This window comes from Bacteroides finegoldii DSM 17565 (assembly GCF_000156195.1).
GTDB classification, from domain to species: Bacteria; Bacteroidota; Bacteroidia; order Bacteroidales; family Bacteroidaceae; genus Bacteroides; species Bacteroides finegoldii.
The window spans coordinates 230,686-271,924 of record NZ_GG688320.1; the positions used below are offsets into that span (position 1 = coordinate 230,686).

24 protein-coding genes and 1 pseudogene (1 of these 25 cut by a window edge) are annotated in these 41,239 nt (G+C 43.6%); 16 read left to right on the forward strand and 9 right to left on the reverse strand.

Annotated elements, in window-relative coordinates; translation table 11 throughout:
- The 3 genes in view from BACFIN_RS13505 to BACFIN_RS13495 are tightly spaced (at most 24 nt apart) and all read left to right on the forward strand, a layout consistent with a single transcriptional unit that may run on beyond the window.
- On the forward strand, window positions 1–372 hold the end of the coding sequence (locus tag BACFIN_RS13505) for an exo-beta-1,4-galactosidase (protein WP_007751114.1). Its footprint begins 2,508 nt before the window's first position; 372 of the gene's 2,880 nt are visible here — the last part of the coding sequence; the start codon falls outside the window, past its left edge; it ends in the stop codon at window positions 370–372.
- A gap of 10 nt (window positions 373–382) precedes the next feature.
- A complete protein-coding gene (locus BACFIN_RS13500; RefSeq protein WP_007751119.1) occupies window positions 383–1,621 on the forward strand; it encodes a rhamnogalacturonan acetylesterase in 1,239 nt (412 codons plus the stop codon).
- A gap of 24 nt (window positions 1,622–1,645) precedes the next feature.
- A complete protein-coding gene (locus tag BACFIN_RS13495; RefSeq protein WP_007751120.1) occupies window positions 1,646–3,163 on the forward strand; it encodes a glycoside hydrolase family 28 protein in 1,518 nt (505 codons plus the stop codon).
- Window positions 3,164–3,196: 33 nt separating this feature from the next.
- Here BACFIN_RS13495 and BACFIN_RS13490 read toward each other — a convergent pair whose 3' ends face one another.
- Window positions 3,197–4,366 carry a MalY/PatB family protein gene (locus BACFIN_RS13490; RefSeq protein ID WP_007751121.1) on the reverse strand — a complete coding sequence of 390 codons (1,170 nt, stop codon included), beginning with the start codon at window positions 4,364–4,366 and terminating at the stop codon, window positions 3,197–3,199.
- A gap of 68 nt (window positions 4,367–4,434) precedes the next feature.
- On the opposite strand from BACFIN_RS13490, the gene BACFIN_RS13485 reads away from it, so the two are divergent.
- The 4 genes from BACFIN_RS13485 (at window position 4,435) to BACFIN_RS13470 (ending at window position 10,486) form a co-directional block, all read left to right on the forward strand.
- Window positions 4,435–5,220, forward strand: a complete 786-nt coding sequence (locus BACFIN_RS13485) for a Cof-type HAD-IIB family hydrolase (protein ID WP_007751122.1) — start codon at window positions 4,435–4,437, stop codon at window positions 5,218–5,220.
- Window positions 5,221–5,247: 27 nt separating this feature from the next.
- Window positions 5,248–7,245 carry a tetratricopeptide repeat protein gene (locus BACFIN_RS13480; protein ID WP_007751123.1) on the forward strand — a complete coding sequence of 666 codons (1,998 nt, stop codon included), beginning with the start codon at window positions 5,248–5,250 and terminating at the stop codon, window positions 7,243–7,245.
- 83 nt (window positions 7,246–7,328) lie between these two features.
- Window positions 7,329–9,854, forward strand: a complete 2,526-nt coding sequence (locus BACFIN_RS13475) for an AsmA family protein (RefSeq protein WP_007751126.1) — start codon at window positions 7,329–7,331, stop codon at window positions 9,852–9,854.
- Window positions 9,855–9,871: 17 nt separating this feature from the next.
- On the forward strand, window positions 9,872–10,486 hold the full coding sequence (locus tag BACFIN_RS13470) for an L-threonylcarbamoyladenylate synthase (protein ID WP_007751128.1): 615 nt from the start codon (window positions 9,872–9,874) through the stop codon (window positions 10,484–10,486).
- Between the two features lie 103 nt (window positions 10,487–10,589).
- Here the strand turns inward: BACFIN_RS13470 and nagB are convergent, their stop codons facing one another.
- The 4 genes from nagB to BACFIN_RS13450 all read right to left on the reverse strand — a co-directional run bounded on the left by nagB (window position 10,590) and on the right by BACFIN_RS13450 (window position 15,562).
- Window positions 10,590–11,399, reverse strand: coding sequence for a glucosamine-6-phosphate deaminase (nagB, locus tag BACFIN_RS13465; protein WP_007751131.1), 810 nt, complete (start codon window positions 11,397–11,399; stop codon window positions 10,590–10,592).
- A 50-nt stretch (window positions 11,400–11,449) separates the two neighbouring features.
- Window positions 11,450–12,646, reverse strand: a complete 1,197-nt coding sequence (locus BACFIN_RS13460) for an FprA family A-type flavoprotein (RefSeq protein ID WP_007751132.1) — start codon at window positions 12,644–12,646, stop codon at window positions 11,450–11,452.
- 10 nt (window positions 12,647–12,656) lie between these two features.
- The gene (locus BACFIN_RS13455) at window positions 12,657–13,628 is read right to left on the reverse strand and encodes a TIGR01212 family radical SAM protein (RefSeq protein WP_007751133.1); all 972 of its coding nucleotides are present in this window, start codon (window positions 13,626–13,628) and stop codon (window positions 12,657–12,659) included.
- 365 nt (window positions 13,629–13,993) lie between these two features.
- Window positions 13,994–15,562 (reverse strand): pectate lyase, encoded by a 1,569-nt coding sequence (locus BACFIN_RS13450; protein WP_373692031.1) that lies wholly within the window; start codon window positions 15,560–15,562, stop codon window positions 13,994–13,996.
- A 261-nt stretch (window positions 15,563–15,823) separates the two neighbouring features.
- On the opposite strand from BACFIN_RS13450, the gene BACFIN_RS13445 reads away from it, so the two are divergent.
- Genes BACFIN_RS13445 through BACFIN_RS13420 form a run of 6 tightly spaced genes read left to right on the forward strand, consistent with a single transcriptional unit; the run spans window position 15,824 to window position 27,734 of the window.
- Complete coding sequence (locus BACFIN_RS13445; RefSeq protein WP_032839399.1) at window positions 15,824–19,081, forward strand: SusC/RagA family TonB-linked outer membrane protein; 3,258 nt, start codon at window positions 15,824–15,826, stop codon at window positions 19,079–19,081.
- 24 nt (window positions 19,082–19,105) lie between these two features.
- On the forward strand, window positions 19,106–21,067 hold the full coding sequence (locus tag BACFIN_RS13440; protein ID WP_007751139.1) for a RagB/SusD family nutrient uptake outer membrane protein: 1,962 nt from the start codon (window positions 19,106–19,108) through the stop codon (window positions 21,065–21,067).
- Between the two features lie 20 nt (window positions 21,068–21,087).
- A complete protein-coding gene (locus tag BACFIN_RS13435) occupies window positions 21,088–22,923 on the forward strand; it encodes a DUF5123 domain-containing protein (protein ID WP_007751142.1) in 1,836 nt (611 codons plus the stop codon).
- Window positions 22,924–22,940: 17 nt separating this feature from the next.
- Window positions 22,941–24,614 (forward strand): pectinesterase family protein, encoded by a 1,674-nt coding sequence (locus tag BACFIN_RS13430; protein WP_032839400.1) that lies wholly within the window; start codon window positions 22,941–22,943, stop codon window positions 24,612–24,614.
- Between the two features lie 23 nt (window positions 24,615–24,637).
- Entirely contained in the window at window positions 24,638–26,245 is a 1,608-nt protein-coding gene (locus tag BACFIN_RS13425; protein WP_007751146.1) for a polysaccharide lyase domain-containing protein, read from the forward strand.
- 49 nt (window positions 26,246–26,294) lie between these two features.
- Complete coding sequence (locus BACFIN_RS13420) at window positions 26,295–27,734, forward strand: hypothetical protein (protein ID WP_007751147.1); 1,440 nt, start codon at window positions 26,295–26,297, stop codon at window positions 27,732–27,734.
- Window positions 27,735–27,861: 127 nt separating this feature from the next.
- Here the strand turns inward: BACFIN_RS13420 and BACFIN_RS13415 are convergent, their stop codons facing one another.
- The 4 genes and pseudogenes from BACFIN_RS13415 to BACFIN_RS23255 form a co-directional block, all read right to left on the reverse strand.
- Window positions 27,862–32,433 (reverse strand): hybrid sensor histidine kinase/response regulator transcription factor, encoded by a 4,572-nt coding sequence (locus BACFIN_RS13415; protein WP_007751148.1) that lies wholly within the window; start codon window positions 32,431–32,433, stop codon window positions 27,862–27,864.
- A 90-nt stretch (window positions 32,434–32,523) separates the two neighbouring features.
- Entirely contained in the window at window positions 32,524–34,266 is a 1,743-nt protein-coding gene (locus BACFIN_RS13410) for a pectinesterase family protein (protein WP_007751149.1), read from the reverse strand.
- Between the two features lie 315 nt (window positions 34,267–34,581).
- A complete protein-coding gene (locus BACFIN_RS23250; protein ID WP_032839437.1) occupies window positions 34,582–35,517 on the reverse strand; it encodes a pectinesterase family protein in 936 nt (311 codons plus the stop codon).
- A pseudogene (locus BACFIN_RS23255) lies at window positions 35,491–36,684 on the reverse strand (glycoside hydrolase family 88/105 protein); the annotation flags it as partial. The pseudogene BACFIN_RS23255 and the gene BACFIN_RS23250, both read right to left, overlap by 27 nt.
- A 299-nt stretch (window positions 36,685–36,983) precedes the next feature.
- Between BACFIN_RS23255 and BACFIN_RS13405 the strand changes: the two are divergent.
- The 3 genes from BACFIN_RS13405 (at window position 36,984) to BACFIN_RS13395 (ending at window position 41,080) form a co-directional block, all read left to right on the forward strand.
- Window positions 36,984–38,384 carry a PTS galactitol transporter subunit IIC gene (locus tag BACFIN_RS13405; protein ID WP_007751151.1) on the forward strand — a complete coding sequence of 467 codons (1,401 nt, stop codon included), beginning with the start codon at window positions 36,984–36,986 and terminating at the stop codon, window positions 38,382–38,384.
- A 34-nt stretch (window positions 38,385–38,418) separates the two neighbouring features.
- Window positions 38,419–39,339: a 5-dehydro-4-deoxy-D-glucuronate isomerase gene (gene kduI / locus BACFIN_RS13400; protein WP_007751152.1), complete on the forward strand. Its 921-nt coding sequence runs from the start codon at window positions 38,419–38,421 to the stop codon at window positions 39,337–39,339.
- 292 nt (window positions 39,340–39,631) lie between these two features.
- The gene (locus BACFIN_RS13395) at window positions 39,632–41,080 is read left to right on the forward strand and encodes an MFS transporter (protein ID WP_007751153.1); all 1,449 of its coding nucleotides are present in this window, start codon (window positions 39,632–39,634) and stop codon (window positions 41,078–41,080) included.
- Window positions 41,081–41,239 lie beyond the last annotated feature (159 nt).

A 41,239-nucleotide genomic window follows, 5' to 3' on the forward strand; every position in this document is an offset into this window, starting at 1 on the left:
AACCTGCAATGGTGGGAACTATTGAACAAAGCGCAAGTTATGCAGTTTACGCATTTCCCCGCTGAGTTCCAACCGACTATTCAAAGCATAGACACTTGGTTTATCAGCCGTAAAATAGGAATGCTGTTCGAGGCTAATGTATTGAACGGCAAACTGATAATGACCAGCATGGACATCACTTCCCAACCGGAGAAAAGGATTGTTGCCCGTCAGATGCATAAAGCGATTCTTGATTATATGAATTCGGATGCTTTCCACCCGAATACAATCATAAGTCCCGAACAGATTCAGACATTATTTACTAAAATAGCCGGAGATGTGAAATCTTATACGAAAGATTCACCGGACGAGCTAAAACCGAAAATTAATTAAGCAGACTGATATGAAAACTACCTTCATAGGGCTTCTGTTTCTGATAGCCCCTTATATAAACGCACAGGAGAAAATCCGAACTTTTCAACTGTCGGATGCACCGCGTTACAGCGAAGAAACTGGATACGGATATGATCTTACCGATACACCGGAAAAAGGCAGTAAGGCACCCTTCTTCTTTTCTGTCCGTGTACCGGACGGTAACTACCAAGTAACCGTTCGTCTGGGAAACAAGAAACAGGCAGGAGTGACAACAGTAAGAGGCGAGTCACGCCGACTGTTCATTGATAACCTTGCGACCCAAAAGGGACAATTCGTAGATGAAACATTTATCATCAACAAACGCAATCCCCGCATTTCCGAGAAAGAATCCGTACGAATCAAACCCCGCGAAAAGGCCAAACTGAACTGGGACGATAAACTGACGCTGGAATTTAACGGTGATGCACCCGTATGCCAGAGTATCAGTATCAAGCCTGCCGATCCGTCGGTGATTACCGTTTTTCTATGCGGTAACAGTACCGTAGTCGACCAGGACAACGAGCCATGGGCCAGCTGGGGACAAATGATACCTCATTTTTTCGGTACGGACGTTTGTATCGCCAATTATGCGGAATCGGGGGAATCAGCCAATACGTTTATTGCCGCAGGACGTTTGAAAAAAGCATTGAGCCAGATAAAGAAAGGAGATTATCTTTTCATGGAATTCGGGCATAACGACCAAAAGCAAAAAGGACCAGGCAAAGGAGCTTATTACTCTTTTATGACCAGCCTGAAAACATTTATTGATGAAGCCCGTGCGCGGGGAGCATATCCCGTACTGGTCACTCCCACCCAACGCCGGAGTTTTGACGCCACCGGACATATCCGTGACACACACGAAGATTATCCAGAAGCCATGCGCTGGCTGGCTGCTAAAGAAAATGTTCCGTTGATCGACCTCAACGAAATGACCCGTACGCTTTATGAAGCTTTGGGAACAGAAACGTCAAAGCGTGCTTTCGTACACTATCCGGCAGGGGCTTATCCGGGACAAAAACAAGATTTTGCCGATAATACCCATTTTAATCCTTACGGTGCCTATCAGATAGCCCAATGTGTGATTGAAGGAATGAAGAAAGCCGTACCTAACCTAGCGAAGCACCTAAAAATAGATCCGGCATACAATCCGGCATACCCGGACAATCCGGATACTTTCCACTGGAACAATTCACCTTTTACAGAGATAGAGAAGCCGGATGGTAACTGATATGTATATAAACTGATATAGTATATGAAAAATAAAAACATACTTGCCCTATGTGTAGCAGTACCTCTGTTTATCGCATGCACTCCTGCCAAACAAACCGGAAAAGACTTCCAATGGGGAGAACTTCCGCAACAGCCTGATTTATCATGGGCTGATAGTGTCGGTAGTCGGCAAGAGCCTATCAATCATATAGCCCTATCTGCCAATTCTTTAGGTGCGGTAGCAGACAGTACTGTACTCAGTACAACAGCTATACAAAAAGCAATCGACAGTTGTGCCGTCTCCGGCGGGGGAACCGTCACTCTCCAACCGGGATATTACCAGACAGGGGCACTCTTTATCAAAAGCGGAGTAAACCTCCATTTGGACAAGGGTGTGACTTTACTGGCCAGTCCTCAAATTCACCATTATCCGGAATTCCGTTCAAGAGTTGCAGGAATCGAAATGACATGGCCAGCGGCAGTTATCAATATCATAGATGAGAAAAACGCATCTATCAGCGGAGAAGGGACACTGGACTGTCGGGGAAAGGTATTTTGGGATAAATATTGGGAAATGAGGAAAGAATATGAGGCGAAAGGACTGCGTTGGATTGTCGACTATGACTGCAAACGTGTACGGGGAATCCTCGTTGAACGCAGCTCGGATATCACATTAAGCGGATTCACTTTAATGCGTACCGGTTTCTGGGGATGTCAGATTCTTTATTCCGACCATTGCACCATCAACGGATTAACAATCAATAATAATATCGGAGGACACGGTCCCAGTACGGATGGCATCGATATCGACTCATCCACCCATGTATTAGTTGAAAATTGCGACATAGATTGCAATGACGATAATATCTGCATCAAATCCGGACGAGACGCAGATGGCCTGCGGGTGAACCGTCCTACCGAAAAAATTGTGATACGTAACTGTATAGCCCGCAAAGGCGCCGGCCTCATCACTTGCGGAAGTGAGACTTCAGGAAGTATCCGTAATATATTAGGATACAATCTGGATGCAGAAGGAACTTCTACGGTACTGAGACTGAAAAGTGCCATGAATCGCGGAGGAACAGTCGAAAACATCTACATGACCCGAATCAATGCTAAGAATGTGCAACAGGTTCTGGCGGCGGATCTAAACTGGAATCCCAATTACAGCTACAGCATCCTGCCCAAAGAATATGAAGGCAAAGAAATTCCCGAGCATTGGAAAGTAATGCTGACTCCCGTTAATCCGCCGGAAAAAGGATATCCACATTTCCGGAACGTGTATCTGTCTGATGTAAAAGCAGAAAACGTAAATGAATTTATCTCTGCTTCCGGATGGAACGATTCCTTACGCCTGGAGAATTTCTATCTCCATGCCATCAAGGCAACGACAAACAGTCTCGGAAAAATATGTTATACGAGAAACTTTAATTTATCTGACATTACATTGTATGCCAAAAACAGAAACGATATGGAACTGAAAGAAAATGAACAAAGCAATATCCAGTTCAGTTACGCCAATCCGACAAATTCTGACGACAGAACCGCCGAACACCTGTAATGGACAAGGGCAGTCAGATATCCGATAAAGTTCTTATTCATTATTGACTGCTCGTTCCAATTGCTTTAATGCCTGTTCCAATGTAGCACGCGGGCAGGCAACATTTAACCGCATAAAGCCTTCGCCCTCCTTGCCGAATGTTGTTCCGTCATTCAGTGCCAGATGCGCTCTTTCTACAAACAGGCGATTCAAACTCTCTTGGTTCAATCCCAGTTCCCGGCAATCCAAAAAGATAAGATAGGAAGCCTGCGGACGAATCATCTTGACGGCAGGAATATGTTCCCGCAAATAGTTTTCGGTAAAGTCTACATTGCCTTTGATATATGCTATCACCTGATCCAGCCATTCCGTACCATGGCTATAAGCCGCCGCCACACTCAGATAGGCAAACAGATGGCCTTCACAAAACTCACTCGCTTCCATGTAGGTACGGAAACGTCGAAGAAGTTCCTCATTTTCGATGATTACATAAGAGCTTGCCAGTCCCGGCATATTGAAAGCCTTGCTCGGAGACATAAAGACAAGTGAGTTCATCCGTGCTTTTTCTGAAGTCAAAGCAAAAGTGGGATGTTTATAAGGTGGCAAAGTCAGGTCTGCATGAATCTCGTCGGAGATAACCAAAGTACCGGTTTCCTGACAAATATCAGCAATCTGCGAAAGCTCTTCTTTCGTCCATACTCGTCCGCCCGGATTATGAGGATTACTTAAAATCAGTATTTTACAACCTTGTACATCCCGGCGGAAACGGTCGAAATCAATGTAATACTGTCCGTTCCTCAACACTAACGGGCTGAATACAACTTCGCGTTCATTTTTCTGCGCCACAAGGAAAAAAGGATGATAGACAGGCGGCATTACCATCACTTTATCTCCTTTTTCCGTGAAACAGTGGATAGCAAAAGCCAACCCGCGAACAATGCCGGGAGTAAACGTCAGCATTTCTTCGGTGACCGACCATCCGTGACGTTCTTTCAACCAATGGATAATGGAAGCCGCCCATTCCTTACAGGCGAATGTATATCCCAGCACTTCATGCTCCAACCGCTTTTTCAAAGCCTCTATCACAAATGGAGCCGTACGGAAATCCATATCGGCTACCCACATAGGAATCAGGTCATTGCGTCCCCAACGGCCTTCCACTCCATCCCATTTTACGGAATCCGTACCGTTACGGTTTATTATTTCATCAAAATTATAGTTCATACTGCATGATGTTTTTATGTTATATGAGACAAAAGTAGTACTTTTGTCTTCAATTCAAAAAGGAATCTATGACGAAAGCTTTATTTTTTGATATAGACGGTACACTGGTCAGCTTCCATACTCACCGTATCCCGTCTTCCACTATCGAGGCTCTGGAAGCCGCCCATACGAAAGGACATAAAATATTTATCGCTACCGGACGTCCGAAAGCCATTATCAACAATCTCTCCGAGCTACAGAAGCGGAATCTCATTGATGGATACATCACGATGAACGGAGCCTATTGTTTTGTCGGAGAACAAGTTATTTATAAGAACGCCATCCCCCAGGAAGAGGTAAAAGCAATGGGAGATTTCTGCGAAAAGAAAGGAGTACCCTGCATTTTTGTAGAGGAACATCATATTTCCGTTTGCCAGCCCAACGAGATGGTAAAGAAGATTTTTTATGATTTCCTACACGTGGATGTTATCCCGACCGTCTCTTTTGCAGAAGCGACCGACAAGGAGATTATACAAATGACTCCTTTCATTACGGAGGAAGAAGAAAGAGAAATCCGCCCGTCAATCCCAACTTGCGAGATAGGCCGCTGGTATCCCGCCTTTGCCGATATAACCGCCAAAGGAGATACCAAACAAAAAGGCATAGACGAAATAATCCGTTATTTTGATATCAGACTGGAAGACACGATGGCATTCGGAGATGGGGGAAACGACATCAGCATGCTCCGTCATGCTGCTATCGGTGTGGCTATGGGGCAAGCTGAAAAGGACGTAAAAGCTGCCGCCGATTACGTAACAGCTCCGATCGACGAGGATGGTATCAGCAAAGCGATGAAACATTTCGGAATTATTTAACAAGGGGGATTTACTCTATTTATCAACATGAGCGTAGACACTAACAACGCAGAGTTTCAAGATGCCTTGAACCTGATTCAATATACACGCCAATCTGTTTTTCTAACCGGAAAGGCGGGTACAGGAAAATCTACATTCTTGCGTTACGTCTGCGAAAACACCAAGAAGAAATATGTTGTACTTGCTCCGACGGGTATTGCCGCCATCAATGCCGGAGGAAGTACGATGCATAGTTTCTTCAAACTGCCTTTTCATCCACTGCCACCGGACGACCCGAATCTCAGTCTCCAACGGGGACGCATCCACGAATTCTTTAAATATACAAAACCGCATCGAAAGTTACTGGAACAGATAGAACTGGTGATTATCGACGAAATTTCAATGGTACGGGCGGATATTATTGATGCTATCGACCGTATTCTGCGTGTATATTCCCATAACTTACGCGAACCTTTCGGTGGAAAGCAGCTGTTATTGGTGGGTGATGTTTTTCAATTAGAACCGGTTGTAAAGAACGATGAACGGGATATATTGAACCGCTTCTATCCTACTCCCTATTTCTTCTCCGCACGAGTATTCGGTCAGATAGACTTGGTATCCATCGAGCTTCAGAAAGTATACAGACAGACCGATCCTGTTTTTGTCAGCGTTCTCGACCATATCCGTACGAATACGGCCGGAGCAGCCGATCTGCAACTGCTGAATACCCGATACGGGAGCCAGATTGAGGAATCGGAAGCCGATATGTACATCACTCTTGCTACAAGACGGGATACAGTAGACTCTATCAATGAGAAAAAGTTGGCGGAACTGCCGGGAGATCCAATCACTTTCGAGGGAGTTATCGAAGGAGACTTTCCCGAAAGCAGCCTGCCTACCTCGCAAGAACTTGTACTCAAACCCGGTGCCCAGATTATCTTTATCAAAAACAATTTCGACCGCCGATGGGTGAATGGAACGATCGGTGTCATATCCGGAATTGATGAGGAAGAAGAAACGATATACGTTATCACCGATGACGGAAAAGAATGTGATGTAAAACGGGAATCATGGCGGAACATCCGCTACCGTTACAATGAAAAGACCAAAGAAATAGAAGAAGAGGTATTGGGCAGCTTTACTCAATATCCTATTCGGCTGGCTTGGGCGATAACTGTTCATAAGAGTCAGGGGCTCACTTTCAGCCGGGTAGTCATCGATTTCACAGGTGGTGTATTTGCCGGAGGGCAAGCATACGTGGCACTCAGCCGGTGCACTTCTCTGGAGGGGATTCAACTTAAAAAGCCCATCAGCCGGGCAGATGTTTTCGTCCGGCCCGAGATTGTGAACTTTGCCGGACGGTTTAATAATCGTCAGGCTATTGACAAGGCTTTGAAACAAGCACAGGCCGACGTACAATATGTTGCCGCCGCACGTGCTTTCGACAAAGGAGACATGGAGGAATGCCTGGAACAATTCTTCCGTGCTATTCATTCCCGTTATGATATAGAAAAACCTGCTCCCCGTCGGCTGATCCGTCGCAAACTGGGTATCATCAATACGCTGAAGGAACAGAATAGGAGACTCAAGGAACAATTACAGGAACAGCAGGAGCGTCTGCGGCAATATGCTCATGAATATTTATTGATGGGTAACGAATGTATTACCCAAGCCCACGATGCACGAGCCGCCATTGCCAATTATGACAAAGCGCTCAGCCTCGATCCCAATTATGTGGACGCCTGGATACGAAAAGGGATTACCCTCTTTAATAATAAAGAATATTTTGACGCGGAAAACTGCTTCAATACTGCCGTAAGCCTCCATCCCGCCAACTTCAAAGCTGTATATAACCGGGGAAAACTCCGTCTAAAACTTGAAAATATGGAAGGGGCTATTGCCGATTTGGATAAAGCCACCAGTCTGAAACCGGAACACGCCGGCGCACACGAACTTTTCGGAGATGCACTGATAAAAGCAGGAAAAGAAGGAGAAGCTGCACTGCAATGGAGAATTGCGGAAGAACTAAGGAAAAAGAAATCATAAAACTCCCCTTTTATCCTTTATTATCAAAAAGTTTTATTAGTTTTGTCTCTTGTATATTCGTCAAACTCTTAAAATAAAAGTAAATGAAAAAAGGTTTGAAAATCGCAGCTATCACTGTAGGAGTTATTATCATCCTCATGCTCCTTCTCCCTTTCGCCTTCAAAGGTAAGATAGCCGATATCGTAAAGACAGAAGGCAACAAAATGCTTAATGCACAATTTGATTTTGAGAGACTTAACATTAGCCTGTTCCGCAACTTTCCACAGGCTTCTGTCACACTCGAAGATTTCTGGCTGAAAGGTGCAGGAGAATTCGCTAACGATACTCTCGTACAAGCCGGAGAGGTTACCGCAGCTATCAATCTATTTTCACTTTTCGGAGATAGTGGCTATGATATTTCTAAAATCTTCATTGAAGATACCCGGCTGCACGCTATTGTATTGCCGGACGGGCAAGTGAACTGGGATATCATGAAGCCGGACACCACAGCAACAGAGGAAACACCTACGGCAGAAGAGGAATCTTCTCCTTTCAAGGTGAAGCTACAACAGTTTGTCATCAAAAACATGAACTTGGTTTATGACGATCAGCAAGGGAAAATGTATGCTGACATCCGTGACTTCAATGCCGTTTGTTCCGGCGATTTGGGAAGTGACCGTACCACATTGCAACTGGAAGCGGAAACCCAATCTTTGACTTACAAGATGAACGGCATTCCTTTCTTGGCAGATGCCAATATTTCCGCTAAAATGGATATAGACGCCGACTTAGCCAATAATAAATATACATTGAAGGATAATACTATCCGCCTTAATGCCATTCAGGCAGGTATTGACGGCTGGGTTGCCCTACAAGATCCCGCTATCGACATGGATTTGAAACTTAATACGAATGATATCGGATTTAAAGAAATTCTTTCGTTGATTCCGGCCATCTATGCTACTGAGTTCTCAAGTCTGAAAACTGACGGGACTGCTACTCTGACTGCTGCTGCCAAAGGCGTTCTGCAGGGAGATACCGTACCCGCATTCAATATCGATATGCAGATCAAGAATGCCATGTTCCGCTATCCGGCTCTACCGGCTGGTGTAGATCAAATCAACATCAGCGCCAATGTTCAGAATCCGGGAGGAAATATTGACTTGACTACCGTTACCATCAATCCGTTCAGCTTCCGTCTGGCAGGAAATCCGTTCAGTCTGACTGCCAACGTGAAAACTCCAATCAGCGACCCGGACTTTAAAGCGGAAGCAAAGGGCATCCTTAATTTAGGTATGATCAAACAAGTGTATCCACTCGGTGATATGGAGCTGAATGGAACGATCAATGCCGATATGCAGATGTCCGGCCGTCTTTCTTATATAGAAAAGGAACAATATGAACATATACAGGCTGCCGGTACGATCGGATTGACAGGCATGAAACTTCAGATGAAGGATATGCCGGATGTAGAAATCCAGAAATCCCTTTTCACTTTTACTCCGAAGTATCTTCAGTTGAGCGAAACGACCGTCAATATCGGAAAGAATGATATCACAGCCGATAGCCGCTTCGAGAACTATATCGGATATGTACTGAAAGGAACTACCTTGAAAGGAAATCTGAACATTCGCTCCAATCATTTTAATTTGAATGATTTCATGGGTGATTCCGCCGAAGGAACAGACGCAACACCGAATACCGCCACTACAGACTCGGTTGCTACTTCAACCGGAATCTTTGAAGTCCCCCGTAACATTGACTTCCAAATGGACGCTAATCTGAAAGAAGTATTGTTCGATAAGATGGTCTTCAACAACATGAATGGCAAACTCATTGTGAAAGACGGTAAGGTAGACATGAAAAACCTTTCCATGAATACAATGGGAGGAAATGTAGTAATGAATGGATATTATTCTACCGCCAACGTGAAGAAACCGGAGATGAAAGCCGGATTCAAACTGTCGAATATCGTTTTCGCACAGGCTTACAAAGAACTGGATATGATACAGAAGATGGCTCCTATCTTTGAAAACCTGAAAGGTAATTTCTCCGGCAGTATCAATGTATTGACTGATCTGGACGCAACTATGAGCCCTGTATTGGACACAATGCAAGGAGACGGCAGCCTCTCCACCCGCGATCTCAGTCTGAGTGGAGTAAAAGCGATTGACCAGATTGCCGACGCTGTGAAACAGCCGAGTCTGAAGGAAATGAAAGTGAAAGATATGACACTGGAGTTCACTATCAAAGACGGACGTGTGGAAACAAAACCGTTTGATATCAAGATGGGTGACTACAACTTGAATCTTTCAGGTAGTACGGGACTCGACCAAACCATCGATTATACAGGAAAGATCAAGCTGCCCGCTTCTGCCGGTAACATTTCCAAGCTGATGACTCTTGACTTGAAGATCGGAGGCTCGTTTACCTCTCCTAAAGTCAGTGTTGATACAAAGAGCATGGCAAGTCAGGCTGTTGAGGCCGTAGCCGACGAGGCTATCAGCAAACTGGGACAAAAACTAGGTCTGGATTCAGCCGCTACCGCCAATAAAGATTCTGTCAAGCAGAAAGTGACGGAAAAGGCGGCAGAGAAAGCACTGGATTTCTTAAAGAAGAAACTCAAATAAAAAAGGAGAAAAAGGTTATGCTTCTGAAGCTATATGATAAAAATAATAACCCGCAGGATTTACAACGAATCATTGATATCCTGAATGATGGCGGACTTATTATCTATCCCACCGACACGATGTATGCTATCGGTTGTCATGGTTTGAAAGAACGTGCGATAGAACGGATATGTCGTATTAAGGAGATAGATCCGCGCAAGAATAATTTGTCAATTATCTGCTATGACCTGAGCAGTATCAGCGAATATGCCAAAGTCGACAATAATGTATTTAAGCTTATGAAGCATAACCTTCCGGGACCATTCACCTTTATTCTGAACGGAACAAATCGGTTGCCTAAGATTTTCCGTAACCGAAAGGAAGTAGGTATCCGCATGCCGGACAATCATATTATCCGAGAGATAGCACGGCTGCTGGACGCTCCCATCATGACTACCACCCTGCCTCATGAGGAAAACGAGGACTTGGAGTATATAACCGATCCGGAACTTATAGACGAAAAGTTCGGAGATATCGTGGATCTTGTTATTGACGGAGGTATCGGAGGCATAGAACCGTCAACTGTCGTAAAATGCACAGAAAACGAACCGGAAATCGTGCGTCAGGGAAAAGGGTGGCTAGAGGAGAATTGAACCATTTATAATTGTTCATACTCTGATTGTTCATATAGAAAACGGGCTGCATCAACGTTGAATTGATTGCAGCCCGTTTTTATAGAGTATATTCCACTTCTTACTAAATCAAAGACTCTGGATCCAGATGAGCGGATTCAATGTCTTTAAAGTAACGATAGGTACCTACTTTCAGTTCTACCGTAGCAGCATCGTCACAAACGATGATACCCTTTTCGTGCATCTGCAGAGCACTGATAGTCCACATCTGAGTGATAGCGCCTTCTACCGCATGATACAAAGCACGTGCCTTGTTATGACCATTAACGATAATCATCACTTCCTTTGCAGAAAGCACAGTACCGACTCCCACTGTCAATGAGGTCTTAGGCACTTTATTGATATCATTGTCAAAGAAACGGGAGTTAGCGATAATTGTATCCATTGTCAATGTTTTCTGACGAGTGCGTGAAGTCAGTGAGGATCCCGGTTCGTTGAAAGCAATATGCCCGTCAGGGCCGATACCACCCATAAACAGGTCTATGCCACCGTATGATTTAATTTTCTCTTCATAACGTGCACATTCCGCATCCAAATCAGGAGCGTTACCGTTCAAAATATTTGTATTCTCCGGCTTAATGTCAATATGGCTGAAGAAGTTATTCCACATAAAAGAATAGTAGCTTTCCGGATGTTCCTTCGGTAAACCTACATACTCATCCATATTGAACGTTACGACATTCTGGAAAGAAACAATACCCTTCTTATTCAGGTCGATCAAAGCCTTATACATTCCAAGTGGGGAAGAACCGGTAGGACATCCTAATACAAATGGTTTTTCAGGAGTTGGGTTAGCAGCTTTTATTTTTGCAGCAACATAATGTGCAGCCCACTGAGATACAGACTGATAGTCCGGTTGAATAATTAATCTCATAAGTCGATTGTTTTATAGGTTAGTTAATAAATAATATCTCATTCACTGTTTTATCGGTCTTTCTTCAAGCGGTCCGCCATTGCTCGTGCCAGATTTTCGCACTGAGTATAAGTGATATCCCTCATCGCCTGCTTCATCTCCACAGGATCGCCCACTAACTCGAATTTGCTCTTTTCCGCAAATTCAGCCAGACGTTTCACAGCAGCACCTGCCCATGTAAAGGAACCGAAGTAACCTAAATAGCGACCTTTCACCTCACGCAACAGAATCTTTGAAAGCAACGCATCTACTTCGGGGAATAACTGATTGCTGTAAGTAGGCGAACCGATGATTAATCCTTTATAACGGAAAATATCTGCTATGATATAAGAAGGATGGCTCTTCGTCACATTGTGCATGACTATATTTTTGATTCCTTGTGCCGAAAGCTCTGCAGCGATAGCCTCAGCCATTTGTTCCGTATTTCCATACATACTTCCGTACACAATCACCACACCTTCATCCGCATCATAACGGCTCAGTCTGTCATAGATACCAATCACTTTGGCAATATTCTCTGTCCATACGGGTCCGTGAGTAGAGCAGATAGCAGAAATAGGAAGTCCGCCCAGTTTTTGCAAAGCCTTTTGTACAGGGCTTCCATATTTACCTACAATATTTGAATAATAACGTACCATTTCTCCCCAATATCTGTCTACATTCATGCCAGTATCCAGAAAACCGCCATCCAATGTACCAAAGCAGCCGAATCCGTCACCGGAGAAAAGAATTCCTTCCGTTTCATCAAAGGTCATCATCGTTTCAGGCCAATGCACCATCGGAGTCATATAAAATCGCAGTTTGTGATGTCCTAAAGCTAAGAAATCCCCATCCTTCACCAGATACTGTTCGCCAGTCACTCCGTAGAAGCCTTCAATCATACCAAAGGTCTGCTTATTACCCACAATAATAATTTCCGGGTAATGTTGCTTTATCAATCGGATAGAGCCGGAATGATCCGGTTCCATGTGATTTATAATCAAATAATTGATGGGACGTTCGCCAATCACCTGCTTTATTTTACGCAAGTAGACTTCAAAATAACAGATATCTACCGTATCCACCAATGCCACCATTTCATCATCAATCAGATAAGAGTTATATGAAACTCCATAGGGCAATGGCCACATCGCTTCAAACCGGTGTTTGTTACGGTCATTTACTCCCACATAGTGGACATTTCCTTTAATTCTTGTTTTATGTTCCATTCTTCAGTTATTAAGTGGTAAACTTATCATCTGCAAAAATAATCCTTTTTTCCGAATCCTTATACTTCTTGCCTTGATAAGCATCTCTTTCTTTCATTCTTTTTTGTAAACGTGCCACAAATTCATAATTTTTCAATCCCCAATCCGGTGCTATTAATAATTCTTTAGGAGATTGAGAAACAAAACGTTCCACCACCATATCAGGTCGGAGGTGTTCTATATAATCGATTACCAGATCAATATATTCGTCCACTTCCGTAAACAGATGGAAATCGTCCGGAACTTCAGCATACTCATGCGCCATTCGAGTACCCCGAATTAACTGTAACTGATGAATTTTAAGGGTAGATAGAGGCAATCGGGAAAGGATTCCGGCTTGCTCCACCATCGTTTCATGCGTTTCTCCCGGAAGTCCAAGAATAATATGCCCACCTGTCAAAATACCACAGGCAGCCGTTCGTTCTACAGCCTCCACTGTTTCCGCATACGTATGCCCACGGTTGATACGTTGCAAAGTTTTATCACAAGTACTTTCTATACCATATTCTACCATGAGGAAAGCATGTTTATTCAGTTCTTCCAGATAATGCAACAGTCCTTCCGGCATACAATCCGGCCGGGTTCCAATCACTAGCCCTACAACACCGTCAACCTTTAAAGCTTCTTCATATTTGCGTTTTAGCCCCTCCAACTCCGCATACGTATTTGTGTATGCTTGAAAATAGGCTAAATACTTCATCTCCGGATATTTGTGTGCAAAAAAGTATTTTCCTTCCTGCAACTGAGTAGTAATGGACTTCTCCGTCCGACAGTAATCGGGATTAAAAGTTTGATTGTTACAATATGTACAGCCTCCCCACCCTTTCGTTCCATCCCGGTTAGGACACGTAAACCCAGCATTTAATGATATCTTTTGTACTTTATAAGAAAAGTATTTCCTCAAAAACGTTGGAAAGTCATTATATAATATAGGTGTGGACATATTTACTCCCTTCTTTTAGTATTTAATCGGCAAACATAAGAAAAATCAGTGAGTTACAGAAAGTTAGTGCAAAATATCTTCAATATATTAAATATTTCATAATTACCATAAGATAAATTAATAAATATTGCGATTCAAAAAATTATTTAATTAGTTTTGCCATGATTTTAGGCATTGACGGGAGGATACTTGTGAAAGTCTTGTGCAATTTATTCCCCAATTATGATTTCATCTCACCATACCCCATGCAACTCTCGTCAATAAAATTATCCTCTCTATATTCCAAATAAGAATATGGAGAGGATTTTTAATTCATCAATAGAAAACAAATGGCAAAGGAACAAAGAATAGAAAGAAGAAAATTACTAATCTGCATTTTGGTCTTGAACGATACCGTGCACCAAACTATTCATGTACATTTCCAAATTAGTATATTTGCCATTTACATCAATCATTTTCTTATTTCCATCCGAGCTATCATTGGGATCTAAGCCATACTCTATTTCCCATTCATCCGGTATACCATCACCATCAGAGTCTATCACACAACGTTTAGTATCCAATGATAATTCCGGCCATGAATTACTTCCTAATTCTATTATATCGTTCGGTGTATTGATATACCCATCTAAATTGCCGGAAGCAGTGTAAGATGCCCCCCGATTTTTCACATCCTTTATAACCAGATTATCGACTTTATCCCTATAATCACAACACCCAACATATTTCATTACTTTATTATAAGCAACTTCTGCCGTATGGGTAGTCACTGTCCCGTAATCCAATGGCTTAGATAATTTCAACCCAGCTTGAGCAGCCCTTGTCCACATATTATCCACTTTGTCATCATTCGTTTGTTGGGCATACACTCCATTCGTCCAATTATCTACAGTCACTCCACTATTACCCTCCATCACATTTCCATCAATGTAAAAGGTTCCCCATTTTTGTGCATACGGTGCAAAAGAAGGGTTCTTCTGAACATATTCCTGTGTATAGATTCCTATTTTAGCAATACGATACTGTACTTTAGAAGAAGCCTTGTCCGTAGCAGGTCCTGGTTTATAATAATTATTCACGAGATTGACATGTTGGTCTTCCCCTCCATAGCAACCTTCACCTGCCCAATTATAAAAAACGTTATTACGAATATCCACACATTCTGTCAGAGCTAACGTAGTAGGACGAGGTCCCAAACGTGGGACACGGCTCTCGCAATGTGCAATCATATTATGATGATAGGAAGCATAATGACCACCCCAGTTTCCTCCAAACCCATGCGGTTTATCTTTCGAAGGAGTATCACGTAACGCCTGAGCAGCCAAACACCATTGCACTGTCGAGTTTTCCATTCCATATACAGATAGGCATTCATCCGTGCACCAACTGATAGAACAATGGTCTACTATAATATTCTTTTTATCCATCCCACCTAATCCATCCGAGTCTAAATTTACATTTCCAGGACGAAAACGCATAAAACGAATAATTACATTATTAGAATTGATTACAAAGTCATAATCAGCAATGCAAATACCACCTGGAGAAGTTTGTCCAGCTATTGTCAAATTATCATTTGTTGTTTTTAACTGAGCTTTTAGTTTAATTGTACCTGCCACATCAAAAACGATTGTCCTTGCTCCTTTTTGAGTAAGCGCCCAACGGAAAGAACCTTTTTGAGGATTAGTAGGATTATCCTCCAATGTAGTAACATGATACACACTCCCTCCTCGCCCCCCTGTAGTACTTCGTCCATGTCCTTCTGCACCGGGGAAAGCTAATAATTGTCCATAATCCAACTTCTTTATTGCAGTAGGAATATTCTCTCCTTGATTACCAAATTCATCATGAGACTCCGTGTTTTCATTAGAACAAGCCCAAACGCCACAAAGAGGTAGAATGGTAATACATAAAAAATAAAAATACTTTTTCATCATTCAAATTACATATTATTAGATTAATGTTTTCTTTCAGACGGCACAAAGGTAAAAGAGTAATGGAAAGAAGATGTTGAAATATTGTTTTTTCTAGAGATACTACTCTCAAAGTACTAAATAACAAAAAATACGAAGCGAAAAACAAATATTACACATAGCTATATTTACATTCATATACTTTTGTAGCGATAAATAAACACAGAAAAAGAAAGTGATACAGCTAAATCAAATTAATAACTATTTATAAACATGCAAAGAATGTCTAACAAAGTGGAAAACATGCGTACCTTGCTGTTAATGCTATTTGCAGCAATATCGCTCAGCGTATCTGCACAAACAATTACTGTAAAAGGTAATGTGAAAGATACCAGTGGAGAGCCTGTTATTGGCGCTTCCGTTGTTGAAAAAGGTAATACGACCAACGGTACGATTACAGATCTGGATGGCAACTTTTCCATCAAGATTGATGGGAAGAAAACATTGGTTATTTCATACATAGGTATGAAAACTCAAGAAATTGCAATTCAAGGTAAAAAAGTAATTAACGTACAGATGACCGATGATTCTAAAGCATTGGATGAAGTAGTCGTAATCGGTTATGGAACAGTTAACAAAAGAGATTTAACAGGATCGGTAGCTTCTGTCAATTCCAAGGACCTGGCAGTTGTTCCGGTATCCAGTGCCACCGAAGCCCTTACTGGAAAACTTGCAGGGGTAAGTATTACAACAACCGAAGGAGCTCCTGATGCAGACGTAAAAATTCGTGTTCGCGGTGGTGGTTCTTTATCCCAAGATAATTCACCTTTATATATTGTAGACGGTTTTCCGGTTTCAAGTATCAGTGACATTGCCCCATCCGAAATACAAAGTATTGATGTTTTAAAAGATGCATCATCCACTGCTATTTATGGTGCCCGTGGTGCAAACGGTGTTATTATCATTACTACAAAAAGTGGCAAAGAAGGGAAAGTACAAGTTGATTTCGGTGCCTCCTATGGTTTCAAAAAGGTTACTAAACTCAATAAAGTTATGAGCCCATACGACTATGTGGCTTATCAATATGAAACCGGAAGAACGGAAGAATACGGTCTTTTTGAAGATATGGATATTTGGAAAACAATGGAAGGTACTGATTATCAGGATGAGATATTCGGACGTACCGGCAACCAAGCCCAATATAACCTGAATGTCAGTGGCGGCAGCAAGCAATTAAAATATAACATCAGCTATGCTCACAATGACGAAAAGAGTATAATGTTAGGGTCAGGTTTCAATAAAGACAATGTGAATGCTAAGATCAATTCAGAATTAAACAAGTGGCTTTCTTTAGATTTCAACGTACGTATGAGCTACAGTACACTAGATGGTCTGAGTGGAGGTGCTGACACGAACGAATCAAATGCGGCTAATTCCATTGTAGCCAATGCCACCCGTTTCCGCCCGGTCAATCCAATGGCGTATGACGCAAGTGATGATGAAGCAAATAATGCCTATACCACAAAGAATCCATTAGAACGCCTATTAGGAGTATATAAGAAAAAGACTACTTTCAATCAGAATTATAATGCAGGCGTCAACTGGAAACCATTCAAAAACTTCACATTCCGTTCTGAATTCGGTTACGGATGGAAGTATGAAGATACTGATCAGGTTTGGAATGCCGATGGTGCACAAAATTCAAAGTTAGGCTATAACGGACAACCGCAAGCTGTATTCACTAGAGTTACTACTAAAAACTGGCGTAATGCAAATACATTGACATACGATAACAAAAAGCTGTTTGGAGGACGTGATAGAATCAATGTACTTTTAGGACACGAAGTAAGTAGTAACGAAAAAAAGACATTGGAGAATACTTCTGTCGCATTTCCTACCAGCATGAGCATTGAAGAAGTTTTGTCTACTGCCGGTGCAGGAACAGCATTACCCAATCAAACAACACTTGCTGCCAAAGAAAATCTGCTTTCTTTTTTCGGTCGAGCCAACTATACATTAATGGACAAATACCTTCTCACCGTAACCGTTCGTGCAGATGGTTCCAGTAAATTCGCCAAAGGCAATCAATGGGGAGTATTCCCATCAGCTGCATTGGCATGGCGTATATCTGATGAACAATTCATGCAAAACACGCGCAATTGGCTTTCTAGTCTGAAATTACGTTTAAGCTATGGTACTGCAGGTAATAACCGTATCAATTCAGGACTGACATATACAGCATATTCACTGTCAAGCAATACTGCCCGTGCTCCTTTCTTCAATGGTGATCGCACCAGCATGATGGAATTGGGCAGTTATCTATACAATCCGAAATTAAAATGGGAAACAACCGTCACAAGAAACTTTGGTATCGACTACGGATTCTGGAATAATCGTTTATCCGGTTCTATTGACCTTTATTGGAATACAACCAACGACTTGCTCATGAAAACGGAAATACCGGCTAATGCCGGCTATAACTACCAATACCAAAATTTCGGAAGTACCTCCAATAAAGGTGTAGAACTATCTATGAATGCGATCATTGCTGACAAGAAGAAGTTTGGACTGAATTTTAATTTCAATATTTCCTACAACCGTAACAGGATTGAGAAACTAAATACGGACAATCCGTGGCAAAGTAGCGGTTGGGGCGGAAGTACCATCGCAAAATATGAGGATTTCCGTGTAGAAGAAGGCGGACGACTTGGAGAAATTTGGGGATACAAAACCAACGGGTTCTATACAGCCTATGACCCTGTAACAAATCCGGAAGGCGAACTAATCCTAAACGGAACAAACTGGGTATTGAAGGACGGTCTGAAAGACAATAGCGTAAACATTACAGGCGGAAGTTATTTCCCCGGAGGATTAAAAGTAGAATGTGATGAGAATGGAGAACCGATCAAACAAAAGCTAGGTAACACAGTAGCTCCGGTTTATGGTGGTTTTGGCTTCAATGGTCGCGCCGGTAACTTTGATTTCACTCTCTTCTTCAATTTCTCTATTGGAAATAAGATTGTTAATGCCACCAAACTAGCTACCTCATTCTTTGCCGGAACTTCATACGGTTACAACCTGAATGAAGACTTCTGTTCTGGAAAACGCTACACTTGGATTGATCCGACAACCGGCTATAATTTAGGCAAATCTATAAGTTCAGACGCACTTGCTTACTATGGTGGTGAAGCAGGAATCATATCACGTTTGAATCAAATCAATGCAAATGCCAGCATTTACAATCCGGTAGCCGTCACTCAAATGCAGTTGACAGACTATGCTGTTGAAAATACCTCTTTTTTACGTGTGAACAACATTACCATCGGTTATTCACTTCCTAAGTCATGGATTCGCAAATGTTATATGCAAAACGTACGAATCTACGTAACCGGGTATAATCTTTTCTGCCTGACTAACTACTCCGGTACCGATCCGGAAGTTGATACCAGCAGCAAACGAAATCCGATGACTCCAGGTATTGACTATGCTGCTTATCCGAAAAGCCGTTCATTTGTCGGTGGTATTAACGTAACATTCTAATTCTAACACAAAGGAGATTATTTTATGAAAAAGATAGCAAAGATATTATTTCTGTCCGCCAGCCTTTTCTGTACTACGGCTTGTTCGGACTTCCTAGACCAGACAGCACCATCCGAACAACCCGGAGAAAATGTATTTGAATCTACTTTCTTCACAGAACTGGCAGTCAATAAGCTTTATGGACTTATGACACAAGATGCCACATACTCTCGTGACATACCTATCGTTCTGAGTACAAATTCAGATTGTGAACTGGTTGATGGTCTAGGAACTGATGCCAACAATACAACTCACGAACGTGGTGCAATGAATTACAATGTAAGTCCGGGATGGTCAAAACTGTCCAATGTATGGGATGCTATGTATTCAATTATTGAAAATGCAAATCTGATTGTTGAAGGAATTAATAAGAGCCCCTTATTAACGTCAGGTGACAGTGACCAACGGGCGATGGAACGTTTCAAAGGTGAAGCGTTGACAATACGTGCTATGGTCTACTTTGACTTAATCCGCCTTTTTGGCGATATACCTTATAAAAGCGAGTCTTCCAACCCGGATTTGGGCAATGTTTACTTAGGGAAAAGTGATCGGGATGTTATCATGGATGAGCTGATTAAAGATTTGGAAACAGCAATTACCCTATTACCATGGGCAGGAGAAGTTTCTGCATACACTACAGAACGGGTGACTAAAGGATATGCCCATTCCTTATTGGCAAATATCGCTTTGTCAAGAGCCGGATGGAGTATTCGTGAAGAACAGAAGAACGGCTATGTTACCGCAGACAAAAACTCGGATCCGGTCTATCCTACCCAACGTTGCGATGACGCTACCCGCACCAAGATGTATGAATTGGCACTGAAACATCTGGCAACTGTCATAGATAATGGCACCCACCAGTTAAATCCATCATTCGCCAATGAATGGTATTTGATCAACCAACGCCAATTGGATGAAACTTATCGTGAAAACATCTTCGAAATACCGATGGGATTAGGAGTCAGTGGCGAACTAGGCTACACAGTCGGCGTACGAATGAACGGTTTTAGTACTTTATACGGTGAACAAGGAAACTCCTCCGGTAAACTTAAGATGACAGCTCCATACTTCTGGTCTTTCCAGGATGGCGACCAACGTCGTGACATTACTTGCTGTAACCTGCAATTAAAAACAGAGAACAATGTTCTAAAAGAAAAAATGCTCGGTAATACACCATTCGCCATTTACTGTGGAAAATGGGACATTCGCCAAATGAATGAAGAATGGCGTCAAGTTGCCATCGCTACAGGTAAAGCCAAATGGATGTCCGGTATTAACTGCGTCCGGATGCGTTATTCCCAAGTATTATTAATGTATGCCGAAACCCTAAACGAATTGGCCAGTGGTCCTGACGGAACTTACAACGGAGCCTCCACCCGTATTAGTACCGCTAGAAAAGCATTGGAATTGGTACATACACGTGCATTTGCAGATGCAAACAAATCTGAAGCCGAAAATTATATTGCTGCTATCAATGGAAAGGAAGACTTTTTTGAAGCAATTGTAGACGAGAATGCTTGGGAATTGGCTGGAGAAGGTTTCCGCAAATATGACCTGATTCGCTGGAATTTATTGATTGATAAAATCAAACAGTTTAAAAGCGATTATGAAAGCCAACTGTTTTCTAGTAAGAACTCATATCCGGAAAAAATTTATTTCAACTATTCCAATGACGACAAGACGAGCATAGACATCAGCAGCGTCACTTGGCATGGTATTCCTAGTGGAAAAAGTAGCAGCGATTATGATGACAACAACAATTTTTGGGGAAAGGAACGGACAGATACCAAAGGACAAGCTCAGTTGACAGTCAATTTACCTTCCATTTCCAGTGGACTAGTAGGAGATAATGTAGCAGTTATCAACCGTTACTTACTGCCAATCGCATCTACTACGATCTCCGCTTCTAACGGAATGTTACATAATTCATACGGATTTTCAGACTAATACCTAATCAATAAGTAATCATGAAAAAATTAACACATATTATAAAAACAGGAGCCTTCGCACTCCTCACTTCCCTAAGTGTTGCCGCTTGCATAGACGGTAACGACTGGGAAACCATTAGTGGTAACCGACTGTTCGGTACTACAAGCTTCTCTGTGGAACCGGCTGCAATAACAGCTGAAGCTAAATGGGACGCAACCCCCAATACCGAATATTACATCATCGAAGCAAGCAGGGAACAAATGGATGATAATATGCCAATGGGCAGTGCTTCAGGTAGTATCGTATACGGTGAAGACCAATCAATCAAAAAATCGCCTTATACCCTGACCGGTCTGTTAGGTGAAACGACCTATTATCTACGCATCAAATCCGTAGCAAGTGGAAAAGAATCCCGTTGGATATATTTGGAAGACGGAACATTCGAAACTTCGAAAGAAGAAATATTAGGTATCATTCCAAGCGAAAACATTACGGAAGAAACCATTTTAATTACTTGGGAAGCCGGTCTGGAAGTAACGCATTTCATCATCAAAGCAGGAATAGATGCTCCTATAACAAAAGAAATAACTTCGGAAGAAGTCGCTGCCGGACAGAAACTGATTGAAGGATTACTGCCGGGAACAGAATATACATTCTCCATCTATAATGGAGAAATTAAGCGTGGCGAAACTACAGCGATGACAGTAATGCCCGAAATGGTAGATTTCACAAGTGTTACGCCTACCAAAACATCTGTCAGCCTTGTTTGGGATCCCGAAGCTATCCAAACCGGTTCCACGACAGTTTCTCATTATGCATGGTGCGGAGGAGACAGAACACCAAGCGTCAGTGATCATTATACTGCATTAACAGCTGAACAAATCAGTCAAGGACAATTGAATTTTGATGGACTTGAGCCTAGCACAACTTATACAGTAGCTTTAATGAGAGGAACGTACGTTCGTGCACTGACCACCTTTACAACAGCAAAAGGCATTCCTAGTGGATATACCCTTGTTTCAGTTACTGATATCACCACATGGAATGAGGCTATTAGCAAAACCGGAAAGGTGGCTGTCCTTATACCGGAAAACACAGACCTTGATTTAACCGGAATAACTCCCGAAATTCCACAATCTATTACTTCACTATTGATATGGGGAGCTGATATAGAGGGTAATCCCACTAATACCAAACCGAGTATCAAGACTAAAGGATTCAATTTCAACGGAACATTAGGCACTGTAGAATTCTACAATTTACATTTATATTCCAATGGTTCTGCTGGAAACTATATAGTCGATCAGAAAAAAGCCGATAACAATATCACTAATTTTTCTATAGAGTCATGTGTCATTGATGAAGCTCGTGGATTATTCCGTATTAGAAATACCGGAGTTTGGCAATCTATCACAATAAAAGATTGCGATTTAAACGGAATAGGAAGTTATGGACTTTTCGCATTAGAGGGAGGTACTATACAAACAATCTCCTTAAATAATTCCACCTTATATAATCCAACCAAAATTATAAAAGCCAATCAAACTACTGGTATAACCCTCAATATTGATTATTGTACAATATACGGAGCTAGCTATGTATTAATTGACGGTCAATCTGGTAGTATTAATATAAATGCAAGAAATATCCTTGTCGGAGGTTTGACCACAAACAAAGTATTCGAAAAAGGAGCAACCATCGTTACAGAAGAGAATATATTTACAACATCTGAAAGTAGCTACGAAAGCGGAAAATCATGGGGTGAAATGTTGACTATACCAGCAACCGATCTTTTTGAGAATCCCGCGAACGGTGACTTCACCGTAAAAATAGACACCTATAAAACTTACGGTGACCAACGTTGGAATAAATAACAATAAAAAGACAACTTATGAATACAAAATATATTTATAAAATAAGCAATTACCTATTCATTTGTATGCTGGCATTAGCTGTTTTCGCATGCAAAGACGATGATAATTCAGAAGACACGAGCGCATTGACGCTCGTATCTTCCAACATTACAGAAGGTGCCACACTGGAAAGTAACAGTGGCTATGTAGAACTGACTTTCAACAAGAAAGTTCGCCAAGCCCCCAATACATCCATCACATTCAATGATGCCGATATACGAATTATCATTCTTAATAATGTGGTGCGCTATAAATACAGCACATCAGACAATACAGACTGTACCTTTAAAATACCTTCCGGAGCATTGCTCGATTATAGCGGAAACCCGTATCAGGGACTGACTCTGAATTTCAAGATCATGGAAGAAGCGATCACCCCAAAACTGTTCGACGTTATAGTCGATCCTAATGGAAAAGGTGACTATACCAGTATTCAGGATGCCATTGATGCTGTTCCAAGCAACCGTACGGAACCTTATCTTATTTTTGTTGCGAATGGGACTTATGAAGAATTCATCAATGTTCCCAAAATCAAGCCTTTCATACATTTGATCGGACAGGACAAAGAAAAGACAATCATCGCACGTAAGTTAACCAGTGCCAGCAATGCTACCGGTGACGGCGGAGAAGAAGCATGGCAGTATTCGTGGAGAAACGAGGCTAACCAAAGCCAAAGATTCCAAGAAGCTGTAACTATGATCTATGCTACCGATTTTTATGCAGAAAATATATCTTTTGTGAATACATGGGGAACAGAAAAACTGATCGGTCCTATGGCGGAAGCAATGTACACAGCCAATGACAGAATTGCTTTCTACAATTGTAAATTCAGATCTTTCCAAGATACATGGCAAACCAAAGTACAGTCTTCATCTGAGAATGGTATCAATGCCAGACATTATGCCAGTGATTGCTGGATAGAAGGCGCCGTTGACTATTTCTATGGAAACGGAAACGTATTGATAGAAAACACGACCTTATACAATGTACGCTACGGAAGTGTTATAACTGCCGCTAATCATACTACCGGCACAAATTGGGGATATGTATTCAACAATTGCACAGTTGACGGTATCAACAAAGTAGATCCTGACAAATATGGAACAGAAAGCCTCGACTATCAACCGAGTAAAGGAACTGCTCAAACATTAGGAAGACCCTGGCAGAACAATCCTATCACTGTATTTCTAAACACCAAACTGAAATTCGACATTGATCCTGCCGGATGGAGAGATATGGGCGCCGTACCTGCTTTGTATGCTGAATACAACACGACGGACAAAAAAGGAAAGGCGGTAGATATGAGTCAGCGAAAGACTAAATACACTATCAATGGTACATCATATAATTATGAAGGTAAAACCGAATTAAGTTACTCCGAATACATTAAATATACTTACGAGAACATTGTAAACGGTTCAGACGGCTGGAATCCCAAGAAGTTTATGGAACAATTGGAAACCCCGGAAAATGTATCACTCAACGGAACGACCTTAAGTTGGGACGCCCGTTACAAAGCAATCTGTTACCTGATCTTCAAGGCAGACGGAAGTTTTGAAGGACAAACGACTGACACTTCTTTTACCGTAAGTGATGCAGATGCAACCTACACCGTAAAAGCCGCCAACAAATACGGAACTCTTAGTGAATAAACAATCAATAAAATATTAAAGTTATGCACAAGTTATTATTCGGAGCATTTCTTTCCGGTTTACTAATTTCATTCGCAGCCTGTTCGGAAGACGAAGCGAAACTCACCAACAGTTATCAGTATTTTCCCGGAAATTCAGATAAGACAGAAGAACCTAATGATGAAGAGTTAATAGACTATCCAACACCTGACCGTACCAAAATAGCAGCCTTTCCCGGAGCATTCGGGGCTGGCCGCTACACAACAGGAGGTGCGGGAGGCAAAGTCTACACAGTAACGTCACTTGCAGACAATGGTGCAGTAGGAACTCTGCGCTGGGCACTCAACCAATCTGAAACTCGCACTATTGTATTTGCAGTCAGTGGAATCATCGACCTGCAACAAAACCTGACTATACAAAAAGGAAATGTAACCATCGCCGGACAAACAGCCCCCGGTGACGGTATCTGCCTGAAAAGATATCCGGTTATTCTAGAGGCTGACAATGTTATCATACGTTTCATGCGTTTCCGTCTAGGAGACGAGCAAATCAATAACGAAGAAACCAAAGACGCGGATGCCATTTTCGGCAGGAATCAAAAGAACATCATCATAGACCACTGTTCTATGAGCTGGTGCACAGACGAATGCGCTTCTTTTTATGGTAACACTAATTTCACAATGCAGTGGTGTCTCATTGCCGAAAGTCTTGCCAACAGCATACATCCGAAAGGGGCTCACGGTTACGGTGGCATTTGGGGTGGTTCTCCCGCCACTTTCCACCACAACCTATTAGCTCACCACGTCAGTCGTACTCCCCGTCTATGCGGAAGTCGTTATAGCAACTCGCCCGACAATGAAAAGGTAGACGTACGCAATAACGTATTTTACAATTGGGGAGCAGGCAACGGAGGCTATGCCGGAGAAGGAGGAAATTACAACTTCGTCAACAATTATTATAAGCCGGGTGCTGCTACCAACACGAAGAAAATTGTCATTAACCGTATTGTCGCTCCAGGTCCCGATGATGGAACTAACAACCAGGCAAAAGGCGTATGGGGAGTATTTCATCTGAAAGGAAACTATTTTGACGATACGTCAGCCGCTCTTGACCAAAGCAACAAATCACTTATTGCAGAAGTCAACAATGACAATTGGGTAGGTTTTCAGCCAAACCAGAAAATCAGTGTCAACGGTGTGGACGAAACCATTCCTTATCCAAACAATGATGAAAATGCATTAAAATCACAAACGGAATTTGTTATTTCAAATGATGTCAGTACCTTTACACAATCAGCGCAAGAGGCTTACGCAGATGTATTAAAGTATGCCGGAGCTTCTTATAAACGTGACGCTGTAGATACGCGTATCATACAAGAGACACAGGAAGGGAGCTACACATACCCAGGAAGCAATGGAGGCAAATTCGGAATCATCGATTCACAACAGGATGTAGGCGGATGGCCTACTTACCAATCAGAAAGTGCTCCACTAGATACTGACGGCGATGGTATTCCTGACAGCTGGGAGACAGCAAACAAGCTCAATCCCAATGATACATCCGACGGCGTAAAATACCAATTGAGTGCTGAATACACAAATTTGGAGGTATACATAAACGACCTAGTCAAGAACTTATATCCGATAAAATAAAAATCATATTATGAACAAAGTATTATTAGGAACACTCTGCATATTATTCATGCTTCCCCTTGCTGCAAGTGCTGCAATAATAGGGGAAAATTGTCCTAGTCCCATCGACCGCTCCAAAGTCCCCGCCTTTCCCGGAGCCGATGGAGCCGGTAAATACACCACAGGCGGTGCCGGTGGCGCAGTCTACACCGTCACCTCCTTAGCCGACGACGGTTCAAAGGGAACACTCCGCTGGGCTATCAATCAAAAAGGTCCGCGTACCATTGTTTTCGCGGTCAGCGGGATCATTGAACTCCAGAAATCATTGAAAGTGAATAACGGAGACCTGACTATTGCCGGTCAGACAGCACCGGGCGATGGTATATGTCTGAAGAACTATACATTCTCCATCCAAGCGGACAACGTGATTGTCCGTTTTATCCGTTCGCGTATGGGAGTTGACATCAAGCAAAAAGGTGACGATGCCATGAACGGAACAAAAGCGCATCAGAATATCATCATCGACCACTGCTCCATGAGTTGGAGCACGGACGAATGCGCCACATTCTATGACAACCGTAACTTCACCCTCCAATGGTGTATCATCAGCGAAAGCCTTGCCAACTCCATCCATGAAAAAGGAGCACACGGCTACGGAGGTATATGGGGCGGTCAAGGAGCTTCTTTCCACCACAATCTGCTAGCACACCACACCAACCGCACACCGCGTCTCTGCGGAAGCCGTTATACCGGCAAGCCGGAAGAAGAAAAGGTAGACCTGTTCAATAACGTAATATACAATTACGGCAGTGACGGAGCATACGCAGGAGAAGGCGGTTCGTACAATTTCATCAACAACTACTACAAGCCGGGACCTTTCAGTGCCACCAAAGGTTCTTACAAACGCCTGTTCACCGCATACGCCGATGACGGAAAGAACAATAATAAAGCCGGAGTTCACGGAGTGTTCTATTTTGACGGCAACTATATGGATCCTACCTGTTCCAGCCTGACAGACAAACAAAAGGAAGCTCTCTACAAAGTGAACCGGGACAATGCTTACGGATTGGTTATCAAAAAGGAATTCGCACCCGAAGACGAGGTTCTCTCTTCCAAAATATTTGATATAGCCGAACGCGCCTCATTGCAACCTGCCAAGAAAGCGTACAAGGATGTTCTCGAATTTGCCGGAGCTTCTTATCGCCGCGACGCGGTAGACCAACGCATCGTGGAAGAAACAAAGAAAGGGAAGTATACTTACGAAGGTTCTCATGGCAGCACCAACGGAATGATCGACCAACCGAAAGATGTAGGCGGATGGCCAGAATATAAAACAACCACCGCACCTGCCGACACAGACGGTGACGGTATGCCTGACGAATGGGAGAAAAAGAACGGATTGAATCCGAATGATCCTGCTGACGGGACGGTTTATGGACTTAGCAAAGAATACACCAATCTGGAAGTCTACATGAACAGCCTGGTCAATCACTTGTTTCCTCAAAAGTAAATTCCGCGATACCACAATCGGATAAAACGCAGGATTAACGCGGATTTTCGCAGATCAGACTCCAGATTAAGAGTTTATCTTTGCGAAAATCCGCGTTAATTCACGTTAATCCGCATTTAAACAAATCCTATTTTCCCTGTTTCTTATCCCTATATTCAGTCGGTGTCATCCCCACTTGCGCTTTGAAACACTTGCTGAAATATCGCGGATCATTAATACCCACCATATACGAAATCTGCGTCATATTAAACTCACCCGTCTCTATCAACTGCACGGCACGCTTCATACGCATCTCCTTTATAAACTCAATAGGCGCCAGTCCCGTCAAGGTCTTCAGTTTCTTAAAGAATACCGAACGGCTGACTGCCAGTTCACTGACCAGATCATCGACAACCAATTCTCCGTTATCCATATTCTTTTCCATCAGTTCGACCAACTTATCCATAAACTTACGATCGTTGGGAGACATCACCGGAACCTCCGACACCTGTCCGTCCACATCGTTCTTTTGTGCTTCGGAGGTACCCCCGACAACCGTTTCGGACGTTGTGGATACACCGGACAAACTACCGTTCGAGTCCGCAACCGGTATATTCAGCAAATTCTCCCGATAGAAACTCTGCAACTTCTTTCGCTGCGACAGCAAGTTCTCCACACGCGCCTGCAAATAAGTCGCACTGAAAGGCTTCGTTATGTAATCATCCGCGCCATATTCCAACCCCTCCAATTTACTCTCGATCGTAGTCTTGGCCGTCAACAAGATAATTGGTATATGGCTGGTCGTCATATCCGCCCGGAGTTCACGCGTCATCTCGATACCATCCTTCTCCGGCATCATGACATCGCTGATAATAATATCCGGTACATACTTCAACGCCTTGCTCCATCCTTCCATACCATCAGCAGCCTCCACCACCCGATAATTTGAAGCGAATATGCTACGCAAAAATACCCGCAACTCTTGATTATCCTCCACTAATAACATCAGTTCCTTAGCGTTTCCCTCTTCCGTTTCCTGTTCTTCTTCCACAGAAGAAGCGGTCCCCACCTCCTCTGCGTCCGCAACCAACCTTTCGGACTGAATGGAGGAATTGGCCAAATCCACCACCTGTCCCATTTCCATCGGAGCGCCGGTATCTTCGAGGATAAACTCAACCTCTTTACCGTAATGTCCTTTCCCTTTCAGGAAATCCACTTTAAAACAACTGCCCTCTCCCAAACGGCTGTCAACACTGATAGTAGCCTGATGCATCTCTACGAGTTCCTTCACCAGCGAGAGCCCGATACCTGTGCTCGCCTGATTGAAAAGATTCTTATCCACCAGATTCTCAAAACGGACAAACAGCGATTTCTTCTTATTCTCGGCTATACCGATACCTTGATCCTGCACACCGATGGAAACGACTTCTTCATCCTCGCGGATAAAAATCGTAATCATCTTCCCGTTCGGCGTATATTTAAAAGCATTGGAAAGCAAGTTAAACACAATTTTTTCCAGCTTATCCGCATCCACCCAAAGATAAAGATGTTCCTTTTCCGTCTCAAACAAGAAATCAATCCGGTGCTCTTCGGCGACAGCCTCGAAGTTATCCATCACCTTACGGACGAACGGCACGACATCCACACGCTGCACCTGCATCTTCATCTTCTTGTTCTGAATCTTGCGGAAGTCCAATATCTGATTGACGAGACGAAGCATCCGACTGGTGTTCCTTTCTACCACCACCAACTGCTCCCGTGCGTCGGCCGGCAATTTATCATTCTTCAGCACCTGCTCCACCGGTCCGGCTATCAACGTAAGCGGCGTACGCAATTCGTGGGAAATATTCGTAAAGAAGCGCAACTTAATATCCGAGATCTGCTGCTCTACCGACACCTCATGCTTCAACCGATAAATCGTGAACAGGATATAAACAGCCACGAGGATAATAATCAAAACAAAAAGTACATACATCACATACGCCACAGGGGTCTCCCAAAACGAAGGAAGAATCACTATATCCAACGCACGCTCGTTCTCCACCCACACCCCGTCGCTGTTGGTAGAACGGACACGGAGCACATATTTCCCTTTCGGAAGGTTCGTATAAGTCACACTCCGCTGCTTGTCGGCAAACGTCCACTGCTTTTCAAAACCATCCAGAATATATGAATACTGCACATTCTGCGGATTGGTGTAGTCCAATGCCGCAAAATGAATGGAAAAAATATTCTCGTCATGCGAAAGCACCAACTGGTCTGTATCATCAATATCCACTTTCAGCAACGAGCCGTTTCTGGGGACGACGTTCTCATTGGCTACCGTCAACTTGGAGAATACGATAGACGGAACATAGCTGCTTTTGTGGATAGAATCCGGATTGAAAATAAAGACACCGCCACTGGCACCGAAAAGCATACTCCCTTTGGCAGTCAGCGTAGAGGCCGCCTCACTGAAACGCACCGGAAAAGTAATGCTGCGTTCATCAAAACTCTCGAAGCGTTCTTCCGACGGACTGAACTTGCAAAGCCCGTTCTCAGTACTGATCCATAGATTCCGTTTATGGTCCTCGCGGATGGAAAGCAAAATATCCGAAGAAAGCCCATCCTGCACCGAATAGGACTCGAATTTAGCATGACCGTCTTTGTCGATAGATACCAGCTTGTTGAGACCGCCGCCAAATGTTCCCAGATAAAGTTCCTTATTTTGAGTAGGGATAATCCAATGCACGTCATTGTTGCTCAAACTTTGCGTGTCGTTCGGCACACGGGAGAAATGATGGAACTCCACCTCTTCCGGTTTTTCAAAGTTCTCGTCGAAAGCGATAGCCCCCGTAGTAGTTCCCACCCACAGGCGACCGTTATTGTCGGAAGTAATAAAGCGAGCCTTATAGCAAGGGTCGATAGGATAACCTTTCAGATTATTACGATGATTGATAAACAAAGTCTTCCGGTCCTTGTCCTCCGTGATATAATTGATACCTCCGCCCAAAGTAGCTAGCCAAATACGCCCGTGATGGTCTTCGTACACACAATACACGTTATTATCACTCAAACTGTACATATCATCCTCCTGATGAAGATAGCGGGTCAGCCTGTAGGACATACCGTCCGGAGAGGTGGACTCGGCACGGATCAGTCCGTCACCTTTCGTCGCAATCCAAATGATACCTTTTGAATCCTGAATGACGAAATAAGCGGTTCCCCTCATCGGAGTACCAGTGGTAGAGACAGTACCGTTCTCCGTCAGATAACCTTTGTACGTTCTGCGGACATCATACAGGCGGAGCATACCGTCTTTCACTCCTACCCACAGGTTACCCAACTTATCTTCGCACAAAGCACGCACCTCGTTATGCAGAGATTCATGCTCGTGCAATACAGGAATCATCATCGAAAAGGGAACATTGCGATACGTCACCTTTTCCAATCCTTTGGAGTGCGTACAAAGCCATAGATTGCCTTGTTTATCAGAAAAAGCCGAATGAATCTTATTGGAGAAACGCCAGTCGTGACTGCCCAATTCATTATAGAAAGGAACCAGACGCCCTTTTTGCCGGTCGAAGAAAGAGAAACCGCCACCGTATGGATGCACCCAAAGGAAACCGTTCACGTCCTCAAAAATGTGGAAAGCCGGACGCGAACGTTCGGGATTACTGTATTCAATCAGAATCTGTTCACGGGTGACTACTCCTGTTGCCGGGTTGAAATGAGCCACGACACCCGGTTCTTCCTGTTCAAACCAGACTTCAGAAGAACGGTCTACGTAGGCCGAAAGAATCGGACGGTCGGGCAACGCTTTGCAAGTCAGAGAAGAATAATGTACGGCAGCTTTCGTCTTCAGATGATAGGTAAAGAAACCATCCGAGTCCGTTGTGACCACCGTCTGCTCCGGAGCTACTTCGTGAATGGAGGTGATGCGGCTCTTCGTAGGCAGTTCAAACAATGTAAAGTCGCCACCTTCTTTCCGATAAGACCAGATGCGTCCATGATCGGAAGCGAAACGGATGTGTCCGTCATTCTCCTGCGCCGCATAAAAAGCCTGGTTCATGCCACCGTTCTTTCCTTTTGTCTCCGTAAAGTAGGAAACAGGTTCCCGCGTGCCCGGACGAATCAAGCCCAATCCGTTATCCGTCAACAGCCAATCGTTTCCCGCTTTATCCTGATAGACTTTAAAAACATGGAAAGAAGGGAACAATTCCGACTTGCCGGAGTAAATATCCCATGTCAGGCGGTTATTTTCTTCGGGATGGGTCAGGATACGGATCGCTCCGTCATTGTCGGTCAGCAACCAGACAGTCCCGTTCGGCATTACTTCAATGGTATGTACATTGAACGTACTTCCCTCTTCTCCCGCAGCGGGCACTTGCTCGAAAGTCTCCGTTCTGGGATCGAAGCGATGGACACGGTTGTCGTATGTCAGCAGCCAGAGGAAACCATAACAATCTTCATACATATGGTCTACCCTGTTATTGGTCAGACTGATGTAATCTCCCTGACGTGCCTTATAGGTCTTGAAAGTGTAGCCGTCAAAACGGTTGATACCATCCCAAGTAGCAAACCACAAATTGTCTTTATGGTCCTGAAGGATGTTCATGACTGTGTTCTGCGACAATCCGTCCTCTGTAGAATAGTGGGTAAAGAAGCAATGTTGCTGTGTATGTGCCGTGAATACGACAGCCAACAATAGAATTACGGAAATTAAGGTTTTCTTTATCATATATCACTCGATTCTGTGCCGTAAAGATAGAAAAATACTTGCATTCTGGCGCTATCTTCAACAGCTATTTTGCAGAATCGGGAGATATAATCAACGTTTCACATCCAACAACCGGTTTCCGTCCCTCACCGGATTCCAACCATCGTCTCCTGCCAGCACTGTTACCGGCTCATAACCTTTCAGATTTTTCAACTGACGGGAGAATGCCGCACGTGCTTGCGGATTGGCCCCTGCGCCCTTACTGCCATATTCGGCATAAAAGACTGTCTTTTCGTTTTCCTTCTTACCCCAATTATTCCAGCCGACAGGAAGAATATGTTTACCCAGTTCGCAGCGAATAAATACAGCCTGTGCATAAGGTCGCCAGGGACGTGACAAATAGACCTTTGTAGCTTCCGCATCAGCCGTCAGCCGACAGTCGTAGAAAACGTAACCGTACTTCTTTCCTTTATCGGTAGAAGGAGCAGTGACGTAGCCATCCCCCTTGCTGTGAATGCGGCAACGATTGAAGACAGCCGTAGACCAGCCGAAAATAAAATCGACCGTGCCTTCGATGTAGCAGTCCTCATAATATTGGCGGCTTTGCTTGCCGTATGTATAGAGTGTATCCTGGAAGCCGAGAAAACTACAGTTCTTAAAATAGGCACGGTCGGCAGAAACAAAACAGGCAACTGCTTGCCCCACGGGACCTGCAGAGTTCTCGAAGGTGATATTCTCGGCATAAAAATCAGGAGCATAGATGTAACAGCTGGACGAACCGGAAGTTCCCATGTTCTCACCGAATACGTTCTTCTTGTTTGCGAAATCGTCATTGGTCAGTATCGTACCATCTTCGCCAATCAGGGAGATATTAATCTTACTTTCGGGGATGATTATCTTTTCTTTGTAAGTGCCTTTGCGGACAAGGATTGTGGTACGTACATTTTTGCGAAAGTCGGGGACAGCATTAACGGCTTCCTGCACAGTGAAGAAATCACCACTGCCGTCTTGAGCCACCACATAATCATAATGACGGATACATTTCGCCAATTCCGGAATCTCTTTGCCGATGGCTTTCACCGCCAATCCCGCTACGGTTCTTGCCCCATAGATATTCAAATGAGTATTGTCCTCACGTCCCTTCGGAAAGGCCGGAACCCGATTGGGTTCTACAAACATGAACAGCTTTTTCGACTCTACGGGACCAAGTCCCTGCACCAAGTCGTGCGTGATTTTATTCAAGTCGATGAAGGTCACTCCCAACTCTTTGGCAACATTGCGGGGAGAATCCAGATAGGCCCCATGAGTATCGAACAGAACGGTTCCTTCTTTGGGCTGCTCTTTGGATGCACCGGGTATCCGTCGGATGTCTTTCGCAATAGAAGCGTCTTTCGGCTGAACAAAGTTACGACGGACGATGGAATTGAATAGTACGGGGATACCGCCTTTCGCACGGGTTTCGTTGACAAACCGACGGAGATTATCGTCGAAAGTAGTTCCCGGATCGGTATGACGGGTAGAATCCGTTTTTTCATCATTATGCCCGAACTGAATAAAGACATAATCTCCTTTCTTCACTTTAGAAATCACTTTTTCCCAACGTCCTTCAGAAATAAAGCTTTTAGAACTGCGCCCGTTGACGGCATGATTGTCTATCCGTACATCTTCGGAAAAGAAACCGGGAAGCACCATTCCCCATCCCCTTTCGGGATTTCCCCCATCCATCTTTTTATTTGCCATCGTCGAATCACCGATCATAAAGATAGTGACAACAGGTTTATCCGCACGGAATGCAGACAAAAGGATAAAAGCCGCCGCCAGCAGCCATATCATTTTATTTCCTTGTATTTTCATACTTATCTTACTTTAATTATACTACTCTCCTACATACAAAAAAACGTTTTCCTCTATCACCTATCACCGTGAAGCCAAGTGCTTATCACCGTAAAGCTAAGTGTTTGCCGGTACAAAGCAAAGAGTTTCAAGCAGCCGAACAGAAAGTTTCAAGCGCTTGAAACTAAAGTTTCTCACTGATGAAACTAGAGTTTCTTACCGGTGAAACTACAGTTTCACACCGATGAAACCGAAGTTTCATGCCGTGAAACAAAAAGTTCGCTGTGGCGAAACAAGTGGAAACAAGTCGGCAAAGGACCGTTTACCCCATTTCTCTTACTTGTAAGGGTACCAATTGCTATTTTCTTTGAAAATATTCTCCGGTGTATACCTCAAGGCTTCCTTCTTTGTAAGCTGTTTGCCCCATGCCACGCGTCCCGATGTATCCGCACCGTCTCCTGTGTTTCCAAATTCCGCATAACGGGCTGTTCTCTCATTCTCCGGATTCTTCCAATTATGCCAACCTTCGGGACGGATATGTCCGCCAAACTCACAATTAATAAAAGCCGTAGCGGCATATGGACGCCAAGGACGGCCTAAATAGACCTTTTTCACTCCGGGAGCAGCCGTCAGCTTGCAGTTTTTAAAGACATAGCCGAATTCTTCATTTTGAGGAGTCGAAGCAGCAGTGATATACGAATCACGTTTGCTATGCAGCTCGCAATACTCAAAAAGTGCAGTGGAAGGACCGAAGATAAAATCAGTAGTACCTTCTATATAGCAGTTGGTAAACAGCAAACGGCTACCCTCCGAGCCTGTATAAATGGTATCTTGATTTCCAAGAAAGCGGCAGCCGACAAACATCAGCCGGTCTCCTTCGGTATGGAGGGCAACTGCCTGCCCCAAAGGAGCGGCATTATTCTCAATCGTCAAGTCCTTGAAAGTGATATCACTGCCTTCCACTTTCACGGTGTAGGTACGGAATGTTCCCATCTTATTGATATTGGCATGATCATCATACGTAATAATCGTCTTTTCGGAATCTTCACCTACCAGTTGCACGTTCTTCACCCACGAAGGAATCACTAGCTTTTCTTTATATACCCCTTTCTTTATATAGATAGTCACCGTATAATCCATAAAGGCGCGTACCGCCTCCACAGCGTCCTGGATATTACGATACTTACCCGTTCCATCACGTGACACAACCAACGTGTCTTGCTTTTGCTGTTGCTCATAGGACAAAAGACGTTCATATTCCAAACTCGCCATTATGAACGGACCTACCGCCTTCGGGTCATTATTGCGAATCGTTTCATTGATATAATAGTCATAATCGCCTGAACGGTATACTTTTCCTCCCAATCCTGCCACCGCGCAAGCCTTCGTGACAGTTACCACTCCATTCTTGTCCACTTCGATAAAATTATTCAGGAAACCTTTATAGCCTTTCAGCGCCACATTCAAATATGATTTATCAATATATCCCAGCCGTACCGCCTTGAACAAGGAATAAATAAACATAGCAGAGCAGGAAGATTCCACATAATTCCCCTTATCCCCGCTTCTGTCCATCACCTGATACCATCCTCCGGTCTTCGGGTCTTGAAGTTTCCTCACTTGTACGGCAACATTATTCAAAATATCCAGCAGAGAATCTCTTCCGGCTTCATGCTTCGGAATAAACTCCAGCGCATCAACCAAAGCCATCGCATACCACCCCATCGCACGTCCCCAAGTGTGCTTGGACTGCCCCGTGACGGGATCCGCCCAACGTTCGGTGCGGCTCACGTCCGTCGCATGGCGGTAAAGTCCATTCTTTGGATCGTATGTGTGGCGGGCACAGGTTACAAACTGATTGATTACATCCGCATAAGCCTGCGGAAGATTATTGCGGAACGCATATTCCGCATAGAAAGGAGCTCCCATATAAATGCCGTCCAACCACATCTGATGCGGGTAAATCTTTTTGTGCCAGAAGCCGCCATCCGCATTGCGAGGCTGCCCTTCAAACTGGCTGTAAAGCAAGTCGAGCGCTTTCTTATACTTAGGATTCTTCGTCTGCTCATAAATACGGAAAAGGATTTTACCGGAGTTGATGCGGTCGAGACTGTAATCGGTCAGCTTATAAGCGGTAATCGTCCCGTCTTCATGTACCATTGTGTCCGCGTAAGCGATGGCGTAATCACGAATCTTCTCATCGCCATACGCATCATATACATCAAGCATAGCCCCCAATTCAAGTCCGTGACAATAGTCCCACTTCAACTTCGGTTGGAAATCGAGCTGCCAGGATTCGGGGCAACGGATCATTTCCGATTCAGTCATCCTCACCGACCAGGGCAATTTGCTGTCTACCTGCTGAGCCGACAAGACTAAAGGAATGGTTGTTATGAATAAAAACAACATAAAAAAATCAGAAAAGAGAGTTCGTCTCATGGATTGCTATTTTAAGGATTAAACATTCAGGTCTTTTCACGGTACGAAAGTAGCGCTTTTCCTCCAAATCCTATAGGATTTTTTAGTCAACTAGGTGTATTTTTTGTTTTTCGTGCACGGAAACGACTAATTTTGTGCACGTAAACGTCAAAAATGTCCATTTTTGATGCAATATCTGATAAATTAAGAGTTTCGTTTTGGAAGAAAGCGGAAAAGGTCGTACTTTTGGCACGGTTTACAACTAATACCCTCTGGGGAAACACAGTAATATATCATTAAAACAGAGAAAAAAGAACAGAATGGAAGAAGTATTCAAGTACATTATCGGTCTTGGAGCGGCAGTAATGATGCCGGTCATTTTCACAGTCTTAGGAGTATGTATCGGTATTAAACTACCGAAAGCGCTGAAAAGCGGTTTATTAGTAGGTGTCGGTTTCGTCGGTTTGTCGGTAGTCACAGCGTTGCTTACCAGCAGTCTGGGTCCTGCACTGAGTAAAATGGTAGAAATATACGGATTGGAATTGGGTATTTTCGACATGGGTTGGCCTTCTGCGGCAGCAGTAGCCTATAATACATCTGTCGGTGCTTTTATTATTCCGGTTTGTTTGGGGGTCAACTTGCTGATGCTGCTTACCAAAACGACACGCACTGTCAACATTGACCTTTGGAACTACTGGCATTTCGCTTTTATCGGAGCGATCGTTTATTTTGCTTCCGACAGTATTCTTTGGGGATTCTTCGCCGCTATCATCTGCTACATCATCACGCTTGTAATGGCGGATATGACTGCTCCCGCTTTCCAGAAGTTTTATGACAAAATGGACGGTATCTCTATTCCTCAGCCGTTCTGCCAAAGTTTTGTTCCATTCGCTATTGTTATCAATAAATTACTTGATATGATTCCGGGATTCGATAAGTTGAATATCGATTCGGAAGGTATGAAAAAGAAATTCGGACTGATGGGCGAACCGTTGTTCCTGGGTATCGTAATCGGTTGCGGTATCGGAGCGCTGGGTTGCGCAAGCTGGCAAGAAGTAGTGGACAGCATTCCCGGCATTTTAGGATTGGGTATCAAGATGGGAGCCGTAATGGAATTGATTCCGCGTATCACCAGCCTCTTTATCGAAGGTTTGAAACCAATCTCCGACGCTACCCGCGAGTTGATTGCCAAGAAATATAAGAACAGCACCGGTTTAAGCATTGGTATGAGTCCCGCTTTGGTGATCGGACATCCTACTACACTGGTGGTATCTCTGCTTTTGATTCCTGTCACTATCTTCCTGGCTGTTATCCTTCCGGGCAACCGTTTCTTACCGCTAGCTTCTCTGGCAGGTATGTTCTACTTGTTCCCGATGATTCTGCCTATCACAAAAGGCAATGTGGTGAAATCATTCATCATCGGTCTGGTAGCCTTGATAGTAGGTCTGTACTTCGTTACAGAACTGGCAGGATTCTTCACACTGGCTGCCAAAGACGTATATGCAGCTACGGGTGACCCGACAGTAAATATTCCCGCAGGCTTTGAAGGCGGTGCGCTCGACTTCGCTTCCAGTCTCTTCTGCTGGGGTATCTTCCACCTGACTTACAGCCTGAAGATTGTCGGCCCGGCTATCCTTGTGATACTTGCGCTCGGAATGGCTGTTTACAACCGTATCCGCATGACTAGAAAAGATGCGAAAGAAGCATTAGAGAACAAATAATCAATGACATAATAATCCAATAAAAATTCGAAATATGAAAAGAGTAGCAATTGCAATGATGTTGGGTATCGCAGCCATGTCTGCTTCAGCCCAAGTAAATTACAAGATGCAAGTGGCTTGCAATCCGCAAGACGTGAAAACGTATGATACAAACCGCCTGCGTAGTAGCTTCCTGATGGAAAAAGTAATGGTTCCGAACGAAATCAACGTTACATATTCCATGTATGACCGTTTTATCTTCGGTGGAGCAGTTCCTGCAACTAAAGAGCTGGTATTGGAAACTATCGACCCGCTGAAAGCTAAATTCTTTTTGGAACGCCGCGAACTGGGTGTTATCAACATTGGCGGTGAAGGTATCGTAACCGTAGACGGTAAAGAATACACATTGAAATTCAAAGATGCTTTGTACATAGGTAGAGGCAAACAGAAAGTGACTTTCAAGAGTAAAGATTCAAGCAATCCTGCTAAGTTCTACATCAACTCGGCTACTGCTCACAAGGAATACAAGACTCAGTTGATTACAATCGACGGACGCAAAGGTTCTCTGAAAGCGAACTCTTTCCCTGCCGGAAAGATGGAAGAGAGCAACGACCGCGTTATCAATCAGCTGATTGTCAACAACGTGCTTGAAGAAGGTCCTTGCCAATTGCAGATGGGACTGACAGAATTGAAACCGGGCAGCGTATGGAACACAATGCCTGCACATACTCACAGCCGTCGTATCGAAGCATATTTCTACTTCAACGTACCGGCAGACAATGCAATCTGCCACTTCATGGGCGAACCGCAGGAAGAACGTATCGTCTGGATGCAGAACGAACAGGCTATCATGTCACCGGAATGGTCTATCCACGCCGCTGCCGGAACCAGCAACTATATGTTTATCTGGGGTATGGCGGGTGAAAATCTGGACTATGGAGACATGGACAAGATTAAATATACAGAAATGCGCTAATCGTTGCGCAGCTCTGAATTACATATCAGTAAGAGAATGTGTTAATACGCAGATTAACGCAAATTATCGCAGATTGTTTTAATTATATATAGGTTAACCAACGGCCTATAAAATTACTTCTGTGATAATCTGCGTTAATTTGCGTTTTATTATTCGTTATGACGCCCCCTTTGAAACAAATTACATACATAATGTAACGGATAATACATGAATTCGACCAATTTTTACAAATGAAATCCAGTCGAAATACCGACCTTTGTCAGCGAATCAAAATCTATTTAAATCCATTATCATGAATGCATTTCAAAAAACAGGCGAAAAGATGACAAACTACAGATGGACCATCTGTGCTATGCTATTCTTTGCTACTACAGTCAATTATCTCGACCGACAGGTTCTTTCATTGACCTGGGACGAATTTATCAAACCGGAATTTCATTGGAATGAGGTACACTATGGTACGATCACTTCCGTATTTTCTATTGTCTATGCCATTTGCATGTTGTTTGCCGGACGCTTTGTCGACTGGATGGGAACCAAGAAAGGGTATCTCTGGGCAATCGGCGTATGGTCGGCAGGTGCTTGTATGCACGCACTTTGCGGAATCGTGACCGAGCAATACGTAGGTATGCACAGCGCAGCCGAACTGATGGCCGCTACCGGAGACGTTGTTGTCGTGCTGGCTACCGTAAGTATGTACTGTTTCCTGGCTGCACGCTGTATCCTTGCACTTGGTGAGGCCGGTAACTTCCCTGCAGCTATCAAAGTAACAGCCGAATATTTCCCGAAGAAAGACCGCGCTTATGCAACTTCCATTTTTAATGCCGGTGCTTCTATCGGTGCTCTGATCGCTCCCGTATCTATCCCATTGCTCGCCAAGGCTTGGGGATGGGAAATGGCTTTTATCGTTATCGGTGCTCTCGGCTTTATCTGGATGGGAATGTGGGTATTCATGTATACTTCTCCCGACAAGAGCAAGCACGTCAATAAAGCCGAATTGGACTATATCGAACAAGATAAGTTTGAGGAAGGTGAGATCCCCGCAAATGCAGAAGTAAAGGAAGAAAAGAAAATGAGCTTCCTCCAATGCTTCACATACAAGCAGACATGGGCTTTTGCCGCCGGTAAGTTTATGACCGACGGTGTGTGGTGGTTCTTCCTGTTCTGGACTCCATCTTATCTGAACACCCAATTTGATATTAAGACATCCGATGGATTGGGTATGGCATTGATTTTCACGTTGTATGCTGTGACCATGTTGTCTATCTACGGTGGTAAACTTCCGACTATCTTTATTAATAAGACAGGTATGAACCCGTATGCTGCCCGTATGAAAGCGATGTTAATTTTCGCATTCTTCCCATTGGTAGTATTGTTGGCACAGCCGTTAGGAACACTTTCTCCGTGGTTCCCGGTTATTTTAATCGGTATCGGTGGAGCGGCTCACCAATCATGGTCGGCCAATATCTTCTCTACGGTAGGCGATATGTTCCCAAAAACCGCAATTGCAAGTATTACAGGTATCGGCGGTATGGCCGGTGGCGTAGGTTCTATGCTTATGCAATACGGTGCAGGCGTATTATTTGTGCATGCTGACGAAACCCACATGACATTCATGGGATTTGAAGGCAAACCTGCCGGATATTTCATCATGTTCTGTATCTGTGCAGTATCTTACCTGCTCGGATGGTTGATTATGAAAGCATTAGTTCCGAAATACAAACCTATCGTATTGGATTAATTCATCCACATACGTTAGATAACAAACAAGAGGGGGAACTCATCACGAGTTCCCCCTCTCTCTTGTATTAACAATAAATTTCTTTGAAAAAGAAAAAAATAAAAAAGCCTCTTCTCACGAAGAAGGCTTTTTAGGTTTACTTATTCTGCACCATCTTCC

What these genes read in the sequence shown, in the direction of transcription:
- BACFIN_RS13395 (WP_007751153.1), top strand. Translation starts at nt 39,632, where the DNA reads ATGAATGCATTTCAAAAAACAGGCGAAAAGATGACAAACTACAGATGG.
- BACFIN_RS13470 (WP_007751128.1), top strand. Translation starts at nt 9,872, where the DNA reads ATGCTTCTGAAGCTATATGATAAAAATAATAACCCGCAGGATTTACAA.
- BACFIN_RS13480 (WP_007751123.1), top strand. Translation starts at nt 5,248, where the DNA reads ATGAGCGTAGACACTAACAACGCAGAGTTTCAAGATGCCTTGAACCTG.
- BACFIN_RS13425 (WP_007751146.1), top strand. Translation starts at nt 24,638, where the DNA reads ATGCACAAGTTATTATTCGGAGCATTTCTTTCCGGTTTACTAATTTCA.
- BACFIN_RS13410 (WP_007751149.1), bottom strand. Translation starts at nt 34,266, where the DNA reads ATGAAAATACAAGGAAATAAAATGATATGGCTGCTGGCGGCGGCTTTT.
- BACFIN_RS13460 (WP_007751132.1), bottom strand. Translation starts at nt 12,646, where the DNA reads ATGGAACATAAAACAAGAATTAAAGGAAATGTCCACTATGTGGGAGTA.
- BACFIN_RS13440 (WP_007751139.1), top strand. Translation starts at nt 19,106, where the DNA reads ATGAAAAAGATAGCAAAGATATTATTTCTGTCCGCCAGCCTTTTCTGT.
- BACFIN_RS13475 (WP_007751126.1), top strand. Translation starts at nt 7,329, where the DNA reads ATGAAAAAAGGTTTGAAAATCGCAGCTATCACTGTAGGAGTTATTATC.
- BACFIN_RS13435 (WP_007751142.1), top strand. Translation starts at nt 21,088, where the DNA reads ATGAAAAAATTAACACATATTATAAAAACAGGAGCCTTCGCACTCCTC.
- BACFIN_RS13405 (WP_007751151.1), top strand. Translation starts at nt 36,984, where the DNA reads ATGGAAGAAGTATTCAAGTACATTATCGGTCTTGGAGCGGCAGTAATG.
- BACFIN_RS13430 (WP_032839400.1), top strand. Translation starts at nt 22,941, where the DNA reads ATGAATACAAAATATATTTATAAAATAAGCAATTACCTATTCATTTGT.
- BACFIN_RS13490 (WP_007751121.1), bottom strand. Translation starts at nt 4,366, where the DNA reads ATGAACTATAATTTTGATGAAATAATAAACCGTAACGGTACGGATTCC.
- BACFIN_RS13495 (WP_007751120.1), top strand. Translation starts at nt 1,646, where the DNA reads ATGAAAAATAAAAACATACTTGCCCTATGTGTAGCAGTACCTCTGTTT.
- BACFIN_RS13415 (WP_007751148.1), bottom strand. Translation starts at nt 32,433, where the DNA reads ATGATAAAGAAAACCTTAATTTCCGTAATTCTATTGTTGGCTGTCGTA.
- BACFIN_RS13500 (WP_007751119.1), top strand. Translation starts at nt 383, where the DNA reads ATGAAAACTACCTTCATAGGGCTTCTGTTTCTGATAGCCCCTTATATA.
- BACFIN_RS13455 (WP_007751133.1), bottom strand. Translation starts at nt 13,628, where the DNA reads ATGTCCACACCTATATTATATAATGACTTTCCAACGTTTTTGAGGAAA.
- BACFIN_RS13485 (WP_007751122.1), top strand. Translation starts at nt 4,435, where the DNA reads ATGACGAAAGCTTTATTTTTTGATATAGACGGTACACTGGTCAGCTTC.
- BACFIN_RS23250 (WP_032839437.1), bottom strand. Translation starts at nt 35,517, where the DNA reads ATGGCGAGTTTGGAATATGAACGTCTTTTGTCCTATGAGCAACAGCAA.
- BACFIN_RS13420 (WP_007751147.1), top strand. Translation starts at nt 26,295, where the DNA reads ATGCTTCCCCTTGCTGCAAGTGCTGCAATAATAGGGGAAAATTGTCCT.
- kduI (WP_007751152.1), top strand. Translation starts at nt 38,419, where the DNA reads ATGAAAAGAGTAGCAATTGCAATGATGTTGGGTATCGCAGCCATGTCT.
- nagB (WP_007751131.1), bottom strand. Translation starts at nt 11,399, where the DNA reads ATGAGATTAATTATTCAACCGGACTATCAGTCTGTATCTCAGTGGGCT.
- BACFIN_RS13445 (WP_032839399.1), top strand. Translation starts at nt 15,824, where the DNA reads ATGTCTAACAAAGTGGAAAACATGCGTACCTTGCTGTTAATGCTATTT.
- BACFIN_RS13450 (WP_373692031.1), bottom strand. Translation starts at nt 15,562, where the DNA reads ATGAAAAAGTATTTTTATTTTTTATGTATTACCATTCTACCTCTTTGT.